Consider the following 57506-nt stretch of genomic DNA (forward strand, 5'->3'; position numbering starts at 1 on the left):
CATTCTGGAACTGGCGGAAAGCGGCACGCTGGAAATGGTGTGCATTTCGCCCGGTCCCAGCAATCCGCAGAACGCGGGCCTGTGTCTGGAATTTCTGAAGCGGCTGCCCGTGCATGTACCCGTGCTGGGCGTCTGTCTGGGGCATCAGATTCTGGGGCATTTTGCCGGAGCCAGCGTGGTTATAGGGCCGCGCATCATGCACGGCAAATCGTCCATGCTTGAGCACGACGGCACGGGCATGTTCGCAAACATTGCCTCGCCCATGCAGATAGGCCGTTACCACTCCCTTATCGTGAATGCGCACGAGGCACCGGAATTGCTGGAATCCACCTCGCAGGTGCAGACGGACGACGGGCAGGTGGAGGTTATGTCGCTGCGCTATACCGACCGACCGTGGGTGGGGGTGCAGTTCCACCCCGAATCGGTGCTGACGCCCGAGGGTGAAACCCTGCTGGCTAACTTTCCCGCAAATATCATGTAAGGAGGCTGCTGTGAAAACCGTAGAGATTCTCGAAACTCTGGCGGAAGGCAACGACCTGTCCGCAGAGATGGCAACAGTGGCCTTTACCCGTCTGATGGACGGGGAGATGAGCGCCGCTCAGGCCGGAGCCTTTCTCATGGGCCTTCGGCAGAAAGGCGAAACCGCGCTGGAAATGGCAACCGCCGTTTCCGTGTGTCTGGACCGCGCCCGTCTGGTGACGGGGCTTTCCGGCAAACGCATGGACCCCGTGGGCACGGGCGGCGACGGCAGAAACAGCTTCAACTGTTCCACTGCCACGGCGCTCACGCTGGCGGGTATGGGCTATCAGGTGACCAAGCACGGCAACAGGGCGGTTTCTTCCTCCTGCGGCAGTGCAGATGCCGTGGACGGCATGGGCATGCCCATGCTGCAGGAGCCGCAGGACCTGCGCGGCGAACTGGCCAGACGCAATTTCGTGTTCCTGTTCGCCCCGTACTTCCACCCCGCATTCAAGCACATCATGCCCGTGCGGCAGGAACTGGGCATGCGCACCCTGTTCAATCTGCTGGGGCCGCTGCTCAACCCCGCGCGTCCCACGCACCAGCTGCTGGGCGTTGCGCGTCCCGAATACATGCAGCTCATGGCGGATGCGCTGGCCCTTTCCGGCATTGAACGGGCCGCCGTTGTGCACGGTGCGGGAGGCTATGACGAACTCACCCCCATGGGCCCCGCACAGGTGGTGATGGTGGAAGGGCGCACAACCCGCTCTCTGTCCATTGATCCGGCAGCCTATGGCATTGCCCCGTGCAGGCCCGAGGAACTGGCCGTTTCCGGCAAGGAGCAGGGGCTGGCCGTGCTGAAGGAACTGCTCGCGGGCGAAGGCCCCGCAGCCATGCGCGAAATGCTGGTCTTCAACGTGGGGGTTGCCGTGCACCTGCTGGAAGACGGCAGAGATATGGCCCAGTGCATGACCATGGCACGCGACGCGGTCATGGCCGGAGCAGGCGGGAAGGTGATTCATGCTTGAGCGTTTTCGTACCGCCAAGGCCGGAGAAATCCGCGCTCTGGAAGCGCTTGCCGCACAAAAGGCCATGCCCGCTCCCTTTACGGGGGCTCGGCCCGCGTTCGGCGCGGCGCTGCAGCAGCCGGGGCTGAGTGCCATATGCGAATACAAGCGGGCTTCTCCCTCAAAGGGCGAAATCGAGATGGCGCTCTCTCCCGAAGAGGTGGCGCGGCAGTATCAGGAAGGCGGGGCGAGCGCCCTGTCCGTGCTGACGGAAGAGGTCTACTTCAAGGGCGACCTTGCGTTTCTCGACCGCATGACCTTTACGGGGCTGCCCCTGCTGCGCAAGGATTTCATCTTTCACCCCCTGCAGGTGACGCGCACGGCGGCAACACCGGCTTCCGCTCTGTTGCTCATAGTGCGTATGTTCAATGATACAGGTGTGTTGCGTGAACTTCTGGACATGACTCATGCCCTTGGCATGGAAGCCGTAGTGGAGGTGTTTGATGAAAAAGATCTGGAAATGGCCCGCGAGGTCGGTTCGCGAATCATACAGGTGAACAACAGAAATCTGGATACCTTGCAAACTGACCTTGCCATTTGCGGGCGACTGGTGCAGGACCGAAGCATAGCTGAAGTTTGGATAGCCGCCAGCGGTATATCCACCCCGGAGGACAGGCTGCATGTTGCCGCTCTGGGATATGACGCAATGCTGGTGGGCACCGCGCTCATGCAGGGAGGCGCTCCGAAAAGGGCGCTGCAAACCCTGCTGGCGTAAGGCTCTGCAGCAGGCAAGGAGAACAGGAAATCATGTTGGACAAGGAAATCTTCGTTAAGGTGTGCGGCATTACCAGCCAGCACGATGCCGATCTCTGTGTACGGTACGATGCGGACTTCGTCGGGTTTATCTTCCACGACAAGAGCCCCCGCAATATGACCGTGGAAAAAGTGCGCGCCATAGAAACGCCCACGCTCATGCGTACCGGCGTGTTTGTGGACCAGACCGTGGACGAGGTGAAGCGCACCATGCAGCACGCCCGTCTCAATCTGGCACAGCTGCACGGCGATCAGGACATCGAATTCTGCAAGGCACTGGGCAAGACGCGCGTCATGAAGGTTTTCTGGCCGGACCGTTACGCCACGCGTGAAGAGCTAGAGGCGGATATGGAGCGGTTTGCTCCCTACTCCCGTTTCTATCTCTTTGACGCAGGCACCGGTGGCGGCGGACACGGCAAGGGGCAGGACTGGTCCTTCCTCGCCGGACTTCGCGGCATAAAGACGTGGTTCATCGCAGGCGGCCTTGGGCCGGATACTATCAAGCAGGCCATAATGGGCTGCAATCCCTGCGGGCTGGACCTCAATTCCGGTGTGGAAAGCGCTCCGGGCGTCAAGAGCGAAGAAAAGCTCAAGGCCGTGTTCGACATGATCCATAATCCGCTGGTGGGTTAGACGGGAAACGTCGGAGGTTGGCTGTTTAGCCTGGCCTCCGGCGGGCAGGGCGCTGCCCTGCATCCGGCAGGAGGCACTGCCTCCTGCACCTCGATACGCGAGAGACTTCTGTTGTTGGGCAAGCTGCGCGGCTTCACCTCATTTCTGATATTTTTCAGGGTGGGGGGCGAGACCGCAGTTTGGCTTCAACGCGGATGGCGGGCTTGTAGGTAAAAGGGTTTTCAAAGGGGGCGTTCCCCCTTTGGTTCTGCGAAGCGTCTTCTTCATAAGCGCCGCAGGCACATAATCCTGACGCACCGCAGGCTCTTCAAACTTCAGCAAACGAGCAGAGATCATGAAAAAAGGATACTTCGGCGACTTTGGCGGCCAGTTTGTGGCGGAATTGCTTATTCCCCCGCTGCGCGAGCTGGAGCACGCCCTTGAGACCATAGTTCCCTCCCCTGAGTTTCAGGCCGAGTTTTCGGCATTGTTGCAAGACTATGTGGGCCGCAAGAGCCCGCTCACGCATTGCCCGACCCTTTCCAGAGAGCTGGGCTTCAATCTGTGGCTCAAGCGTGAAGATCTGAACCACACCGGTTCGCACAAGATCAACAACACCCTCGGTCAGGCCCTTCTGACCAAATACATGGGCAAGCCCGCGTTGCTGACCGAAACCGGCGCCGGTATGAACGGCGTGGCCACGGCCACTGCTGCCCGTGCGCTGGATCTGGACTGCATCGTGTTCATGGGCGCAACGGACGTTGCCCGCCAGTCGCACAACGTGCGGCGCATGCAGCTGCTGGGGGCGGAAATCGTGCCCGTGCAGAACGGCACCAAGACCCTGAAGGATGCCATCAACGAGGCGCTGCGTTTCTGGATTGCAGAGCAGCGCACGCACCACTACTGCTTCGGCACGGCTGCCGGCCCGCATCCCTTCCCCACGCTGGTACGCGAGTTCCAGTCCGTGGTGGGACGCGAAGCGCGTGAGCAGATTCTGGAAAAGACGGGCGAGCTGCCGTATGCGGTGGTTGCCTGTGTCGGCGGCGGTTCCAACGCCATCGGCGCGTTCCACGCCTTTGTGCCGGATGCGTCTGTGAAGCTGGTGGGGGTGGAGGCCGCAGGCACCGGTGAACCCGGTTGCTATAACTCCGCACCGCTCAACCTTGGTTCGCGCGGCGTGCTGCACGGCCAGATGACCATGCTGCTGCAGGACGGGGATGGGCAGATCATGCCCTCGCATTCCGTTGCCGCAGGTCTGGATTACCCCGGCGTGGGACCGGAACATGCGCACCTGCACGATTCCGGCCGAGCCCACTACGGCACTGTCAATGATGCACAGGCACTTAAAGCCTTCATGACCCTTACCCGTTCAGAGGGCATAATGCCCGCCCTTGAAAGCTCGCATGCCGTGGCGTGGGTGCTGGAAAATAGGGACCGGATTCCGAAGGGGGCCAATGTCATCGTCAACCTTTCCGGTCGCGGTGACAAGGATATGGACATCATTGATGAGCACCTCGGTGCGCAGCCAGTGCACGGCAGAAAAGGGTAGGGTGGCAGCATGACAACTTCACGATTGACCGAACGTATCCGCAAGGTAAACGCGGCAGGCCGCAAGGCCCTTATTCCTTTCATTCCCGGTGGGTTTCCCGATCTCGGCCAGTTCTGGACGCATCTTGAGGCGCTGGATGCCGGTGGTGCGGACATCATCGAGATCGGCGTGCCCTTCTCGGACCCCTGTGCAGACGGACCTGTTGTGGAAAAGGCTTCCATTCAGGCGCTGGAAGCGGGCGTGTCCCTCAAGTGGCTGCTGGATGGCCTCAAGGCCCGTGCGGGCCGTTTTCAGGCAGAGCTGGTGCTCATGGGCTACCTGAACCCCTTCCTGCAATACGGGTTTGATAAACTGGCGGAAGACGCCGCAGCTGCCGGTGTTTCCGGCTTCATTATCCCCGACCTGCCGCTGAACGAGGATGCGCCGTATCGTGCAGCCCTGAAGGGTAAAGGCATGGCGCTGGTGCCGCTCGTGGGCCTGAACACCGATCTTGAGCGTATGAAGGCATATGCCGCAGAGGCTGAAGGCTATGTGTATGTGGTCTCGGTGCTCGGTACCACCGGCGCACGCGAGAGCTTTCCGGCAGAACTGGCGGATGCGCTGGCACGTGCGCGCGAGGCTTTCAGCGTGCCCATTGCGCTCGGCTTCGGTATAAAGGAACCCGGTCAGCTCAAAGTGTTCGGCGATTCCATCGACGCTGTGATATTCGGCAGCGCACTGATCACGCATATCCGCGAAACAGGCAGCGTGGATGCGTTCATGGCCCGTTGGGCATAGCGCTCTCAGTCTGTTCCGGAAACGGAAGTTTGCAAATACAGGCCGGTCTCCGCAGGGGACCGGCCTATTATTATGGCTGGCTATTTATCCGTGCATTGTTTTGACCGGATACTTGCCGGTAACTTGTTTTCTGGTATGCTTTTCGTATGTACGAGATAATTGAGAATTTATTAGAATGTTGTGTTTCTGTAACCTCTTGCCTGCGGAGTTGCAGTGATGAAAAACGGCGAATTCGGCGTATTCAGCCGGTTATGCACCATGGTTGTTCTGGGCGTTTTGCTCCTGTTGCCTTGCCTCGCATTTGCAGACGGGCAGGGGCGTCCTGCCACGCAGGCGGAGAAGGACTACCACGCAAGGGTGCTGCAGGTATTTGCTAAAGCGCTGCCCCCGGCTCCGGAGGGCTGGCAGATCTCACGGCAGACCGAAATCCGGATTCCTGAGGTGGTGGGAGAAGGATGCGAAGCCAATCCCATGCCTGTGGAATACGAAATTCTGTGGGAAGATGCTGCGCGTCGTGACGAGGCTATGGAGGCCATGACGCAGGCCGGAGTTCAGGTTCTGCAAAAGGAAGCGGCCACAGATTCTGCCACAGACTCTGCCGGGAACCTTGCCGGAAACTCTGCCAAGAACATGGAGGCCGCCTATACCGCACTGGCAGATGAGCTGGGCAAGGCCGCAGATGCCGGTGACCATGCGCGGGTGCAGTCGCTTACCGCAGAACTGGAAGCGATGGCGCAGAAAATGCGCGCTGTATACGAAAAGTGTGATCAGGAATTACAGGCGGCAATGCAGGAACACGAGGTTCGCGATATCCGGGCTTCCGTGTTCATCACGACCAACCGTTTCAGCGAGCACATGAGCGGTTCCGCAACGGAGGGTGAGCCCGTTGCCGGGTGCAAGACCGTGCGGCACGAAGGGTACCGCGATCCGCATTACGGCTGGGCCGAGGGCTCAACCTACATATTCATGGGGCATGACTGGGGTGTGGATGCTGGGCAGGAGCCTGCCGCCATGACCGCACAGGTGAAGCCAGACGTGCCGCATACAGAAATTCAGACGATCATCGTGCGCATCCAGGCTTCGCCGGAAAGGACAGATGAGCTTATCTCCGGCATGGACTGGGAAGTCCTTTCCGCTCTGCTGGGTTCCCGCTGATTCTTGCCGGGTTCCACCGGTTCCCACCGGTTCCCACAGATACCCGCCGGCTCCTGTCGGCTTTTTAAAGAAGCATTATTAATAGCTGTCAGGTGCTGACACCGGGGTGGGCCTGTATTACTCTGGACTGAAATATACAAGGTACCGGAACGCCATGAAACGTCTGCTCGCCGCCATGTTTATCCTGATGCTCCTCCCGACAGCGGGGGACTTTGCCGTTGCTGATAAGAGCGAGGTGCCTTTCAGGGTGATCATGCCGATTGACAATTGGCCTCCCTATCGCGTCGTCTCCAACGGAACCATGAGCGGGCTGGACCTTGACCTTATGAAGGAACTGACGGAGCGCGTGTCGTTCAGGGTTGAGTTTCAGCCCATGCCGTGGAACCGCAGCCTTGTGCAGATGCAGCAGGGCAAGGTGGATGCCATGACCGGACTTGCCAGAAGGCCGGAACGTGAGCAATTCATATACTACATCGAACCGCCGTATTCCGTCTGTTCCACCGTATTCTACACGCCCGAAGGCAAGGGACGTTCCATTCGTACCTATGAAGACCTCAAGGGCAGACGACTCGGTTATGTTTTCGGCTCCGCCTATTTTCAGCAGTTTGATGAAGATCAGACCCTTGGCAAGATAGGTGTGGCCACAGAAGAACAGCTTATCAAAATGATATTGGCGGGCAGGCTGGATGTATTTGTGGGAACTGACTGTCAGGTGGACTACGAGCTTGTTTCGCAGGGGCTGACCGATAAGATAGAAAAGGCCGCGTTCAGACCCGGCAACACGGTGACTTTGTATTTCGGGGTATCCCGTTACTCCATGTTTTTCAGCTATGTGGAAGATCTTGAAAGGGTTATGCGCCAGATGAAGCAGGACGGCACCATACAGCGCATTAACGAAAATTATTTCAGACCCGCAGGAAAAGGGAAGCGGCAATAAGGCTGCCCCCCACCGTCTGCTTATACTTCTGCCTGCCCATACCCAGTCTGCCATCATCTTCCTGATGGATGGTCCGGTTGCTCCACTGTCGGGGCGGCCGGTTTTTTATTTTTCCACTCTTGAAGCTGTGTCCGAGGTGCGTGTCTATATGCGTTCAGCCGTGGTTTCGGTCAGCAATTTTTCAGAAAAAAATATGCGTTAACGATGGGTTGGTGTGTGTGAGCCACTTCCCTCCGCCCGTGTCTTAGGCTATCCTCATCCCATGACCGACTTGATACGCCGCAAATACGTCATTCAGGGGCAGGTGCAGGGGGTGGGGTTCCGGCCCTTCGTGTATCGCATTGCGCTGGATAATGCCATGACAGGCACGGTCAGCAATACGTCCGACGGGGTGTTCATCGAGGTGCAGGGGCCGTCAGCCGCCTTGGAGCAGTTCGGATGTGACCTGACGGACAAGTTACCCCCGTTGGCGCAGGTTGTTTCCCGCACCGAAGAAGACTTGCCCGTGCACGAAGGTGAGGAAGCCTTCATCATCGTTGCCAGCAGCGGCAGCAGCGGCAACACTGTGCTCATAAGCGCCGATGTGGCCACCTGCGACGACTGTCTTGCGGATATGTTCGATCCGGCCAACCCGCGCTATCTCTATCCCTTCACCAACTGCACCAACTGCGGCCCTCGGTATACCATCACCCGCTCCGTTCCCTACGACAGGGACAAAACATCCATGGCCTGTTTTCCGCTGTGTCCTTCGTGCAGGGCGGAATACGAGAACCCGCTGGACAGGCGCTTCCATGCGCAGCCCAACGCATGTCCCGTGTGCGGTCCGCATGTCTGGATGACGACTCCCGATAAGGGAAGCGCAGATGCCGATGGACCCGAACAGGCCGAGGTGTGCCGCGAAACCGAGGCCATCCGCCAGACGGCAAAGGCCCTGAGCAAGGGTCGCATTGCTGCCATCAAAGGGCTCGGCGGTTTTCATCTTGCCTGCGATGCCACAAATGAAGAGGCGGTAACCGCCCTGCGGACACGCAAGAACCGTTGGGGCAAACCCCTTGCCGTGATGGTGCCTGATGTGGCCGCTGCCCGCCTGCTTGCCCATGTCTCAGAGGCGGAAGCCGCACAGATGGCATCGCGTGAGCGGCCCATTGTGCTGTGCAGGGCGCTGGATGCCGGTGCTCTGGCTCCGGCGGTTATGCCGGATACGCACTATGTGGGTATCATGCTGCCGTATACGCCGCTGCATCATGTGCTGTTCCATTTTTTGCGGGAATTTTCCACAGGTCAGGTTCCGGCGCTGGTGATGACCAGCGGCAACATGAGCAGCGAGCCCATTGCCCTTGGCAACCGCGAAGCGCTCAGGCGGCTGCACGGCATTGCCGATCTTTTTCTGTTGCACAACCGCGACATTCTCATCCGCACGGATGACTCTGTTCTGCGGGTGCATCCCGAAACTCAGGAACGCCAGTTCTTCCGCCGCGCGCGCGGGTTTACGCCCCGCCCCGTATTTCTGGAGGGCGACGGTCCCTGCGTGCTCGGCACAGGGCCGGAACTCAAGAATACGCTCTGTTACACGCGCGGTGCGCAGGCCTTTGTTTCCCAGCATATCGGCGATATGCAGAATCTGGAAACATACGGGTTCTATCAGGAGATAGCAGCCCATCTTGCAGATATCCTGCAGGTGGAGCCGCAGGCCGTTATCCGCGATCTGCATCCCGATTATCTTTCCACGCGCTATGCCGAGGGGCTGTCGAAGAAGCGCGGCATTCCCGTGCTCACCCTGCAGCACCATTATGCCCACATACACAGCGTGCTGGCGGAAAACCGGTATGAAGGCCCTGCGCTCGGCCTTGCGCTGGACGGCACCGGATACGGTGAAGACGGCACCATATGGGGCGGCGAGCTGCTCTATGTGGATAACGTGGAACTGGAGCACGAACGCATCGGTCAACTGGCACCCATGCCCCTGCCCGGAGGCGAGGCGGCCATCCGCGAGCCGTGGCGTATTACACAGGGGTTGCTCTGGGAGCTGGGTGTTTTTGAACCGGATACGCGCATGTGGACATGGTGGGAGGAATTTTCCAAAGCGGCAGCATTCCTGCCGCAGATACTTGAGCGGCGCATAAACACGCCCGCCACCTCGTCCTGCGGGCGGCTTTTTGATGCTGTTGCTGCCATGCTCGGCGTATGCCACACGGTGCGGTACGAGGGGCAGGCAGCCATCATGCTGGAAAAGATTCAGGATTTTTCCATAACGGACGGCTATGAATGTCCGGTTCTGCCCGATGCGCAGCCCGCCGTGCTGGATACGCATACCCTGTTCATGCAGGCCTACATGGACTGGTGCATGGAAGTGCCGGAATCCGTCATTGCGCGGCGGTTTCATGTGGGGCTTATCAACGGCGTGGCCGAGCTGACAGCCGCTGTTTCCGGTATCATGGGTATCGATGTGGTGGGGCTGTCCGGCGGGGTGATGCAGAACCGCACCATGAGTATTGAGCTGCCCAAGGCTTTGCGAGAGCGCGGTTTGACTCCGCTGGTGCATACGCAGTTGCCGCCTAATGATGGGTGTATTTCGTTGGGGCAGGCCGCATGGGGCAGGAAGATGTTGTTGCGGGGCTAGGGTGAAGAATTTCGGATTTTTGGAAGCAGGCAGAGATGTCTGCTTTTTTGTTGGCTTGTGTCTGCTTGTTTATCCTTTCACCGACTGCATTGAGTCTTGGCTAGTTATCCCTTTTGCTGCTTTCAGCAAGGCCCCCTCTGGACTCCCCCTGCCTCGCCCCTGCTGTTTCGTTGGCTGGTGTTTCTGTGCTGCCGTGGAAGCGAAGCGCTTCCAATCGGCTTGAGGGTTGAAGGGAGGCCGTGCGCTGTTGGTTGGTATTGGCTAGGTGGGGCCTTCACCGACTACGTTTAGTCTTGGCCAGTTTTCCCTTTTGCTGCCTTCAGCAGGACCAGAAGGGGCCTCAGCCGGGGCGTGCCGCCCCTCAGCAAGGCCCCCTCTGGACTCCCCCTGCCTCGCCCTTGCTTTTTCGTTGGCTGGTGTTTTCGTCTTGCCGTGGAAGCGAAGCGCTTCCAATCGGCCTGCCATTTCGGGTGGGAAGGCACGGGTAGATGTAGCCAGTCCTGCCAGCATGCGAAGCGCATGCAATCGGCCCGTTCATTTCATAGCATAATCCTTGTATAGTTCTACAAAGCTGGAACGGTATGCGGTTCGCGTGTTCTGGGCACTCATCGTTTAGGGATTGTCCAAAAGAATCTTTGCTTGCGTTGGAATCACTCGTCGATTGGAAGCGCTTCGCTTCCACGACAGGAGGAACAACGGCTGACCGCTGATCGGACCGGAGGCCTTTGCTGTCGAGGGAAAGGGGGTACAGATGCTCCGGTGTTGCCATCCGAGACAGTTGCAAAGGGCGGAGGTGACGGGGGCGTGAGTCAGCGGAAGATGAAGAGAAGGGCAGGGCCTAGCATGATCCAAAAAGCGCGGGGGGAGTGGAGAGGGGGCAGCGCGCTGGCGGCCCCGCTCTCCCCGCCGGAGGCTTAGTCCGTCGGGGAAGCAGAGAACGGAGAGATAACGAAACAAACTACTGCGTCATTGCCATCTTGCCCGTCGCTTCGCCAATATTTCCGGACCTGCTTACAGACCATTGCTTGCGACAGAAGGGAGTGTCGATTGGAAGCGCTTCGCTTCCACGACAGGACACTCTATGGCTGACCGTTGATCGGACCGGAGGCCTTTGCTGTCGAGGGTAGGGGTACAGATGCCCCGGTGTTGCCATGCGAGACAGTTGCAAAGGGCGGAGGTGACGGGGGCGAGAGTCAGCGGAAGATGAAGAGAAAGGCAGGGCCTTGCATGGTCCAAAAAAGCGCGGGGGGAGTGGAGAGGGGGCCACGCGCTGGCGGCCCCGCTCTCCCCGCCGGAGGCTTAGCCCTTCGGGGAAGCAGAGAATAGAGAAACAACGGCATGAATCATCGAGGCACTGCCAGCCAGCCTCTTAGCTGATTATTTCTGGCACTTCCCACAAAACACGGTCGTCCGCCCTGCAACCTTGGCGGTGCTGAGCTTTCTGCCGCATACCGTGCACTTCTCACCAGCTTTGCCGTAAACCAGAAAATTATTCTGAAACGCCCCTGCGTCGCCGTGAGCATCCCGATAATCCCGTATGGATGAGCCGCACTCGCGTATTGCCAGTTGCAACACCGCCTGCATTACACCGTGCAGAGCCCTCAGCTTTGCTTCCGGTATGCTGTCGCAGGCGGCATCCGGTCGTATGCGTGCGCGGAAGAGGGATTCATCCGCATAGATGTTGCCAATGCCCGCAATGACGGTCTGGTCCAGCAGGGCAGCCTTGATGCGGGTGCGCCTGCCGCGCAGAAGCTGCACAAAGGCATCTTCGCCAATCTCCAAAGGTTCCGGTCCGAGCTTCTGCCAGAAATTCCACTCCGTGAAATCCTGCGCAGCAAGGGCGCGGCAGTAGCCGAACTTGCGTGCATCATCGAAAAAGACACGGCTGCCATCCGACAGGTCGAATATGATGCGGGTGTGCACAGCAGGGGGCGTGCCTTGCGGATACACGAACAGGCGCCCTGTCATCTTGAGATGAAAGGCCACATGCGTCGGCTGGCTACTCGGCTGCGGGGCAACCACGGGCTTGTCAGTTGCGGATGCGCTGGCAGGGGCAATATCCATCAGCAGCACTTTGCCGCGTCTGTGCACGCGACTGATCACACAGCCTGTAACGCGGTGCTCCAGCAACTCGCGGCGTCCTTCCACCGTTGAGTCGTTGAGAATATGCACGGCGGTAACTGTGCGCCCCTCAACCTGCGGGGCAAGACCTCTGGCAATGGTTTCAACTTCCGGTAGTTCGGGCATGGGAGTCCCTTCGGGGGATGAATCAGTTGGCTGCGGGAGCTTGAGGCGGGGACGATTCTTCCGTCTTGCCGACAGGCATGACAAGCTCGGTCTGCACGGTGCCGCGCAGCACGGTGAACACAAGGTCCTTTCCGGCTTTGGCGGCTTCCAGTCCTGCGGTGTGCAACACCCACATGGAATCAACCGCCGTGCCGTTGGCTGCGGTGATAATGTCGCCCTTCATGAAACCGGCCTTGGCGGCACGGGAGCCGGGCAGCACGTCCAGCACCTGCGCACCACCATCCACCTGCAGCAGGCTGAAGCCCATGCGGCTCTGGTGGGTGAGGCGGCAGTAATACTGCATGTCGGCTTCCAGCGGGTCCAGCGGTTCGGTGCCGCGCCACGGGGTGACGAGCAGCACGCGCGATTCCGGATGCAGCTTGCGTATGCGGTGCGCCATGCCCCAGCCGAATTCCACATGGCCGGAACCTATGAGCACCACAACGGGATTGCCGGTTTCATCCTTGGCCTTGATGGCCTGTTCGGCCATGGCCGTATCCCACAGGGACTGGATGAGGAAAAAGCGGTCCATGCGGCCCGTCATCTTATCCTTGGGGGCAGGAGAAGCTGCCTGTGCAGACTGGTCGCCGGAAGGCTGGGTGACAGACTGTTGCATGCCAGCCGGCAGAGTGCCGGAAGCCAGAATATCAGACGGCCGAGTGCCGGAAGCCTGAGTATCAGAAGGTTGAGAACCGGAACCCTGCACACCCGTGACATTCATATCGGAAGGCTGACTGTCAGCAGATTGCGGCGCCTGCTTCAGAGTCTGATCAGGCGTCTGGTCCGGTGACCGCTCGGGCGCGGGCACAGAAGGCGTCTTGCCAGCCATGGCAGCGGGCTTTTGTCCCTTCATCATGCCTGCGACCTTGGTCATGGTGCCGTTCACCATGGCGCGGTGGGCATCAAACATTTCCTGCAGGGCTTCGCGCTGGGCATCGGATGCCGGAATGATCTTGGCGGGCAGCAGGGCGCGTTCTTCAGGCGCAAGGCTGGAAATACCACCCCTGCTGACTTTTTTGACGATGGTCTGCGGCACGTTCAGCGCGCGGAGCGGCAGTTTGCGGGCATAGACCGTCTCGAATACGGGACGGTAGAGGTCGGAATCATACCCCCATGCCTTTTTCCAGTCGGTGGCGTTGGCAAATTGATCAAGCGGAACGCTGCCTGCGTTCACCTTGTCCAGAAGGGGCTGGTGGTCGATTGGGAACATCTCCAGCCCCACGGTGAACCGCTGGCCGGAATCGGAAAGCGCCTGCATGAGTCTGGCCTGCATGAGGTGGTCGCAGGGAACGGTATGCCCCTCGCCGATGAGAATGAAATCGGCATTGCGGGCGCGTTCGACAAACGAGGCGGTATTGGTGAGCAGGGGCGTTGCGGTGCCGTTGGCAACCAGCAGGGTGCCTTCTTCAAGGCCGGGGAGAAGAGCCGCAGATTTGGGAACAGGCGGCTGCGCCTGATGTGCGCAGCCGCCCAGAATGATCAGGAAAGCAAGGATACAGAGAGCCGAAAGGCTGCGTAATCCTGCTGTTAATCCCATATACGCTTGTCCTCGATGGGACGAATCTGCGGAGGCAGAGAGCCGGGGGTGAGCACCTTGAGCGAGGGACGCAGTTTGATCTTCTCGCGGAACTGGTGCAGCAGCTCGTCCTCACGCTTGAAGTTGCTGGCTTCAATGTAGAGGATCATTTCGTCAATGCCGCCGGGGTTGGTAACTTCGATCTGCCAGCGCTTGATTTCGTCAAAGCGGGCCATGACCTGCTCAACCTGATGCGGGTACACGAACATGCCCTTGATGCGTGCGGTGGTGTCCACGCGGCCCACAATGGAACCGATGCGGGGAGAGGTACGTCCGCAGGCGCAGGGGGAACGGTCAACGTAGCCAAGGTCGCCGGTGGCAAGGCGGATAAGCGGGTAGGTCTTGTTGAAGGCCGTTACCACGATTTCGCCCACTTCGCCGTCCTTGAGCGGAATGCCGGTGTCAGGATGGCAGATTTCCACATAGGCGCGGTTGGCAATGTGCAGGCCGGTCTTGTGGAAGCATTCGTAGCCGATGCAACCCACGTCGGCGGTGCCGTAGCCCTGACGCATGAGCAGGTCGAACTTCTTTTCCAGCTGCGAACGCATCTTTTCGGAAATCTTTTCGCCGGTCACGAAGGCCACTTCGAGGAACAGGTCCTTACGCAGGTTCAGGCCCTTTTCTTCGGCCTTCTGGGCAAGGTGCATGAGGTAGCTGGGCGTACCCACGTAGCCGGTAACGCGCAGCTTCTGCATGATTTCAAGCTGGGTGGCGGCGTTGCCGGGGCCTGCGGGAATGGTAGCACAGCCGAGGTTGCGCAGGGGCTCTTCAAACATCAGGCCCGCAGGGGCGAGATGGTAGTTGAAGGTGATCTGCGCCACGTCGCCGGAACGGAAACCGGCGGAGTAGAAGCCCTCGGTGTATCCCCAGTAGTCGTCGGCACGATCTTCGGGATCGAAAATGGGGCCGGGAGACAGGAAGATGCGCTTGAGTTCGCCAAGGTCCTTGGTCAGCAGGCCGCCAAGGCGCGGTCCCATGGACTGCAGGAAGATGAGTTCTTTCTTCTTGAGAATGGGAATATGCTTGAGGTCGGAAAGAGTCTTGAACTTTTCCACCTGAAACTGGGCGCGGTCAAAACGCTTCTTCACGTCTTCGGAATAGCGGTAGGCGTAAGAGAGAAGGTCTTTCAACTGAATGAGATAATATTGACGACGCTCGCTCTCGTCGAGCACTTCGCGACGGCTGTAAATACCTTCTGTGCGATCTTTACGGGTCATCGTTAAACTCCATGTATGGAATGTATGGGCGTAATGAGAACTTAAAGGCCTACCAGATGGCACATAAGGATGCAAGGATTATTTTAAAATACCATGTATTCAAGATGGTTACAAGATGTTTTTGGAAAAAGTGCACTTCCTGTCAGTCCCATCCTGTCAGCCTCTGCCTGTGTCATGAGGCATACCTGTCGCACCTGCCTGTTCCTGCCTGTTCCTGCCTGTTTCTGCCTGTCTCAGCCTGACCGTGCGTATGCCCCGCTCTCGAACTGCTGCCTGCCATAAACATCATCCGCAGCGCTCTGTTGATAGCGGCCTGCAGTGCAGATGGCCGGATGCCGGGCGGGAGTCGTGGCGTTCTTCGCGGTGAATGGTTGGCGAGCGGGTTGAAGTTCGCTACAGGCCGAAGGGTTTGACCACCCTGTCAAGCACGCCCTGCACCTTGGATATGGCAACACCGTAGTTGGTAATAGGCACCCCGCGCCGTGCGCATTCGCGGATGCGGCGCAGCATCTCTGCGCGGTTGGTCATGCAGCCACCGCAGTGAACGGCAAGGGCGAAGCCTTCAAGGTCCTGCGGAAAGTCGTGGCCCGCGTAGGTGATGAATTCCAGCTTCTTGCCCGTGTACTGGCTGATCCACCGGGGAATCTTCACGCGGCCTATATCGTCCGCCACGGCGTGGTGGGAACAGGCTTCGCACATGAGGATTCTGTCGCCGTCTTTCAGGTAGTCTATGGCGCGGGCGCCCTGCACCATGGTGTGCAGCTCGCCCTTGTAGCGCGCAAAAAGGATGGAAAAAGTGGTCATGGGCACGTGTTCGGGCACCTCGCCCGCCACCTTGAGCACCACCTGCGAATCCGTGACAACCAGCGCAGGGTCGCTACGCAGGGCGGCAAGAGCCTCTTCCAGTTCGCGTTCTTTCACCACAAGGCCGATGGCGTCGCTGTCCAGCACATCGCGCAGCACCTGCACCTGCGGCAGGATGAGACGACCCTTGGGCGCGGCAAGGTCAATGGGCACCACACAGAGCACGGTGTCGCCTTCACCGATAAGGTCGCCCACAAGCACAGGGTCTTCGGCAAATTCGGGCGGTGCGGTGTCTATGAGCGCCTTCTTGACGGCGTCCACTCCTTCGCCCGTGGCGGTGGAGCACAGCACGTGGGGCAGACCTTCGCTGGCGCAGAAGGCGATGTCGTCGGCACTGGGAGCGGCTGCATCCGTTTTGTTGAAGATGACAATGACGGGAATGCCCATCTCGCGCAGGGTGGCCAGAATATCGCGTTCCTCGTTGCCGAGGGCGTCAGGCGTGGAGCCGGAACCTGTGGCAGCGGGACTGGCCACCATCAGGGCCACATCCGTGCGGTAAAGCACCTTGCGGGTGGCCTTGATGCGCAGTTCGCCAAGCTCGCCGGTATCGTCCAGCCCCGCCGTATCATAAAAGGTGACGGGACCCAGCGGTAGCAGCTCGTAATGCTTGGCAACCGGATCAGTTGTGGTGCCGGGGTGATCGGAGACGATGGCAATGTCCTGCCCCGCAAGGGCGTTGATGAGCGACGATTTTCCGGCGTTGCGTCGGCCGACAAGGGTGATGACCATGCGTACGCCTCTGGGGGCTTTTTCAGACATGCCTGTTCTCCTGTCTGTTTGAAGGCAAAGAAATTGTTTGCTGCTGCAGTCTCCGGCGGACAGGAATCAGCTGGCCCCTCTCCTCTGTAAAACCGGAAGAGGGTATCCGGTTGATCTCTGCCGCGACGTATTATGCGTCAGCGGCGCTGAGGTGCCGGTCAACTGTTCGGGTTGTCTGCTGTTCCGGCGCATCCTGTTTTTCTTACCGGCGATTCACCCCGCGATGACGACGGTTCGTAGCCCGCATCGCGCAGCCGTTGCTGCAGCCTGCCCACAATCAGCCGCACCGGTTCTGGCGCGGCATTCTTGCCGGGATAAATATTGTATCCTGCCCGAACGGGTTCCGGCGTGACTGAGGGCATGACCACGTTGGCTCCCGCATTCAGGCCCTGTTCGCGCCCGTGGGCGCTGAGGGCATCAAGCGCGCTGGTGGCGGGAATGTTGGCCGCGGGATTCATGAGCCTGAGCAGGGCCGTGGCCCGCAAGGATTCTTCCATCAGGCCGGGGGCGGCTTCCTTGAGAGGCGTCTGGGGATGCGGGATGAACGGGCCGACGGCAATCATGTCCAGCGGGAGCCCGCTCAGCAGGCGAAGGTCTTCTGCCAGAATATCCGTTGTCATGCCCGGCAGTCCGGTGATGATGCCAGAGCCGGTCTCGTAGCCGATGCGGCAGAGCATCTCCACCCTGTTCAGACGTTCCCGCACGCTTTGTCCCGGTCGCAGGCGGGCGTGCAGTTCGGGATTGAATGTTTCCATTTTGAGCAGATAGCGGTCTGCCCCGCAATCGTGCCAGTAGCGGTAGGCATCCTCGTCATGGTCACCCAATGACAGCGTGATTGAGATGGCGCCCATCTGCTTGATCTGCCCTATCAGGTAGCCGATGGGGCGTATGGCGATGGTCTCTTCTTCGCCGGACTGCAGCACCACGGTGCCCATGCCCAGCTCCACCGCTGTGCGGGCGGCTTGCAGAATGGCATCCGCATCCAGCCTGAAGCGCTGCAGTGCGGTATTGGCATTGCGCAGGCCGCAATAGTGGCAGTTCTTGCGGCAGTGGTTGGTAAATTCCACCACGCCGCGCTGGAACACCTCGCGGCCGAACACGCTGTCGCGCAGGGTGCGGGCTTCGGCAAACAGGGCATCGGCCTGTGGTGCAAGCAGGGCATCACGAATTTCGCTGGGCTGCATGATCATGGTTCCGTAGTGGTTTGTTGCGTGAAGGGGACTGCTGATTCGGCGGCGGAACAGGTGGAGGTGACGCATTCTTCCACAATGCGCAGGGCGGCACGGTGCTCAGGCACAAGCATTTGTGCCGTATGTTGCTCGGACACAAGCACTTGTGCCGTATGTTGCTCGGACACAAGCATTTGTGCCGTATATTGTTCGGACACAAGGTCTTGTGCGGCGTGTTGCTCGGCCACAGGGCCGTGAGCGGCGTGCGGCATGGCGGGGTGTGCGGCAATGCGCAGCAGTTCTTCAACCGGGGCTGTCACGGTGCACCAGAACCCGTCCGGTGTGAGCGTGGCGCTGTGTGCAAAGTGGCCGAAATAGATGGTGTCGTCAATAATCAGCACCGGCAGGCTCGGGCGCAGGTGTATGGTGCGGATGTGTACGCGCTCCGGGTGGTCATTCTTCAGTTGGCGTAGAAAATTATCGGAGTCCGCAAGTTCCTGCTGCAGTGCCTGCCTATTTGCGTGGGGCCTGAGCAGACGCATGAAGTCAGGCATCCACGATATTTCCATGCAAGGCAGTGTGGCAATTGTGAGGCATGGCCCCTGCGGGCGAGAAAGTGTGGCATGCAGGGCCTCGCACAGCGGGGCAGCTGCGGCAAATCTGCCGTAGGGCGGCGCATGAAACCATATGCGCTGCCGTGCGGCGGCAATGCGCTCCGGCAGGTTGAGGCTTGTTACTCCGGCTGAGATCATGCCTTGCCTCCCTTGGTGTCATTATCCTTCCTGAAGGCGGCATAGGTTTCTTCCGTGTAGCCGAGCTGGTGCATCCGTTCGGGGGAGAGCAGCGTGGCTATGACCTCAGGAGGCATGTTCAGATCTTCCGCAGCGGCTTGGGCAAGGCTGATGCCCTTATTCCGTGCTGCCTGCGCTATGGCTTCGGCACGGGCATAGCCCACGGCAGGAACCAGCACGGCAGCCAGCGCACCACCGGATTCCACATGCCCCAGACAGCGTCCGGCATCCGGCTCTGCCTGCGTGATGCAGCGGGTGTGCAGCAGAATGACCGCTTGTTTGAGCAGGTGCAGCGATTCCAGCATGCTGTGGGCCATGAGCGGCATGAACTGGTTCAGTTCAAGATTGCCGAGGGCAGCCACCTGTCCTGCCAGCGCATCGTTGGACATGATGCGCAGCGCGGCCTGCGAAACGGCCTCGGGTATGACCGGATTGACCTTGCCCGGCATGACCGTGGAGCCGGTCTGCATGGCGGGAATGCGCAGTTCGCCCAGACCGGCGGCAGGCCCGCTGGAGAGCAGGCGGATATCGCTGCAGATCTTCAAAAGGTTCACGGCGCAGGCTTTGAGCAGGCCGGAAACCTCTACAAAGTCATCAAGGTTCTGGGTGGCATCCACCAGATTTTCGGCGCGGGAGAGTTTAAGGCCCGTAATGCGCCGCAGTTCATCGGTCACGCGCAACACATAGTCGCGCGGTGCGCCAAGGCCGGTGCCTACCGCCGTGCCGCCGAGATTCACCTGCCGGATGCGCTCGCGGCATTTGAAGATGCGCCAGCGGTCGCGGGCCACGGCTTCTGCCCACGCCCCAAAGGTCATGCCTGCGGTCAGCGGCACGGCGTCCTGCATTTCCGTGCGGCCAAGGCGCAGCACGTTGCGGTGGGCCTGTTCCTTGCGCTGCAGGGTTTCCTGCAGGTCGGCAACAGGCTGCTCCAGCGCTTTCAGCTCGTGCAGCACGGCAACCTTGAGTGCCGTGGGATAGGTATCGTTGGTGGACTGATGCAGGTTGACGTGGTGCAGCGGATGCACTGCGCCCGAGCCCGAGACTGAGCCCGAGTCCGAACCTGAACCTGAGCCTGCACCTATGCTTGTGTCTGAACCTGACTCAGATCCTGATCCTGCCGCCTGCCCCATCAGCATGGCAGCGCGGTTGGCGATGACCTCGTTGAAATTCATGTTGGTGGAGGTGCCTGCCCCGCCTTGAAAGGCGTCCACCACGATCTGGTCATGGTGGCTGCCGTCCGCAAGTTCCTTGCAGGCTGTTTCCAGCGCCTGTGCCATGGGCAGAGACAGGTATCCCAGCGAGGCATTGGTGCGCACGCAGGCAAGCTTCACCTGCGCATAGGCGCGGATGAACACGGCGGGCAGCCGGTAGCCGGACAGGGGAAAGTTGGCAACGGCGCGTGCGGTGTGGATGCCGTACAGGGCATCTGCCGGTATTTCAAGGCTGCCGAACTGGTCCTGCTCGGTCCGGGTATGGCTGGGCATGGGCTATCTCCTGAGGCGTAAGAAGGAAACGGGACGGACCGGGCAGGGGAACCCGGTCCTTCCTGTTTTCTGTGGGTCAACCGGTGTTTGTCAACCCATCCTGGCAGGGATATTCTTGATAAGGCTTACAGGTAGAGATCCCGTTCGCCCTGTTCGATTCGATCAAGCCGCGAAACCACGAGATCGCGCCGCTTGGCGGGGAAGTTGTCCACCTCGCGCTGAACGAGCGGCAGGCCCACTGCGCGGGTGTCGTTTCCGGCGTAGTCGTGCAGATATTCCTTGAAGGTGAGCAGCGAGTTGGGATGGCAGAATTCCTGAATGAATCCTTTCTTGGCCAGTTCCATGAAATGCTCGCCGGTTCTGCCGAGCCGGTAGCAGGCTGTGCACCATGAAGGGATGTAGCCGTGATGCACGATTTCCTGAATCACCTCTTCTAGGCTGCGGTTGTCGCCCACACAGAACTGCTGCACGTCCGGTCGGTCGTAGTTTGGGTCGGCATAGGCACCGGGATAGGTGCGCGAACCTGCGCTCAGCTGCGAAACGCCAAGGTCCAGCAGTTCGCGGCGCATGGTCTTGCCTTCGCGGGTGCTGAGAATGAGGCCGGTGTAGGGCACGGCCAGACGCAGCACGGCCACCAGCCGCTTGAACTGCTCGTTCGTTATGGGGTGGGGCGGGTTGTAGGCTATATCCGCGTTGAGGGCAGGTTCCAGACGGGGGAACGAAATGGTGTGCGGTCCCACGCCGAAGTGCTTTTCCAGTTCTGCCGCGTGCGTGAGCATGGCAAGGATGTCGAAGCGGTGGTCGTAGAGTCCGAGCAATGCGCCCATGCCCACGTCATCAATGCCCGCTTCCATGGCCCTGTGCAGGGCATAAAGACGCCACAGGAAATGTTTTTTGTGTCCGCTGGGGTGCAGGGCGGCGTAGGTTTCGGTGTGGTAGGTTTCCTGAAAACACTGGTAGGTGCCTATGCCCACCTCGTGCAGGGTGCGGAAGCCTGCTACATCAAGCGGCGCACAGTTGATGTTCACGCGCCGGATTTCGCCGCTTTTTTCTGAAACAGTGTCGTAGACGGTGCGGACGGTTTCCGCAATCCAGTCGGCCCCGAATCTGGGGTGCTCGCCGTAGACCAGCAGCAGGCGCTTGTGGCCGAGGTTTTCCAGCACGGTCACTTCCTGCCGGATTTCTTCCGGTGTGAGCGTGCGGCGGACAAGCTCGGTGTTATCGGCCTTGAAGCCGCAATAGACACAGCGGTTGCCGCATTCGTTGGTAATGTAGAGCGGCGCGAAGAGCACCATGCGGTTGCCGTAAATGGTCTGCTTGACCGTGCGCGCCGTTTCGAACACGGCCTCGTTCAGTTCCGGATCGTCCACCTGCAGCAGGCAGCCCGTTTCTTCAAGGGTAAGGCCCTTTGCTTCCTTCGCCTTGTCCAGAATACCGCGCACACGTGCTGCCTCTGGGTTTTCCGTTGCCCGTACGGTTTTCCAGATGGCTTCTTCGTCTATGAAATTCGTCAGTCCCTTTGTATCCAACTGCATATCCGCCTCCGTGATTACACGAGTGAAGATTTGACCCTGACGCTGGGAAGGCTGCCCAACTGCCCCGTGAGCGAACCCACTTCGTTGGTTGTGGCCTCTATGATGAGGGCGATGACGCTCACGCCCCTGTCGCGGCAGGGAACCCCCATTCGGGCGAGAACAAGCTCCCCGTGGCGGCTGATAATGTCGTTCACCATGCCCGCATCCTGTTGTCTGTTGCCAACGATCACGCTGACAACGCCCATGCGCTTGTCCATCAAGAGTATTTCCTTGTGCTTTGCATCATGTCGCAGGGTCCTTACGGGCAGGCCGGTGAGGCGTCGTCAGGTGCTTTGGCTCCATCCGGCGGATACAAGGGCGGCCCTGAGGTTCAGATTGCTCCTTCCCGCAGGCTGCCCGTAGGAATACGGCGTGGTTACAGTGCCAGTTTCACGCCCTTGGCCTTGAGGGCCTTCAGGCTTTCGCTCCGGTCGCTGTAGTGCGTGTGGAGCAGGTGGTGCGATTCGTGACCGCAGGGACCTTCATGCAGGAAGCCGTCCTTGGCGTAGAGCTTCTTGATCATGGGGTTATCCTGCGATTTGCGGATGGTGTATATCTTGCGGTCCGCTTCATACACGGACTGCTGACGGAGGCCGATGAATTCCAGCGTGGCGGCAACTGCCTCGCGGGTCATGTTGAAGCCCAGCACGGCGTACCCGCAGGTGAAGCCTGCAAGCTTGATGAATCCGCGTCTGGACATGGTTGCGATGTTCTTCATGGTTGCCTCCTAGCCTACGCGGCGCTGGGTGTAGCGACGGTTGATCTTGGCGACGGTGCTGCGGAACAGGGAAGACTGCAGCATGCCGGGTTCCAGAGGCTGGCCGCCGCCGTTTACGCAGCCGCCGGGGCAGGTCATCACTTCGATGAAGTGGTAGGGGGACTTGCCCGCCCGCACTTCGTCACACAGCTTGGCAGCATTCTGCAGGCCGCTGACCACGGCAACCTTCACGGTGCCGAAGTTGGGCACGGGAATGTCTGCGGTCTTCAGGCCTTCATGCGCACGCACGACCTTGATGTCGGGATTGGCGAGGGTATCGCCGGAGAGCACCTCATAGGCCAGACGCAGGGCAGCTTCCATAACGCCGCCGCTGGTGCCGAAGATGGTGGCCGCACCGGTGGACATGCCAAGCGCCGGATCGGGCTCTTCTTCAGGCAGGCTCATGAAATCGATACCGGCCTGCTTGATCATCCATGCCAGTTCGCGGGTATTGATGGTGGCGTCAATGTCGCGGTAGCCGCTGGCGTCCATTTCAGGCCGCAGACCTTCGAACTTCTTGGCCACGCAGGGCATGATGGAAACGGTATACATCTTCTTGCCCGCAATGCCGCTCTGTTCGGCACCATAAGTCTTGGCCAGCGAGCCAAGCATGCCGATGGGGGACTTGCAGGTGGAAAGATGATCGTTGAGATCGGGATAGTAGGTTTCCGCGAACTTCACCCAACCGGGACAGCAGGAGGTGAACTGCGGCAGGGGCTTGTCGCCCTTTTTCACGCGCTCGAGCAGCTCGGTGCCTTCTTCCATGATGGTGACGTCGGCGGCCCATTCGTTATCCCAGATGAGATCGAAGCCGAGGCGACGCAGCGCAGCGTGCATTTTGCCGCCCACGTAGGTGCCTGTGGGCAGGCCGAAGCATTCGCCAAGGCCGTAGCGCACCGCAGGGGCGGGCATGGAAACGACCACGGTATCGGGATCGCGCAGCTTTTCGAAGATTTCGCCAACATACGAAACTTCTTCGTGGATTGCGCCGAAGGGACAGTTGGCAAGACACTGACCACAGTTGACACAGGCGGCAGGGTCCACAACACCGCGCTGGCCATCAGGATGCATTTCCTGAATGGCTCCGGTGGGACAGTGGGCTTCGCATTCGCCGCAGCTCATGCATTTATCCACGTCCACCTGCACGAAAAACATAGAGGCGGGGTCAATACCGTGCGGAGCGGCAACTTTGTACGTTACCCCTTCCATCTCCACACGTTGTCCCGTTGCCGGCGGCTCCAGCCCTGACAGGTAGGCCGGAGCGGCAGCGGGATGCTTTGGTTTGCATCCAGACATGACAACTCCTTTAACTGGTTACACGTTTGCGTCGTTCGACGACAGCACCTGTTGTGTGTTACGAAATTACAAAAGATAGCACAAGTGAAATAAGAAAAAATATTCACTGCTGCATTCGTGTCATGAAGTGAACGCTTATTGAGCTGCGAGAGGTGCCTGTGCTACATGGTGCGGGGGCGCCGCCAATGATTGCGGCGCTGTGGCAACATGCTGTGTGAAAAGGAAAAAATGAGGATGGGATGAAGAGAGAAGACAAAAAATGAGGCGGCGCATGAGGGAGGCACGCGCCGCAGGTGTGTGAAAGAGCGGTTACAGCTTGAGCAGGTCTGCAAGCACGGTCAGGCCGCCGTGCAGACTTTCCCTGTCCTGTGCGCCGCACAGGGATATGCGCACGCCCTGTTCCGGCTGCGCGTAGCCCACGGCAAAGTGTTCCATGTGGGCAACGGAGACGCCCCGTTCCGAGGCGGCTTCGGCAAACTCCACTGACCTCCAGCGTTTGGGCAGGCGCAGCCAGATGAAGTAACCCGTGGGGCGGGAAAAGAACTGCCACTCTCCCAGAATATCCTGCGCCATGCGGTTGCGGGCAGCGGCTTCCGTGCGTTTGGCGCTGAGCACTCTGGCGGCTGTTCCGTCTTCTATCCACAGGGTGGCAATCTCGGTCATGAGGGAGGCGGACATCCAGATGGAGGCTTCTATGGCGGCCTCCACACGGCGGACGGATTCCGGCGGCACGCAGACAAAGGCGGTGCGCAACCCGCCGGTAAGCGCCTTGGAGGTGGACGCGATGAAATGCCCCAGTTCCGGTGCGTGGGCAGATATGGGAGGCAGCACGGAATCCAGCGTCAGGGCGTACATGTCGTCCTCTATGATGCGTATTCCGTGGCGGCGGCAGACTGTGGCTATTTCATGGCGGCGGTATTCCGGCATGTGGGCGAGCGTGGGATTCTGGCAGCCGGGCATGATGTAGAGGCCGCGCACGGCTTCCTGCGCGCTTGCTGCGGCAAGGGCGTCGGGCAGCATGCCCTGTTCGTCCATGGGGATAGGTACCAGCTGCAGGCGCAGGCGTTTTGCAAGGGGCTTGATGAGCGGGTAGGTCAGGCTCTCCACGGCAATGCGGTCGCCCGGAGAAAAGAGCGCGCCAAGGGTGACGGTCATGCCATGCTGGGCGCCGGAACACACGAGCACGTTATCGGGCGTTGCCTCATACCCGTGCAGCGCGGCCCAGCGCACCCCTGTTTCCCTGTGCCGGAGCAATCCACGCGGCTGGTGGTAATAGAGCAGGTGCTGAATGTCGCGCCGCGCGGCAAGGGTAGCAAGCGCCGCGCCAAGGTCGGGGTCCAGCGAATGAAAGGGCGTGTTCAGTCCCAGATCAACCCTCGGGTTGCCGTCTGCACTCAGCGAATCGCGGCCGATCTGGGCAAAGGTCATGCGCTGCGAAAGTACAAAGGTACCCCTGCCTGTTTCGCCCCGCACCAGTCCGCGCCGTGCCGCTTCCGCATAGCCGCGGGTAACGGTGCCCACGGTCACGCCGAGCAGTTCCGCCACTTCGCGCTGGGTGGGGAGCGGTGCATCCGGCAGCAGAATGCCGGTGCGTATGGCGCTTTCCACCGCATCGGCAATGGCCAGATAGCGGGGCTTGGCAGAAGCGTGGGCCTCTGCATCCGTTGCGTTGCGTACGGTGGTGAGCAGGTGATGCAATATTGTCATGGTGACAATTGATATTTTGACGAAGCGATTGTGTCAATACTATGCATGGCAGACTGAAAGCTGCCCCTCACGAACGGTCGGAGCGCGGCGGCTGTTTCGGCAACGCAAACAGAGTGGAGGCTTGCATGGAACCGACGCACGGTCTTTCGCTGACCGGGAACCTTCTGCCCCTCGTGTTGTTCTGTCTTTCCATGACGGCAACACCCGGGCCGAACAATATCATGCTTACTGCCTCCGGAGCGAATTTCGGATTCCGCAGAACATTGCCGCACATGTGCGGCATCGCATGCGGTATGCAGACCATGATTCTGACTGTGGGACTGGGGCTGGGAAAGGTGTTCATGGAGTTTCCCGTCATACACACGTCACTGGAATGGGTAGGCGGGGCATACCTGCTGTACCTGGCGTGGAAGATTGCCAACATAAGCCCTGTTGCAGCAGGGGCGGGCGGGGCAGCAAAGCCCTTCACCTTCATGCAGGCGCTGCTGTTCCAGTGGGTGAACCCCAAATGCTGGATGATGGTGGTGGGCGCCGTTGCCACCTTTGCCGGTGGCGAAACCGCCATGCGCGATGTCTTTATCATCGCGGCGGCTTTTCTGGCTGTGACACCGCCCAGCATAGGCATGTGGGCTGTGGTGGGCGTAAAGATCAGCCGTTTTCTCGAAACGGCGTTCCGCCGCCGCATGTTCAACTACACCATGGCCAGTCTGCTGGTCGGCTCACTGGTCTTTGTGCATATGGGCAAGGTTCTGTGACGGCTTTGCAGACCTGAAATAAAGCGCCCCGGACGGATGTCCGGGGCGCTTCTGCTTTGGTCTATTCCTCGTCATGGTCCGGCGTGGCTTCCGGATTGCCGCCGGTTTTCCTGCCTGCCTGCGCAGGCTGGAGGTTGTGTGCGGACTGCAGTTCCTGCAGGGCGGGGGCGGAGCGGATATGCAGGTCCATCTGCGGGAAGGCGATTTCTATGTTCGCCTCGCGGAATGCCTTGTCGATGGCAAAGCGCAGGTCCGAGATGGTGGAAAGGGCATAGTCTATGTCGTTGATCCACACGCGCAGGATGAAGTCGAGCGTGCTTGCGCCGAAATCGTTGAAAATGACCGCAGGCTGGGGCCGGCGCAGCACGTGGGAGTGACCTTCCGCCACGGTAAGCAGGGTCTTGCGGACCAGTTCGATATCCGAGCCGTAGGCCACGCCTACCACAAGGTCGCGGCGGATGGTGGCGTTGTTCTTGGTCCAGTTGGTCACCTGCGTGGTGACAAGGTCCGAGTTGGGAATGATGAGCGAGGCGTTGTCGAATGTTTCCACAACCGTTGCGCGGATGTTGATGGTGCGCACCGTGCACCACAGGTCGCCCACCTGAATGATGTCGCCCTGCTGGATGGAACGGCCGAACAGCAGAATGAGTCCGCTGAAGAAGTTGTTGAAGATGGTCTGCATGCCGAAGCCGATACCCACGGAAAGACCACCCGCAACAACCGTGAGGCTGGTGAGGCTTACGCCGAGGATATGCAGGCCGACCAGCCCGTAGATGATCCACAGGCCGTAGTTCGCCATGGTCTTGAGCGAGAGCACAGAGCCGCGCTGCCCCTTGGGCCAGCGTTCGGCCATGCGATCCAGTGCGCCCCGTGCCAGATGCGAGCAGGCGCGTGTGACGTAAAAGAGAATGGCCAGCAACAGCACGCTGGCAAATTTGAGCGAGAATCCTTCCCAGCTTATGGTCAGCTCGCCCACTGTCTTGAGAATGCCCGCGCCGAGGAACTGATAGAACCAGTACAGGCCGAGAGCTGATGAAGACGTCCAGACAAGGGGAGAGGCAACGCCGAGTATGGCACCTTTGAGCATGACATAGCCGCCTTCGTCCGGCAGGAAAGATAGGCTGCGGTTCAAGGTGGCCATGAGCCCCGCACTTGCGCCGTAGGCAACGTAGCCGCCGAACCAGAACATGCAGAGGAAGGCGGAAAAACGGGCAAAGCCCGCAAGGCTGATGAGCGTGAGAATGGTGGCTATCCAGAACCACACGGTAAGCGCCACGGCCCCCCGTGTGGGGTCTTTGCGGTGCTTGAAGGTCATGTAGCCGAGGAACAGCAGCAGCACGACCGTCCACATGGGGACTGCAAGCTTAGCGGGCGTTTCGTTGATGAGCATGAGCCCGCCGATGAGGAACAGCCATGAGACGGCAGTTTTGGGAATGTTGTTGAAGTTGGGTACAACAGCGCGCCGTATGGCGTTGGACCCCATGAGCACGCCGTAGCCGAACAGGAACCAGCTGAACACGCTGAATGAAGGGGCGGCACCGCCGAAAATACGCATGTCGGAAACAACAAGTGCAAACCCTATAGTGCCGAGTAACCCTGAACGGTGCAGCCGTGCGGCAATGGTGCCGGGAACGGAATTATCCCGCAGGGCCGCGCGCATGAGGGGAACACCCCCTGTGGCCACCACGGTGAAGATGAACATGCTGAGCAGAGCGGCGGAGAAAATTTTGGTTTGCAGCAGGGCAAGTTCCTGCCCCAGTGCCACTATGCGGACGGAAAACCACAGCGGGATGGAGCCGGGCTGCTTCCAGAGTTCAATGGAAACAAGCGGTTCACTGTTGCGGAAAAAATAATCCTTCCAGTGGTTGGCGAGTCCTTCTTCCTTCTGGTTGCGCTTGGAGCGGATCTTGTCGAAGAGGGTGGTAACCTGTTTGAGCTGTGTTTCTGCCTTGTTCTGCTGCGCATCAAGTCTTGCGCGCAACTGCATGATCTGGCTCAGGTAGGTGGTGACGAATTCCTGCATTTCGGGCGACAGATCTTTGCGGGCCGAAAAGTCGTTGCGGGTATTGATGGTGCCCAGTCGGTCGAGCCGGATGTTGGCCTGATCGTTTATGTCCTGCAGGGAGCTGCGCACGGTCGCCAGACGACGCTCAAGCGCGTGCAGCTGCCTGCTCAGAGCGCGTTCCTCTATGGGCGAAGCGAGCGAAAGGCCCTGCGCGAGCAGGGTTTCGCCATACAGTTTGCGCACGTCGTTGTACTCGTCTTTGGCATCGTCTAGGCGCTGGTCAACGGACTGTGCAATATCCTCTTCCGCGCTGGTGAGCATGGTCAGTTCGCGTTGTTTGACCTCAAGTATGCCCTGCAGCGACGTGGCAGGCTGGGCGTGGGCCGCAGTTGCGGTAACGAGCGCGGTAACAACGGCGAACAGCAGGCAGCAGAGAACAGCCGCGGCTGTCAGAGAGCGTGCGGACCGCGTGGTTTTCATAGTCTGTGTGGCCCGTTCTGTCGGGCGGAACGAAACAATGGGGCGTGTATGCAGAATGAGCATGAAGATACTCTGTGGTTTCCATTCGTTGAAAAAATCTTGTGCGGGAAGGACGGATTTCGTCCGCATGTCACTACGAATAATACCATAGCCTGAAAGCTGATGGGTGAGAAGGGGGCGGTCAGGCGGTTTCGCAATCCGCAAAAACGGGGCGCTGATGAGTGATTGACGAAGAACGTCGGTTCCCTTGCCTGTCTGCGAACGCAAATGAGCTGGTATGATGAGGCTGTGCAGCTCACAGAGAGGAGGCGGATGCGCGTTTGCGCCGTTGCCCGTTGTATTGTCGTATTGTCGCATTGCTGCGACGGCCTGTCGGGGGAACGGGCCTGTCGCTGCCTATACGCGGCCGATTCTGCGCGGAATATGGCAGGGTGTGTGCCGCCGTCTAGGCGGCAGGGAGCACGACCGTGACGGTGGTGCCCATTTCTTCTGATGTGGTGAAAGAGATTTCGCCGCCAAGGGTATCTGTTATGAGCTTGGCGGAAAATGTGCCGAGCCCTGTTCCGCCCTTTTTACCGAATGTGACGTACTTGCTGAAGAAGTTTGCGCGAATCTCTTCAGGCACCACGCCGAAGTTGTGGATGTCCACAGCGACACGTTCGCCCATGGGCAGAATGCTCACACTGACGTGGTGGCCCTGAGGCGAGGCTTCTGCCGCATTGGTCAGCAGATTGGAGAAGAGGTAATAGAGCATGGTTTCTTCTGCGCGGACGAGTATCTTATCGCCCGGTTCAAAGGCTTCTCCGTCAACGGTGATGGAATGGGAAATCTGCAGGGCGCTTGAGAGCGGGGCAATATCCATGAACACGTTCCGCAGAATCTGCATGATATCTATTGTTGCGGGAACAAAGGTATAGGTTCCCGTTTCCATTTTGAAAAGGTCGAGCGATGCGTTGATGGTTTTGAGCATCTTGAAGCCGGACTCCTTGATGTGCTTGAGCATTTCAAGCTGGTCATCATTGAGCGGGCCTATGTCTACGATCACGTCAGGCAGGTTGATGATGCCGTTGAGGGGAGACTTGAGATCGTGGCGGGTTATGCGCTCCACATCTTCCTTGAGTTGTTGCAGTTTCTTCTGTTCTGAGATGTCCATGAAGCTCTTCAGAAAGAAGAGGTGGCCGCCCAGCTGGATTTCGGTAACGTTCTCGATGATGGGAATATTCACCCCGTCAGTTCTTCGCAGGGTATGCTCATAATTCATGCGTAATGCCAGCCGGTTATGGAAGGGACAGTTTTCGGGTTCCTCAAAGCATATGCTGCCCGCGCAACTTGTGCCGATGAGATCTTCTGGCTTTGCCTTGAGCATGGCAAGGGCTGCGGGATTTGCATCATGAATTTTCTGGGTTTTCGCGTTGGTGATGATAACGCCCGTCTGGATTGAGTTGAAAATCTGCTGCAGCTGTCTGTTGGTATCTTCCAGCGCACGGGTGCGGGCGAGTACCTTCTGCTCCAGCCGCTTATTGTCTTCTGCAAAGAGCTTGTTCACCTCATGGCTTTCCATGGCATGCGCCGCAGAGAGCATGACAACGGAAAACAGTCTTCGTGTAGTATCCAGAATGCCGTCTTTGTCCTGCTGCAACACGCCGACCAGCATGCCCCGTATCCGCGATGCCGAACCGATGACATGCAGCAGTATCTGGTGCTTGCCGTCGCGTGTGAGGAAGAAGAGAGGCTCGTTGCTTTTCATGGCATACGCGAAAGAATTGTCATCGATGAGGCTGTTCACCTCCCGCTCTATCAGTTCGTTCATGCCGGGGGTGTCGCAGTACTGCATGGCGAAGTCATACGTTCCTTCCTGCGCCAGATAGATGGCCACTCCTTTCATGTCGATCATCTTGCGGGCACGCAGGCAGGTTTCTTCCAGAATGGGGCGGGTGTCACTGTGCTGCGACAGAGAAGGCGCAAAACTGCCGAGCGAAGCAGCAAGCTCAAGGGCATCCATGGCAGCGGCTCTTTCGCGGCGCAGCAACTCAAGCTGCTTTTCTTGAAATTGTATTATCTGGTTCTGTGTCATGGCGGTCAGCTGAGAAAAATACTGGTGATGTCGTGAATCTGTCGTTCGGCAGCAAGTATTGTTGCTTCAATGGCGCTTTCGGGCAGGTTTATTGTTTTCCATATCGTCGGGGGAATGGTGCGGACGAGTATGGAGCCGTTGGCACCGAACCCCATGGCTATGGCGAGCGTATCCGCCACAGAGCACAGGGCGGCTTCAACAGAGGGAATATCATTCAGGCCATGGTGTTCGGCAACGCCGTCAAGCAGCTCTTCGGGCAGATTCCATCGTTTGAACAGGGCCCTTGCAACATCCGTATGATCGAATCCGAAGATGGTCCGTTCCGCCAGATAGAGGGAAATGCCGGTGGTCCGAGACAGGTTTACTGCCCACGCCACATGCTGGGGGGCCAGTTTGAGCATGACCAGACGGCCTATGTCGTGCAGCAGGCCTATGACGAAACAGCGTTCCTGCTGCATGCCCTGCATATGCGAGGCAAGGATGCGGTTCAGCACACCGCAGGCAACGGAGTGCTGCCAGAAGCCACGTACGGAGATGATGCCGTCCGGCACGCCGATGAACAGGTCGATGACGGCCACGCCAAGCGCCAGCTGGCTTATTTCGCGTGCGCCCACAAGAGCCACGCTTCTGCTGAGCGAGTCTATGCGCTGCCCGAAGCCGTAGAACGGACTGTTGACCAGGCTGAGCAGCTTGGCGCTGATGCTGGGGTCTTTGGAAATGACCTCGGCCAGCTTGTTGGCCGTGGAGCTCGGGTCTTCAAGTGCATTGCTTATGCGGAAGTATATGTCGGGAAAAGAGGCGAGCCCCTTGTCGGTATTCACGAACTCCTCAAGGCTGGATTTCGAGATGTTGTCCGGTTGGGGAATGGGGTTCCAGTTGAAGGTGTCGGTAGAAAGAGTCTGACCGGCCTGCAACCGGCTGACATACAACTTCATGCAGGCGGTGTGGAGTTCCGGCATGGGCGGTGAGGCAAGATTCGCCGCGCTGAAAAGGCTGTCCACAAACTGGCGTGCAGCGGCAAGATCGTGTTCCGGTATGCTGAGCAGCGATTCCTGTTGTGCCTCGCCTGCGGAAACATGTTCTATGTCGGCATCAAGTGCTCCCCAAATCTTGAGCACGCGTATGTGCTGCTCGTCCAGCACGGTCCCTCTGGGAAGAAGCAACCTGCCGTTGGAGCTGAACGCGTCGGAGGCGAGTATCATTCCCGTCCGCAGGTCTGATGCGTTGACCTTTCCCATTGCAGCCTCTGATATATCGAGGTTTTTGTATAGAAACCTTAAATTGTTCGATATTATGAAAATACAGCATCCTGTAAGAGCGGGGTATGATATTTCGCGATTCCGGATGAAGAAAAAAAGCCGCAGTCCCTTCCGGGGCTGCGGCTTTGCCAGTTTCTGCGGTCAGCGTTCCGATTCGAGCTGCCGTGCCTTTGTGTAGGCAAAGCGCAGGATTTCGTATTCGAAGGGCGTATCCATCGTGTAGTACCGGAAGGGAATTCCCGCCCGTGTGTTCACCCCGCGCACCACTGTGTTGGTGTACCTGGCCGTGTCGCGGTCGCCGATCTCGGCCAGTTCATACAAATATTCCATCTGGTAGTAGGCAAACACCATGTCACCGGCAAGGCCCACAGAATCGCGGATGTTGGAGGGACCGTATACCGGCAGCACCACATAGGGGCCCTGAGGGACGCCCCATACGCCGAGGGTCTGGCCGAAATCTTCGTTCTGCGGATAGAACTCGAGCTTCGTGGCGGGATCGAACAAACCGCCTATGCCCAGCGTGGAGTTGATGACGAACCGCGCCACGATGATGCCGCATTTGGAAGGATCGCCCTGCAGCATGGCGTTTGCCAGTCTGGGGATTTCGTTGATGTTGCTTATGCCGTTGGCAATGCCGGAGCGGAGCTGCGGGGGCACCACGGCTTCGTAGCCCGTGACCACGGGAATGAGCACGGCGCGGTCGAGCTTGGCGTTGAACGTGTAGATCGTTCTGTTCAATCGCTCGGCAGGATCGTTGACGGCAAGCAGTGAGACATTTTTCATCTTTCTCTGCTCGGCTTCATCTTCTGCCTGCGGTGCGGTCACGACATGTGATACCGGGGTTCGGAAAGGTGTTTTTTCCAGAGTCCTTTCAGGGGCGGTCCGTGTGGCGCCGCACCCTGCCAGTGCGCAGAGGCAGACAAGAAGCCCTATGAGGCGGATCAGGGAGCGAATCAGGGAGCGGGTCATGATGGCGCGGGAGGGGTGTGCTGTCTTCATGGCTTACTCCTGCCGTTCCATGGCACGCAGCATGGCCTGCGCGAAATCGACGTATTGCATGTTGCCGCAGTGGCCCCCCGTTGCAAAAAGCGTTGCCCGTTTGCCGAAGGTCTGTTTCAGGAAGGCGACCTCGTCCGTCTGCAGGATGGGATCATCCTCGTTACCCACAAGCCGTATGTTGTCCGACGTGCGCAGAAAGTCTGCAATTTTGCGTAATGAACAGTCTGCAAGGGCCTTTTCTTCCGTCATGCCGGAGTCAGTATATTGCAGATACGGCAGCAGAAATTCGCGGAAGTAGTCCTGAAACGTGATCTGGCTGGCCGTATCGAAATAGCGCATCAGGGGCGAGGCTGTATCGAGGTGCGTGTTGGCGGGCACCACATATCCGGCATTGAGGCACACGTCCGAGGTGAAGATCATGGACGACGAGGTAAGACGGAAGCTGGCCCCGATAAGCTGCTTCAGTTCCGTATCGGTCATATCCACCGTGGTGAAGAAGCGGTAGAGGACTTCGCTGTCCAGCTGCGCGAAATTGTTTGATTTGTAGAATTCAGAGAACTGCCGGATGAACTTGTCTATGGCCTTTTGGGGGGTCTGGTTTCCATTTTGGGCTTCCAGCCACGAATCAAAGGTTGTGGCGGAGCTGAAAAGGTCTACCGGCGGGTTGATGAGCAGTACCTTGTCGAAGTTGAAGCGCTTCTCGTGCCTGTCGCGTTCCGCCAGAAAGGCCGAGTGCATGGCGCCGAGGCTATAGCCCGTTACGCTGTAACGGCTGACCTTGCGGCGCGATTCCACATCTTCCTTTACCCACTGCATCAGGGTGTAGAGATCTTCCGTGTCATAGGGAACATAGCCTGCTACGCCGTGCTTTGACAGGCTGGCAATGTAATTGAAGTGCGTGGGCGAAGACAGGGCCACGGTGTGATAGCCCGCATCGTAGAAGAGGCGCTGCAGGAACTCCACCTTGGAGGAGCTGAACCTCCCGCCTGTTCCGGCAATGATGAAAATGAGCGGAGCTTCGTCCTTCTGGAGCATCTCGGCATATTCGACAGATTTGCAGTACCAGAAGATTTCGGGAACCTGCCTGTTTTCGATGCTGATGGACCGTACAGAAGGGGTCACCGGCGTCACGCGCTGCTTGAGCTGGAAGCGGAACTCGGGAGGCGTGCCGAAAACGGTGGCCTCATACCGGTTTGCAAAGGGATATGCCCCCGTGCTTTGTCCTGCTGTTCCGGAAGAGGCGGCAAACGCGTGCGAGCCTGCAAGCAGGAATAATGTGAGCAGGTAATGGAAAAAGGTTGCAGGAACCTTTGCTGTCATGGGTTTCTCCACTGTTGATGAGTTCGGAACAAGGTAATCTATCAGAGGAGTTGCAGGGCCACAACACCCCGCAGGTGTGGCGCCGTCTGTAAACCGGAGGATGCATGTGTATAGTGCCGTTGTCATGGCAGATAATAGGAGGTGTCGATAAATCGGCATGTTGCACCATGCCATTTTCGTGGAACGCTGGTTGCAGTCTGGACACCGCGTTACTGAGGTGTGCCGTTGCTTACTAATAAGGAGAGTTCCATGAAGTTCTGGCTACAGACCATTTCCGCCCGGTTCCTGCTGCTCAGCGTTTTCAGTATGTTGGCAATGGGGGCTATCGCCGGCGTATCGCTCACGGCATTGTCCGATCTGGGTAAGACCTTCGAGACAATGAAAAATATACACATCGACGGCAAGATGGCCACGCTCGCCATCAACCGCGACATCAACTATGTCAGCCGTCTCACCCGCAATATCATGCTCGGCAGCAACTATGACAAGGATATGAAGAGCCTGGACGGCCGTATTTCCGATATACGGGACAGCTTCAGAATCCTGCGCGATTCCGCCGAGGGAGATGAGCAAATCGCGCTGGTTGCCAAGGCGGAAGAAGCCGCTCTCAGCTTTGTGGAAGACGGCAGGCGCTTTTCTCGAGAGCTTGCAACGGTGCCGAGCGATGAACGACACACCTACTACGGCGCGTATGGTGAATCTGCAACGCCGCTGGCCATGCAGTCGCGCAAATATTTCGGAGAGCTGATCCGCATAAAGGAAGAAGGCTTCGACAAGTCCATGGCCGACTTTGCCGAGTCGGTCAGAAAGGCTCGTATCGTCGCGCTGGGCTCGCTTGGGGGAGTGGTGGCGCTGCTGGGCATCTGCAGTTTCCTTGTGCTGCGTTCCATCACCAATCCCCTGCGCACAGCGCGGCGTTTTGCCGAAGATGTGGCCAATGGTGATTACAGAGAGATTGATGTGGCTTCCTTCAGGGGTGAACTTGCCGTGCTCATGGAATCCCTTAACCTGATGGTGCAGCAGTTGCGCAAGCGCATAGCCTATGCGCAGGGGGTGCTTGAGGGGTTAAGCGTGCCCTGTCTGGTGACCAACGGTGAAGGCATTGTGGAATGGACTAACGACCACCTGCTTGAACTGGCAGAAAAGTCCGGCAAGCCTTCCGACTATGCCGGAGAATCCACGAGCCGTCTGCTTGCAGCAGAAGGGCAGAGCGGCTGCGTGTGTGTGGAAGCCATCAAGCAGCGCGCGCCTCTGCACAAGGAAATGGTGCTGACCACGGGTAAGGGCCACAAGGTTGTTGCGGATGTGAAGGCCACCCCCTTCTATGACATGGACGGCCACCTGCTCGGTGCCATTTCAAGCTTTTTCGATCTGACTGACAGTCGCAGGCGTGAACGGCTGATCAACGAACAGAATGCCAAGCTGGCCCAGAGTGCCGGTGAGGTTGCACGAATCAGCAGCGAGCTGGAAGTGGCTGCCCATGATCTTGAGACTGTGATTGCATCCTGTCGTTCAGGTGCGGAAAACCAGAAGGACCGTACCTCAAACGTGGCGGCCGCCATTGACCAGATGAACGCCACCGTAGCCGACATTGCCCGCAGCGCCTCCGATTCCGCCCGGATTGCGGCGGAAACACGCGAAACCGCCATGGGCGGGGCCGATGTGGTCTCCAGTGTCATTTCCACGGTGCGGGAAGTGAGCGACCGTGGGGATACCCTTGTCTCCGACATGGAAGTGCTGCAGAAGCAGGCGGATGGTATTGGCGAAATCATTTCCGTCATCAACGACATTGCGGATCAGACCAACCTGCTTGCGCTGAACGCTGCCATTGAAGCGGCGCGGGCCGGAGATGCCGGACGCGGTTTTGCCGTGGTGGCAGACGAAGTGCGCAAACTGGCAGAAAAGACCGTGCACGCCACCAAGCAGGTGGCAGAGTATGTGGGCGCCATTCAGGTGAGCACCAACAAGAATTGCAGGGCAACCACGGAAACGACCGCCAAGATCCGCCATGCTGTTGATCTGGCCACACAGGCAGGAGATGCCCTGAAGTCCATTCTGCAGCTGGCAGGCAGAACGGCAGATCAGGTGCGCTCCATTGCCACGGCCGCCGAGGAGCAGAGCGTGACCAACGAGCAGATTGCCCGCTCTTCGGAAGAGATTCATGTAACAGCCACCCACTCATCGCAGGAGCTGCAGAAGTCCGGCAGGTCCGTTGTCCGCCTCAACGAGCTGGCTGCCCAGCTCAGTGGCACGGTTTCGAGCATGGAGAGCATGCGCTAAGCCCACGCGCAAGCTCCTGCGCCAGCTTCGGGATTGCGCGACACATCCCGAATGCTGCGCCGAATGCTGTGCCGGATGGTGCGTCAGATGGTGCACCAGATGCTGTGCCAGATGAATACGCCAGATGAATACGCCGGATGAGTACGCCGGAAGAATAAGTAAGCGCCCCCGCCTTTGATGGCCGGGGCGCTTTTTGTTGTACTGATGGCAGGTGCCGGGAGGATTTTGCAGGCTACGGCGTTTTTCGGTCAGCTGTGGCTTTTCCCCAGAAGACGAACCGTTGCAGCAGATAACTGATGGGGGGGATGATGACAGCAACAAGCAGCGGAGCCGCAAGGGGCGGCAGCTGCATGCGGCCGCAGAAAATGCCTATGCCATAGCTGATGGCGGCCCCGACGCTCGATACGCAAAGGAACAGCAGGTATTGCCTGAATGAACGGGAACGCACCTTGAAAACGAAATACGAGGCCACGAAGAAGGAAAACAGGTTGGCTGTAAGAAACGCAAACACGTTTGCCACTTCAATGCTCATGGTGCCGATGAGGAGCGAAAACACGATGAAGTGCACCGCGGTATTTGCCACCCCGGCGGCAATGAAGCGGACATAGTGATGCATTTTCTCAGCCCGGGTTCCGGGGAGGGCAGGTGAGGAGGTGTTTTGCATTTCAGCGTTCTGCTTTTTCATGAACCTGCGAGATAATGTAGAGCGGGCGGCGTTTGGATTCGATATAAATCCTGCCCACATATTCACCGAGAACCCCCAGTGCCATGAGCTGCATGCCGCCGAGGAAGGCTATCACCGTTATCATGGATGCGTAGCCCTGCACCGGGTCGCCGACCAGCAGATGCTTGGCAACTACATACAGGGCGAAGAAAAAGGCCATGGTGGAAACGGCTGCGCCGCAGATGGATGCCACGCGAAGCGGAACTATGGAAAAAGATGTCAGCCCGTCTATGGCCAGTTTCACCAGCCCCAGAGGCTTCCACTTGCTGTCGCCCGTGTGCCGTTCCGGCCTGTCGAAGTATACGCTCGCAGTGGAGAATCCCGGCCAGGAGAGCAGGCCCTTCATGAAGCGGTTACGTTCGGGCATGCTGCGTATGACATCGACAACCGCTCTGTCCATCATGCGGAAGTCGCCGGCATTTTCGGGAATTTTCGATTCGCTTATCATGTTGAAAAACTTGTAGAACAGGCCAGCAGAAAGGCGCTTTGCCTTTGTGTCGTGCTCCCGGGTTCTGCGTATGGCGAACACCACGTCGTGTCCCTTGCGCCATTCTTCCAGCATACGCGGAATGGTGTCGGGCGGTTCCTGCAGGTCGGCATCGATAGGAACAACCACATCGCCTTTGCACATATCCAGACCGGCGGAAAGGGCAACCTCCTTGCCGAAGTTGCGGGATAACCGGAAGGCTCTGATATACGGCTCCTGCCGTTGTGTGAGCGCCTCGAAGGTGCCGTCTGCACTTCCGTCGTCAATGCAGACAACTTCTATGGAGACGCCGAGATGTATGCGGAGCGCCTCAATGGCACCAAAGAGTACGTCCAGCCCGTCTTTCTCGTTGTACATGGGAATGACGAGGCTCAGCAGTGAGGGATTCTGCCGGTTCTCCGGGGGGGTGCAGATCAAACCTGTGGTTGTGCTGACATTCATGGCGCTTACCGTTGGCTGGCGGGGGCTGCGATTTGAACATCCTGCAGCTCCCAATAGTTTTTGTAGGTGGAAAGAATCCATTTCCTGTCAGGATCATGCAGATGCCGGAAGAAAACGGGACGCGGGGCTACGGGCGAGGCCGTAACGGTGATGCTGCCGTTGCTGCCTGCTTCAAGGGCTTTTTGGTATTGATCCGAAACAATGGCGCGGTGCGTGGCAAAATTCCCGTTGAAGGTGTTGATGATGATGTTGAGGGAATTGGGCATGAGAAGCACTGCGGCAGCGAGACACCAGCACAGCACTCGGTGATGCCTGCGGGCCAGAGCCGTAACCCGCCCGGAAAGGCGGGGGGCAATGTACACGGCGTAAAAGGCCAGACAGGACAACAGCACGTCCGTGTAAATGGCGTTGTTGATTCGCGCGTAGGGGTGTTTTCCTGATGACCATATGGAAACGAAGTAGTCCCAGAAGAAGCAGAGCCAGATAACGGCAAATGCCAGAATGGCATTGTTCCGGTTCGACCATGCGGGAATGAGGTTCCCCTGAAAGAGGGATTTCAGAAAGGGAGCTGCGGCGGCAATGAAGATGAGGAAGGGAGAGAGCACAAGCCATTTGAATGCTTCAAATCCACCGCCAAGTGCGCGCAGGCTGGTTATGCCGAACCAGACAAGCAGGGAGGGATGTCGGCTGTCTGCTGCAGCACGCGCAAAATTGCCGGGAGCAAAGGTGGCTATGCAACTGAGCACAAGGGCCAGCAAAGCATAGGCGAGATAGGTCTTTCTGTTCGCATTGCGGTGCAATACGGCGATAACTGCTGCGGCAAGCATTATCGTCACAGTGCTGAACATGGTTACTTCATTGCAGCCTGTGGCAACGGCAATGCACAGTATTGTGGCTGCGTGGAAAAGCCAGGATCGTGACGTGCCGTCGGAAAGAAGGGACATTGATCCGAGAAGAATGATGAATGCGTTGAACGCGATCTGGTACGTGAAGCCGCCGGACATCCAGTAGATGCCTTGGGCAGGCGAGACGTAACCGGAAAAATAGGTGGCGCAAAAGGCAGCCGTCAGGAACAGGGAGATGCTCCTGCTCTGTCTGAAGAAGCTTGTGATAAAGTAGTAAGCTCCGCCTGCAAAGCCCAGAATGAGAAAGACCGGGAGGAACTGGTATATGGCAATATGCGGGTTCAGTGTCCCAAGAACGGGAATGAACAGGTTGGATGCGAAGCGGCCCGACCAGATATTGTAAAACGAGGAATAGTACTCAAGAAACGGTATGCTTCTGATTTTCAGCGGATAAGAATAGTCGTCCGCTACGGGATATACAAGAAACGACAGAGAGCACAGTACGAGGATGTATATGAAGAACCCAATGTACAGAGCGCGATGATGCGTTGTTTCTGTTGTAATTGCTGGAGTGGTTGTCATGATTTGATATTTGGGAAGAGGTTGAAGACGGAATCTGCCCTTTATATGGTAAGGTTTTAGTCAAGTCCAGAATGTTGTCCATTCCTGCGTTGAACGAAACCATGCTGACCATTGGCTTCATGCAGAGGGCTGCGGAGGCCATGCACCCTAGATCATATCTGGCCCCGGAAGATCATGTCGGACCCAGAAAGAGTATGTCGGACCCAGAAAGAGTATGTCGGACAAGAAGAATTGTGTCGGACCACGGAGGAATCAAGACGGGCTTGGGGCGCGGATTCTGGGGTTGGGGTGCTGCGTAGGCACAGGCTCAAATGATCATAAGAAAGAGGAGGCACCGTGCGGTGTCCCCTCTTTTCCCGTAACTCTCTTCTGGAACGATGGTCATTCTCCCCGATACCTTCAACCTGTTGCCGCGTAACCGGTATGGAAAGCTGCAGCGAAGGCGGGTGAGTGGCTTTCTTAGCGCAGCGCTTTCAGCGCGTTCACCACATCAACAGGATCAGCGCGCAGGGTGTAATCTTCGTGAACAAAGGCCCACGCGACAGTGCCGTTGGTGTCGATAACAAAGGTGGCAGCCAGCGGCAGGTCATAGCGGCCCTGACCGTTGTGCTTGTCCAGATCGATGCCGAATCCGCTGTATACGGTGCGCAGTTCGTCCGACACGGAGAAGACAATGCCAATTTCGCGGGCGTACTCGGAATTGATGTCGGAGAGCACGTCAAAGGCCAGTGCGTTCTTTTCGGCGGTGGAAAGTGAGTTATCCGGCTGCTCCGGGGTTATGGCTATCAGGGTTGCGCCTTGCGCCGTGATTTCCGGCAGTGCAGCCTGATATGCGCGCAGTTCTATGTTGCAATATGGGCACCAGCCGCCACGGTAAAAGGTGATCACAACGGGGCCGTTTGCGAGAAACGATGAAAGGCTTTTCGTCTTGCCGTTCTGGTTGGGCAGGGTGAACTCTTTCAAGGTGTCGCCGACCTTGGGCGCATTTTCCACCATGTGCGATTCGATGAGCAGGGAAAGCTCGGCGGACATGATTTTGCGGGCTGTCTCCGGAATTCTGGCAGTGCTCTGGGCCTTCTGCTCTGCGAGTTGCTGCGTAAGGGTCATGCTGTGCTCCTTGTGTTTGAGCGGATTGCGAGTTGTTCTATGATCAACTTGAATGTTCGTTAAAGTTATGGATGGCAAAAGCTCTTGTCAACAGCTTTTTGAATGTTTATTCAAGTTCAAGGGCAGAACGCATCGGACCCTGAGTCCGGATTCAAATATCGGGGGTAGTTATGGCCAGGGCGCAATATGACAGGGATGATATTCTCGACAGGGCACTCGAACTGTTCTGGATGAACGGTTTTAACGGTTCATCCATGCAGCAGGTGGTGGAAAAAACGGGGCTCAAGCCCGGTTCCATCTATTTCTCCTTCGGGAACAAGGAGGCGCTGTTCAAGGAAGCGCTTGAGCGCTACGCCCAACGGAATCTCGGGAAGATCCGCACAACGCTGGATGCCGCCCCGAGCGTGGGCGAAGGCATTTGCCGGATTCTGGATGGTATGGCCCTTGAGCCTGAGCGGAATAGATTTCTCAGCTGTTTTCTGGTCAAGACTCAACTGGAACTGGCACATGACGGAAACGAACTCTACGCGGTGGCAGCCGCTGCCCTGCGTGATGTGGAAGCGCTGTTTCAAAGCACTCTGGAGCGCGAATATGATGGTGAGACGAGTCGCGCACGTGCGGCCAGTATAATGCTGCATATTTTCGGGATGCGTGTGTACGGTTATGGCGAGGATCCGGTATCCCGCACGCGTGCGGCACTGCGCGAAGGCCTGCCTTGGCTCCCGTGGTCTGACTAGTCTGGCACCTGTGACAGACTCATGGCACCACAACGAAAAAAGCCTCGATCTTGCGATCGAGGCTTTTGTTCTCGTGGCGTCCCCAAGGGGATTTGAACCCCTGTCGCCTGCGTGAAAATAGGGTCCCTTATGCAAATAAAGTTAAATTTTGGTTGCTTTTGTCTCGGGAATGCGTGTCTGGCACGGATTCTGGCATTTAGCAGACATGTTTTAATGGCACCCTACAGCAGGGGAATTTGCGTTGGAGATGAAAACATCGTGAAATTGGATATAGTGCGAGATACCTTGATTTGCTTTGTGTGCGCTTCCTTGGTGGTAGTCTTTTCGACCGTGGCTGAGAATTTGAGGTCAATAATCTCGTCCAGATTCTTATCCTGCATTTTGTCGAGGAACTTTGTATCCAGAACTTCGGCCCAGAATTCGCTGGCTCCGCTTTTGAACTGCCATTTGGATCTTTCCGGCGAAAGATAGATGATTGAGACCACCTTGTCGTCGCTTTCCACTGTCACCTCGTCTTCGGGCTGAGCAATAAAATACGGACGCTCTTTTTTGGTGATGGTGACCGTAGCGAGTCCTGGTTGTTGGATTTCCATAGCTTCCAAACCGGCAAATTCTAAGAGAAACGTCATTTCGTCCAGAGATCTGCGAAGCTCATTATTCTCAACAAGGCGTTGCAATTTTTCTGTGGCCTCTTTGTCGAGCTCAAGCTTCTTAATGTGCTCTCGAAGCTGTTCCTTTTTGCCTTTTGCTTTTTTAATAAGATCGATGAGGAGCTCGAAGAGTAGCATGGGCACTTTGGCGAATGATTTTGCGTCGATTCCAAAAAAGGACATTATGGCAAGCCAGAATGCAATGTCATTTTTACCCTGAGGTGAAAGCGCATATTCAAGCATTCCTTTAAATGAGCTGGGCTGCTCAGCTTGAACTTCAAGATTTGTAGCGTGTCCGAGAAGGAACCTATTCGTGCGCTTGAATGAGCGGTCGAATCCGAGAAGGGAACGGGCGTAGAGTTCGGCGTTGATGGAATGCTTTTCAGTGGCCTCGCCCGAATATTTAAGATGTAGCGAACCGGCAGCAGGTTCTTGAGGCGTGTCTCCAAACAGGGATAATTGCACCGGACTCCCTCCCTTTTGAATGTCATTGGTTGGATATTAGTTTGCCTATAGCGCATGCCTTTCAGAAAGTTAAGCCATTTTGACAAGGTTGAGAGAGAAAATGTCAGTAATGGCAGGAGTTGTGTAAGGTTTTACGAAAAAAAAGGAAGGCGACTACCGTCCCTTCAACTCATACATATTAAGTCGGGAGGCTAGCTTTTCCTGCCGCATTTCTTCCTGACAACGCTTTTGGAAAGCGTGCCATCAAGAACGCGTCTACTCGTTAGTTCCAGTAAGTCTTTCGGGGATGGAGGCTATATCCGGTGATAGGAGCAGAGCACCCGTGTCGTGGGAGATCTGGAAACGGCTTTAGAGAGAACGGGAAGTGTTTTAGGGAAAAATTACACATCGATTAGGCGCCTGACGGCTGAACAACGAAAAAAGCCTCGATCTTGCGATCGAGGCTTTTGTTCTCGTGGCGTCCCCAAGGGGATTTGAACCCCTGTCGCCTGCGTGAAAGGCAGGTGTCCTGGGCCAGGCTAGACGATGGGGACGCTTGGTTGTTTCCGCCTCAGAGGTATTCCCTGCAGCGGAGACGCACTTTTATGGAACAGTGCGTGGAAAGTCAAGCGGATTTTTTACAGCCCTATTTTATTCTTCGGAAGCAGCGGCAGCAGGAGTCTCAGCACCCATGCGGCGGCTGCGCTTTTTCAGGCGCTTCATCTGCTTGCGGGCAGCGGCGCGGGTTGCGTTGTCCGAGGTGTCGGCAAGCAGGGAACGCAGAAATTTGATTTCCGCCTTGGCTTTACCGGTGGCAGAGGTTGCGGTGCATTCGCTAGCGGCAAAGGCGGGCAGGCGAACGGGCTTTGCCTTGGCGGCAGGAGCTTCGGCCTTTTTTGCAGCCTTTTTGGGCGCGGCGGCTTTGGGTGCTTCTGCCTTGGCAGGGGCAGCGCCACCCATGGCTTCCTGAATGGCCTCGATGAGCGGGCCTTTGTTCAGGCTGGAGATGCCTTTGATCTGAGGGAATTGGGTGCTCGCCAGTTCCCGCAGTTCCTTGACGGTCATCTTGTCGAGGGGTTTGTCTGCGGGGTTGAGGGTTGCCGGGGTCTGGGTCTCACTCATCTGTCATCTCCTTCGTGTCTGTGTCGCTGCTATTCCGCCTCATCGAACATGCGGACGTATTTTTCGTAACAGCGTGTTACCGGCGATGCCGGATCGAGTTTGCCGAGCAGATTTCCCAGCCGTGCCGGTCTTGGCGGCAGAGCGGGAATGTAGCGCTCGATGGACGGCATGTTCAGCTCGTCCAGCGCAGGTTTGCCCATGAGCAGGTCAACCTGCACCCTGTCGAAGAAAGGTTCGTCCAAAAACGCATTCACCCGTTCGATGATCTCATAGGTGTAATAGGTCAGCTCCTGCTGCGCCATATTATCCTCCGCACCTATGATCAGGGTGGTCTTGCGATGCCCGAGCGGAATGGCGAGAAGTCTGAGCTCTTCCCCCATTACCATATCCCAGTTGCGCCACAGTTGCGCAAGCTTGAAGCCGGTTCCCGCGCCTTTGCGCTGGAGCAGGCGGTCTAGCGCCTCGCCGATGCGTTGTTCCATATTGATCCGCCCGTCAGGGCAAAAAACTGTCCGGCCTGCAACTGTGTCTGCTGCAGATGCACAAGGTTGCAGGCTTGGGCCGCGTACGGGAGTGTCCACTCTCCTGAACTGCGGAGTATCGTTCAACATATGCCGACAGCATTGATACTGTCAACGAACCGGTCCGGAAGGGATTTTCTTCACAATTCAGGATTGCGCGGCGGACCGGCCAAGAGCGTTCTGCAGGTCTTCGCCCATGCGCTGTATATAGTGGTAGAAGGCCAGCACCTGCACCAGTTCGCGGGCGGAAAAACGCTTGGTGGCGCCTGATTCCCGCAACTCTTCAAGCTTGCGGTCGGCCTTGTCCAGCAGGGCGCGCAGCGAATTTACATCCGGCTCGCGGTCTTCGCCTAGCGCGGTCATGGCCACGCGTGATGCCGTGACCACGGCGCGTATCTCCGGCGCCATGAGCAGGTTGTAACCACCCTCGCGCATATCCAGCACGGTACGCAGCATGCCCGTAAGGTGGCGTGCGCATTGCTCCAGCACCACGATCTGCTTGTCCATCAGAGTGGCGTTGTCATCAAAGAGTGGTGATTCATGGCGCAGCATCTTGCGGAACAGACCACGGTTGGCGGCGATATCCTTGAGCAGCGGTTCCAGCGTCGCTTCCGTGGTGGTGGCGGTGGTGCCGAGAAAATCTTCAACCAGCGCGGCATATATGTCGGATGCGCGGGTAAACTGCGTCTGCAGCCGCACCTCAAGCGCTTCGCCCACGCGGGCGGGCAGAATCCAGATGGAAACCACATAGGAGCACAGCACGCCGATGGTTATTTCCACCACGCGCATCAGGCTGAACACGACGCGGTTTTCGGCACCGAGGCTGGCAATGAGCACGATGGATACGGTTATGGCCGCCATGCGGTAACGCGGATTGTGCCGTGTCATGTAGGCGCAAAAAGCCACTGAGCAGAACAGGGCGATGGCTGTTCCCAGCGGAGTTTCGGGAAGCAGGACAATGCCGAGTATCCCGATGAGCGCACCCACGGCGGTTCCGGTAAAGCGGTACCAGCACATGTGGATGGATTCAGCCACGTTCACCTGCATGACGATGACGGAAGAAACCACCGCCCACATGCCGAACTTGGGGTCGAGCAGGGAGGCGATGACAAGGGCGAGCAGGGCGGCAATGCCTGTTTTTATGCCGTGGCGGACGTGAGCCGCAGTGGAGTCCAAATCTGACAGGGGCATGGGCGTTTGGTGGGGGTTAATGTTATACCGGCGGGCCGGCAAAAGGGAAACCGCAAACCCGACCCGCAAGGCTCTAATCGCAGTCCGCTTTGCTGGCAAGGATACTTTTCCGAGAGCATATTTTCTGAGGCCACTTTGCTAAAGACACTTTGTTAAGCATACGTTGCAACGGGAAAATGATAGTGCGCGCTCAGGGGATATGCTATGCATACAGCAAATACCGGCAAACGAACAGCCCCGGCACTTGAAGGCGTTTTACGCAGGACCCGAGCCAAGCATGCGCAGCACGAAAACGCAGGCGCACAGGAGGTGTATCATGACGCTGCAGCAGACGGATGAAGGCATCTTTCAGATTGAACGACGCGGGCGCACCGCATTGTTGCGGCTGTGCGGCAACTTCTTCCAGAATATCAAGGATCTGGGCAGGCGGGATACGGTTCTGAACGCCTTTGACATGCTGAACATGGATAAGGACGTTTCCGTCATCATTCTCAGCCTTGCGTATTGCGGGGTGAGCGGGGATGAATATGTCCGCTTTTTCCGTGAACAGCTCGACGGCATGGAAAAGCAGTCTGCCCACCGGTTCTGCAATGCCGTGAATCAGGTGATGCTTGAAATGGTCCGTTCCGGAAAGCTGATCGTGCACACCTGCTGCGGTGATATGCTCACTTTTTTCCTCGGCGTGTCGCTGGCTGCGGATTACTCCATTGCAGCCGAGGGCAGCGTGTTTCGCAATTCCTATCAGGAGATAGGCCTGCTGCCCAAGGGCGGACTGCCCTATTTCATCTCGCGCAGGCTGGGCAACCGCGCTGTGTATGATCTGCTGCTCGCGGAGCAGTCCATTACCGCGGAAAAGGCGCTGGAACTGGGGCTGCTGAACTCCGTGGTTCCCAGAGAGCAGATGGAGGAGGCCGCCTTTGCCTATGCCGCACGGTTCGAGAACGTTCCGCTACGCACCGTCACAGGCACCAAGCGTCTGACCAACTGGTGTATCCGCGACCTTGAAGAATATCTCAGCTACGAAAACAAGCAGATGATGAAGACGCTGGACCAGTTCGGCTAGCTGGCGTTGTTATCCGGCGAAGCGGCGGGCAGGTAGGCCTTGGCGTTTTTGTATGCCAGCATCCTGCAGTGATGGTTCAATATTTTGATACGGATTGCGGGCGGGGTGGTTCTGCCTTGCCCGCAAGTCTGTTCACGGCGCGGCACGGCAACGCGTTTTTCTTGACGTATCATCAGCTTTGAGCGAACTAAGGCGCGTTTGACGAATAGCGGACGAGTGGCAACCCGCTATAGAAATTCTCCCTCTCCAGCTCCGGTGCTTGCGCATCGGATAATAGGTGGCACATGCTTACCATCACCAAAGAGTTTTCTTTTCACGCAGCCCATCAGCTGTGCATTCCCGGCTATTCCGACGAGGAGAACCGCCGCGTTTTCGGCGTTTGCTCCACGCTTCACGGCCATACCTACCGGTTGCAGGTCACGCTTTCGGGCATGCCCGATGAAACCGGCATGGTGCTGCATTTCGATGCTCTCAAGGCGGTTGTGGCCCGCGAGGTGCTGAGCCGCTACGATCACGCCAGCCTTAACGATCTCGACGAATATCGCGACAAGCCCGCCACGGCGGAGAACATGGCAATGCACATCTTTGCCGTGCTTGACCGTGCGCTTGCCTCGGACCGCTACAGGCTTGAGCAGATAACCGTGTACGAAACGCCCACCGCATGGGCGACCTTCTCGCGCGATGTGTCCCGCTAAGCCGCAGGGCTCCGTCAGCACTACCCCATTCGCCCCGTCACCACGGCCTGATTCCACCTCTGCTCCGATGCTGTCGGTGGCAGAGATATTCGCCTCCCTGCAGGGTGAGGGGCCGTATATGGGGCAGCCTGCCGTCTTTGTGCGGCTTGCGGGGTGTGTTCCGCCGTTCTGTGCGTGGTGCGACACGCCGCAGGCCCTGCATGCCGGAGGGGAGGCCAAGGCCATGTCGCCGCAGGCCGTTCTGGAGGCTGTGCAGGAATATGCTGCCACTCTGGCTGCCACTCTGGCTGATACTCTGGCCGATACTCTGGTTGTCGTGACCGGCGGTGAACCGTTCCGGCAGTGGCACACCGGCCTTGAGGTGCTTGCGGAAATACTGGCGGACGCCGGATTGTCCATACAATATGAAACAAGCGGCAAGGCGGGCATTCCTGCCGGATGCCGCGGCGTTGTGGTCTGTTCGCCCAAACCAGCGGATGCGCCGTACGGCGGGTGCTCGGGTGCATACGACCTCGCCCCTGAAAGCGTCGCCCGTGCGGATGCCTTCAAGTTCGTGGTGGATTGCGGAGGCAATGGAGTCCTCGCAGATTCTTGCGACATGGCGCTTGCGCCCGTGCTGGATTTCATCCGCACCCACGCCATTTCACCCCGGAAGGTCTGGCTCATGCCGCGTGGCGCCCGTAAGGATGAACAACTCACGCGTATGCAGGCCGTGTGGGAAGCATGCGTGCGCCACGGTTTCAACTTTGCGCCGCGCCTGCACATTCTGACTTTTGACGACAGAAAGGGAATATAACATGAAAGATGCAGTCATAGTGCTTTCCGGCGGCATGGATTCCGCCGTGCTGCTGGCACACGAACTTTCGCAGGGCGTTCGCGTGGCGGCGCTCAGCTTTGATTACGGCTCCAAACACAACAGCCGCGAGCTGCCCATGGCGGCGGCCATATGCCGTCATTACGGCGTGGATCATGCCATTGTGCCGCTGCCGTTCATGAACGAGCTGTTTTCTTCTTCCCTGCTGCAGTCCGGCGCAGATATCCCGGACGGTGCATACGATGCGGAAAGCATGAAAAGCACGGTGGTGCCGTTCCGCAACGGCATACTCATCGCCATTGCCGTGGGCTATGCCGAATCGGTGGGTGCCTCACGCGTGCTGATCGGCTCGCATTCCGGCGACCATCACATCTATCCGGACTGCCGCCCCGAGTTCAACGCCGCCATGAACGAAGCCGCCCTGTGCGGCACCGACGGCAAGGTGCAGGTGGCCTTTCCCTTTGCGGACAGGGACAAGCGCGCAATAGGTGACCTTGGCCGTACGCTGGGGGTGGATTATGCCGGAACGTGGACCTGCTACAAGGGCGGCGAGGTGCATTGCGGCACCTGCGGCGCCTGCGACGAGCGTAAATTCGCTCTGCGCCACGACGAGGGCATGGACCCGACAACCTATCTGAAATAGGAGGCGGTTATGTCAGTGGTGGATTCAGACAAGCTGGTTCTTGGCAGGCAGGTGGACTACAGTCTGCAATACGATCCCGGACAGCTGTGCCCCATTCCGAGAGAGCTGGGCCGCTCGGCTGCAGGCATTAACGCCGGACTGCTGCGGCACGGTGAAGATATCTGGAACATCTATGAGCTGTCGTGGCTCGCCCCTTCCGGTCTGCCCATGGTGGGCATGGCGGTTGTGCGGGTGCCGTGGCAGGCTCCTTTTCTCATCGAGTCCAAGTCGCTCAAGCTGTATTGCAACTCCTTCAATATGACTCGGTTTGCCGATGCGGCTGCCGTGCGGGATGCCATGGAGCGTGATCTTTCGCAGGCATCCGGTGCTGCCGTGACTGTGGATCTGCTTGAACCGCACCGTTTTGACGAGGTGGTTCTCGCCGAACCCAACGGCATCTGTGTTGAGGAAGCTGTGGACGTTGCTTCGGCGCAGGCGGCGGAGTTTGCCTACGAGATTGATCCTTCCCTGCTGAAGACGGGAGAAGAGCACGCCCGCGAGATTCTGTTCTCCCGCCTGTTCCGTTCCCGCTGCCCCGTGACCGGCCAGCCGGACTGGGCCACCGTGCGCGTGGTCTACTCCGGTCCGCGTATCGATGCGGAAGGGCTGCTGCGCTATCTGGTTTCCTACCGTTCACATCAGGGCTTTCATGAAGCCTGTGTGGAGCGCATTTACGGCGATATTCTTACACATTGCAGGCCGGAAGAGCTTGAGGTCAGTGCGCGGTTCACACGCCGCGGCGGCATAGACATCAACCCTGTACGGTCCACGCACGACGGCGTGTGGGACAATCTGCGCGATCCCAGACAGTAACCTGAAAGCCCCCGCAAGGGGGCTTGTTAATTGCGGGTTCCAGTTTTTAAGAAGAAGCAGACTTCATTAAGCCGCGGCTGAAGGCAATAAACGGATTTACATCGCTTATACGAGGTGCAGGAACGTTAGGTTCCTGCCCGCCGGAGGCGAAAAAAGTTAAAATGTCTTTGCCGGCAGTCTGAATCCCCCGCAAGGGGGCTGTCTTATGCCTCATCCCCGGTATATTCCAGTCCGAGAATATGCTGTGTCCACTGTGTGGCCTGAAGCCGCACACCTGCTGCGGTCTGCAGGTCTATACCGTGGGTATCGAGCGTGGTCTGGGCCTCGTCGAAATTCCCTTCTTCCAGCGCGTTGAGGCAGTCCAGCCAGCTGCGCACCGCGTTGGGTTTGCCGAGAAACGCATCCCGTATGGATGATTCGAGCGAGATGTGCTCCATCAGTTCTTCCATGGGCACGCCGAGCAGAGCATCCAGCCGCGAAAGCAGGCCGATGAGGAACATGGAATCTTTGGGCAGCCCCAGCGGATTGTTTGCCACCTCGGCTATCTCTTCAAGGAAGCGCCCCCTGAGCACGGAGAGGAAGGTTATTTCCTGCGCTGCGGGGCTGGGGTCCAAATCTGCTACCAGAACGACCATAAGCCATTGACGGATGGGGTTCTGCCCGAGAAGGGTGATGGCCTGATGCACTGATTCGACCTTGGTCCGCAGCGCGAACACGGCCGAGTTGATATACCGGAGCAGACGGAAGGTGAGAGAGGCGTCATGTGAGATGACGTTGGAGAGCTCCTTGGGATCGTAGTCCTTGTTCAGGGTTGCCAGCAGCTGGGTTTTGACCATCTGGGCGGAAGAAACTTTTGTTCCGGGCACGATTTCGGGCTTGCTGAAGTGATATCCCTGAAAGAGCGAAAAGCCGAGGCGCGCGCACAGGTCGAACATGGCGGTGTCCTCCACTTTTTCGGCGAGCAGGGTCACGCCGAAGGGCTTGAGCTGGTTTACTATGCGCATGACTTCGATACGGGACATGTTCAGCACTTCAACCTTGATGATATCGGTAAGGTGCATGAGTGCTTCATACCCCGGCTGGCCCACATAGTCGTCAAGAGCAAGGGTGTATCCTGCATCCTTCAGGCGGCGGCAGGCATCCATGATATCCTGTGTGGGCTCAACATGCTCCAGTATTTCGGGCACGCACTGGTGGCTGGGCAGGGCAAAGGCTGCACCGGAGAGAATGAGGTTGCGGGGAAAGTTGATGAGCATCCTCTTGTCCTGAGCTATCTGCGACTGGGCGAGCATGTAGCCGTCTGCAATGACGCGTGCGGTGGCGACGTCCTGATCGGCAACCTGCGCGGTGGCGGCGGTGCTGCTGTGGCGGAACAGGAGTTCGTATCCCCAGATGGATCTGTCGGAAGTGAATATGGGCTGGCGGGCCACGAAAATGGGCTCAGATCTGCGTTCCGTCTTCTGCCCTGTTTCCTGATCCGCCGTATCCTCTGAGTGCCGTCCGGCATCGTGCTCTTTCTTTTGCGTCTGTGACATGCTGGTAACCTGCCTGAAGGGGTGCAATGGTCATTCAATATAGATATTTCAACTGCTGCATGCGTGCAGGGCTTTTTGCCCGGAGCGGGTAATACCGTTGTTTCCGAAGGCGTATACTTCCGCCTGCAAGTCTGCTATTGGCACAGCCTGTGCTGAAGAAAATCGCCATAGAAGACATGCGTCCCGGAATGTATGTGGTGGACTCCGGCTTATCATGGCTGGAGTATCCTTATTTATACATGAAAGAGGGAATGATTTCTTCTCAGGTTGCGGTGGAAGCCATTGTGGCCGAGGGCTACTCCGAAGCCGTCATCGACACTGAACTCAGTATAGGCATTTCCAGAGGTGGAGAGTCCGGTGAAGAGGCTCTTTCACGCGATCTGGATGCATTGCCCGACTTTTTTCCCCCGCCTCCCATCGTTTCCGTTGCCGAAGAACTGGACAAGGCCAAGTTCGTGTATTCCGATTCCGTCCGCTATGCACGCAGCCTCATGGAGGGAGTGCGTATGGGCGGAGCGGTGGACCTTGCCGCATCGACAACGCTGGTCGAAGATATCATCGGCAGTGTTACCCGCAACTGTGATGCCCTGACCGGACTTTCCAAGCTGCGTTCCTTTGATGAATACACCTTTTCGCATTGCGTCAATGTTTCGGTGCTCTGTGTGGTGTTCGGCCGCTTTCTCGGCAAGAGCGAGGAAGAGCTCAGGCTGCTCGGCCTTGCCGGTCTGTTTCATGACGTCGGAAAGCAGCTGGTGCCCACGGCTGTTCTGAACAAGCCGGACAAGCTGACACCGGAAGAGTTTGCGGTGATGAAGCAGCATCCTCTTCTGGGCTGCAAGCACCTGTACGGACAGGAAGCGGGCCGGAGTATGGAGCAGGCTGTCTTGCTCGGCATGCTCGAGCACCATGAAAAATACAACGGCACCGGGTATCCGCGCGGCCTTTCGGGAAGCAGGATAAGCGAGATAGGGCGTATAATCGCTGTTGTGGATGTCTATGATGCCCTGTCGAGCAGGCGTGTTTACAAGGCTCCCATGCATCCCCACAAGGCGCTGGGGCTTATGTATTCCATGCGGGGCAAAGAGTTCTATCCCGGCTATGTCGAGCGGTTCATCAAGTGTCTCGGCATCTATCCTGTGGGCAGCACCGTGCGTCTGAATACGGGGCATGTGGCGGTTGTGGCCGCCTCCAATCCGCGGGAGCCGATCCAGCCGCTTGTCATGCTGGTGGCGGACAAGGCCGGTCCCATTGTACCGCGCAGGCTTGATCTTTCCGGTCAGTACACGGTGCGGATAGAATCCACCCTCGATCCTGTCGAGGTGGGCATCGATCCGGTGGCTGTGCTGGAAAATGCGGCCTGATCCGGTTGTATCATCCCGCATTCAGGCAGCACTCTCCTGCACAATCAGTCATTTCGTTGCAATTCCAACCGCTTCATCTGTGTGCAAGCTGACTCTGTGTCCTTTAGCAGACGGCTCGTTCAACAGATGGCCCTTCAGTAGACGATTCCTTCAGCAGACGACTCCTTTAGCAGACGGCTCCTTCGGGCGGCAGCACTGTTGATGGCAGAAAACGCTTAAGATCCGTGACCAGACTCGGGTATGCCGTATACAAAATGGCATGCATGCCCACGCCCTCTGCGCGGTCCGTGTTGGCCGGATTGTCGTCTATGAACAGCGTGTTGTCCGGTGCCACCTGCATGGTGTTGCATGCGTGCAGAAAGAAGTCCGGCGAGCGTTTGGTCATGCCTTCCCTGTAGGAATTGAATATTCTGTCAAAGTGGCGGTATATGCCGTGCGCCGCATCCAGTTCTTCCAGCCAGTTGGTGTGGTCGCTGAGCAGCGCTGTGCGTGTGGCATCCGACCGCACGCGGGAAACTGCCTGCAGCATCCACGGGCGGACAACGAACCGCGACAGTATTTCCCGTCTCAGGGCATCGTCGCCTGCGGTTATGTCCATCTGCTCGCGCACGTCCTGCCAGAATGCGTGCTCATCGGTACGGCCATCGGCGTAGCCGTTGTTGTAGCAAATCTCCGTTACCTGCCGCAGAAAGGCTGCCGGTTCTCTGCCGTGCTGCCTGCCGATCTCCTTGAGACCCTGCACAAAGCCTTCTTCGGCGAGCACGCCGCTAAAATCGAAAAAAACAACCTGTATATCGTGTTTGGCTATCGCCATATGCATGATCCTTATATAATATGGTGCGTGTCTTTTGTTCCGCAGGCGTGTTGCGCGCCGGGCGGAACAGGGCATTATGACTGCATTGTACCGCGAAAGGGGGAAATGGCAATATGCATGAGCAATCAGATAGAATCAGGCTGGGAATATCTTCCTGCCTTCTTGGAAATAAAGTGCGTTATGACGGTGGACACAAGCGCGATGCCTGGATTGTGGATACGCTGGGCCGCTATGTGGATTTTGTACCCGTGTGCCCTGAGGTGGAGATAGGCCTGCCCATTCCCCGCAACTCGCTGCGTCTTGTGGGCGACCCGCAAAGCCCGCGGCTTGTCATGCAGAAGACAGGCGAAGACCTGACCGCGCGCATGCGCGGGTGGGCGCAGGGGCGCAATGCGCAGCTGGCGGATGAGGGGCTTTGCGGCTTTATCTTCAAGCGGGCTTCTCCTTCCAGCGGCATGGAGCGGGTGAAGGTGTACCGCGATGTGCCGGAAGATCAGGCGGCCAAGGCAGGCCCCCCCGCTCTGACGGGAGTGGGTATTTTTGCGGATGAGTTCATGCGCCATTTTCCGTTGCTGCCGGTGGAGGAAGAAGGCAGGCTCAACGATCCTGGCCTGCGCGAGAACTTCATAGAGCGCATCTTCGCCATGCAGCGCTGGCGCGCTCTGCTTGCGGGCGGGATTACCCCCGGCAGGCTGGTGGATTTTCATTCGCGCCACAAACTGCTGATCATGTCGCACAGTGTGGAACACTACCGGGAGATGGGCAGGCTGGTTGCCAAGTGCGCGGGCATGGACCCGCAGACGCTCGCGCAGGACTATCAGGTGCTGTTTCTCACCGCGCTGTCACGCCTTGCCACGGTGAAGAAGCACACGAATGTGCTGCAGCATGTCATGGGCTATTTCAAGAATACCCTGTCGCCTGACGAGAAGCAGGAGCTGGTTGAGGTGATAACGGCATACCACGACTCGCTCGTACCTCTTGTGGTGCCGGTTACGCTGCTCAACCACTATGTGCGCAAGTATCAGGAGCCGTATCTTCTCGGGCAGTGGTATCTGCGTCCCCATCCGCTGGAGCTGAAGCTCCGCAACCATGCCTAGGAGTACCGGCCGGCAATTTGGTCCGGTTGCCTGAAAAAGTGTGGGAACAAGCCGATAAAATTGTACTTCCACTTGCCATCGCAAGGGGGGATATGTATTACTGTAATATAGTAGACAAATATTCCGTTGATTGAGTCTGAATCTCTGGAGGCCGTTTATGAACAAGAGTGAACTTGTGAAAATGCTTGCCGAACAGCATAATCTTTCCAACGATGAGGCTGTAATTGTTGTTAACTCTTTCTTTGACAGCGTACGAGATGCGCTGCTTGAAGGAGATCGTGTGGAGATTCGTGGTTTCGGCTCGTTCAAGGTAAAGGACTATAGTGGCTACAAAGGACGCAATCCCAAAACGGGAGAGAGCGTTGAAGTCGCTTCCAAAAAGCTGCCCGTTTTCAGAGCCGGAAAGGAACTGAAGGAACTGGTGAACGATTAGTTCCCGGCAGGGCTGGTTGTCTTGCCTGCAGCTTGCGACGGGAGTATGTTGTCCCGTCTGGTAGGAGAACCCCATGCCCCGCTCCAGCAACCGTATCAGTAGTGCCTCGGTTCCCGAATCGCTTCGCGAAATCGGGTATCCTTGCGTGCACCTGAAAATCGGTGAGGGAATTGTCACCGGCCGTAACGTTCTGGTTTCCACGGTGCTGGGGTCTTGCGTCGCTGTCAGCTTTTACTGTGCTGCCAGAGGCGTGGCCGGGTTGTTTCACGCCATGTTGCCGACAAGCGTAGGCGCCAGAGGGGCTGACACGACTCCGTGCAAGTTTGTTGATTCTGCAATTCATTGTATTTTCGACCAATTTCGCAAGAAGGGCATCGCCGAAAAGGATATTGAACTGAAACTGTTTGGCGGTGCCTTCAGCATGGGCACTGGTGCGCCCGAGCATGTGCGCAATGTTGTGAACGTTGGCGGGCGCAATGTAGAAGTTGCCCGGCAGGTGCTGGCCACGCTGAATCTCAAGATATCCCGCGAAAGTGTGGGGGGCGCACATGGAAGAAAGCTCGTGTTCGACACCACCACAGGGGATGTATGGGTCAAGATGCTTGGGCGTACTGAAGAGCAGGCCCTGTTCAGGGAAGAAAGCGTGCTGCTGCCCGTGGCGGAAGGTCGCGCCTGCCCGTTGAATGACGACAGGTAGTTATCACGGTTGTGCGCCCGACAGTTCTGTGATTTACTCCCCTCATGAAGATAGTATTCTGCATTGACGATAACCCCCGCTATCTCATGCTTGCCCGCGTGGCTGTGCGCAGCCTGCGCAGGCTCTACGGTGACGATGTGCCGGTGCTCTGCGTGTACGGTGGCAACTTGCCGGAAGTTGTTGAAGCCGTAGAGGCAGAACGCATTCCGCTTGCCCTGTATTCGCCGGTGCTCAACCATTCCACGGTTCCCCCTGCCTTTCATCGTGCCATAGGTGCTTTTCTCAAGCTCGAACTCGCCCTTGTGCCGGAGCTGGCTGATGAGGAGCATGTTCTCTATTGCGACAGCGACATCTATTTTCATGCCCGCTTTGATGAGCTGCTCGCCATGAAGCCGCCATACATGGCCATGGCCCGCGAGGCATCTTCTCCCTTCTGGCATGATGTGCAGCAGATGCATTACGTGTGGCGTGACAGGAACTACACCGTTCCGCTGCCGTTTCCCATATGGACGTACTCTTCGGGGGTGGTGAACTTCAACCTCACCCGGCTGCGCAGGCATGACCATATCCACAATTTTCTGGCTTACTGCCTGCAGAACGTCCACCATATAGGCAATCTCGATCAGTCCCTGCTGAACTATTTTTTCGGCAAACGCATCACCAAGCTGCCCCCCCCGTACAACTGCCCTCCATACCGTGCTGATGCGCGCGACACAGGCTGCCTTATTCACTTTCATGGCCCCAAACCCTGGGATATAAAGGCGGAATTGTGGCGGGAACTGCGCATTAATCACTTCCACTGGTTCCGCGAACGCTGGTTCGAACTGCTTACCCCCGATGAGGCTGAATTGGCCCGCAGTTGGGCATAGCAGACTGGTCAGGCTCCTTTCTCACCGTATTTGTTGTAGATTTATTGTATTACATTTTTGTTTAGATACTCTTTGTCTTTTACGTAATGATCTGTTAAGCAGGCATGTTAATATCGTTCGGGAATGATCGTCCCTTGCTGGACAGATGGGGGGCTCAGATGGTTCATACTTTTTCCGCATATGATCCCGATTGGGAACTCGCAGAACGCATGTTGCAAATGGAACGTTATGCATGGCTTTCCTTGACGCATGACATGGGGACGGTGTTGTCCATTGACGGCCGCTTCGATGATGTGAACACGCAGTGGGAAGCCGTGACCGGATATGACGAATGCGAGTTGCTGGGCAGCTATCTTGTGGAGTTCATGCACTTCGACGACCGAGAGCGCGCCCTTGCCGACTGGCAGAGCCTTATCACAGCCGATGTGAGCACCACCTCTGTCGCGTTCCGCTTTTTGTGCAAGGACGGTGAATACAAGCGCCTTTCGTGGAACCTTATGTATTCTCCCGAGCACGAGTGTTTTTTCTGTACCGTGAAGGACGTGAACGAATCCCTTTCCGACATGGCCATTCAATACGCCTACAAAGATGTGCTTACCGGTCTTGGCAACAGGCTGTTCCTTATGGACGCCGTACCGGCCTGGATTGAAGAAGCCCACAGAGGCGGGGCACAGCTTGCGGTCTGTTTTCTCGATCTGGACGGCTTTAAGCTGGTGAACGACACATACGGTCACAAGGTCGGCGATCTGCTGCTGAAAAAAGTTGCGGAAAAATTGACCCGCAGTGTTCCCAGAGATTGTGTGGTTCGCCTCGGCGGAGATGAGTTTGTGATCGTTCTGCGTGATGTTGCTTCGCGTGAAGCCGTGACTCATCTGCTTCAGGAGCTCATGCAAAGCATCAACACGGCTGTGTGCATAGAAGGGCAGGACTGTTCGGTGGGCGTGAGCGTTGGCGTGGGCATGTTCCCTGAAGACGGCGCATCACTGGAAGAGCTGGTTCAGGTTGCCGATGAGGCCATGTATGACGTGAAACGGGAGGGAAAGAACGACTTTGCCTTCCGCCGGAAGTTATCGAAAGAAAACGCGGCCTGACAACATCAAAGATGGAAGAGAGTGTTCAGAGCCATACGGGTGACCGTATGGCTTTTTTATGTTGAGGGAGCAGCCGGCGGCAGGGGAGAGGCTGATATGGTTGTTTCTTC

The 57506-nt window shown here is 57.8% G+C and carries 50 protein-coding genes and 1 tRNA gene (1 of these 51 only partly in view); 23 read left to right on the plus strand and 28 right to left on the minus strand.

Annotation, left to right across the window (positions count from 1 at the left end; all coding sequences use genetic code 11):
• From HUV30_RS03225 to hypF, 9 genes are all read left to right on the plus strand, one after another.
• A protein-coding gene (locus HUV30_RS03225; protein WP_174404001.1) for an anthranilate synthase component II crosses the window boundary here: on the plus strand, positions 1 to 481 show its 3' portion. Its footprint begins 104 nt before the window's first position; only the last 481 of its 585 coding nucleotides appear in the window; its start codon lies off the left edge, out of view; its stop codon occupies positions 479 to 481.
• 10 nt (positions 482 to 491) lie between these two features.
• A complete protein-coding gene (gene trpD / locus HUV30_RS03230; protein WP_243452056.1) occupies positions 492 to 1487 on the plus strand; it encodes an anthranilate phosphoribosyltransferase in 996 nt (331 codons plus the stop codon).
• Complete coding sequence (locus HUV30_RS03235) at positions 1480 to 2241, plus strand: indole-3-glycerol-phosphate synthase (protein ID WP_174404002.1); 762 nt, start codon at positions 1480 to 1482, stop codon at positions 2239 to 2241. The genes trpD and HUV30_RS03235 overlap by 8 nt, the downstream gene beginning before the upstream one ends.
• Before the next feature lie 32 nt (positions 2242 to 2273).
• Entirely contained in the window at positions 2274 to 2912 is a 639-nt protein-coding gene (locus tag HUV30_RS03240; RefSeq protein WP_174404003.1) for a phosphoribosylanthranilate isomerase, read from the plus strand.
• 334 nt (positions 2913 to 3246) lie between these two features.
• Positions 3247 to 4440, plus strand: a complete 1194-nt coding sequence (gene trpB / locus HUV30_RS03245; RefSeq protein ID WP_174404004.1) for a tryptophan synthase subunit beta — start codon at positions 3247 to 3249, stop codon at positions 4438 to 4440.
• 9 nt (positions 4441 to 4449) lie between these two features.
• Positions 4450 to 5217, plus strand: coding sequence for a tryptophan synthase subunit alpha (gene trpA, locus HUV30_RS03250; RefSeq protein WP_174404005.1), 768 nt, complete (start codon positions 4450 to 4452; stop codon positions 5215 to 5217).
• Positions 5218 to 5433: 216 nt separating this feature from the next.
• Positions 5434 to 6372 (plus strand): hypothetical protein, encoded by a 939-nt coding sequence (locus HUV30_RS03255; protein ID WP_174404006.1) that lies wholly within the window; start codon positions 5434 to 5436, stop codon positions 6370 to 6372.
• 154 nt (positions 6373 to 6526) lie between these two features.
• Positions 6527 to 7309, plus strand: a complete 783-nt coding sequence (locus HUV30_RS03260; RefSeq protein WP_174404007.1) for a substrate-binding periplasmic protein — start codon at positions 6527 to 6529, stop codon at positions 7307 to 7309.
• Positions 7310 to 7571: 262 nt separating this feature from the next.
• Complete coding sequence (hypF, locus tag HUV30_RS03265) at positions 7572 to 9929, plus strand: carbamoyltransferase HypF (protein WP_174404008.1); 2358 nt, start codon at positions 7572 to 7574, stop codon at positions 9927 to 9929.
• 1377 nt (positions 9930 to 11306) lie between these two features.
• Here the strand turns inward: hypF and mutM are convergent.
• The 12 genes from mutM to HUV30_RS03325 form a co-directional block, all read right to left on the minus strand.
• Positions 11307 to 12176: a bifunctional DNA-formamidopyrimidine glycosylase/DNA-(apurinic or apyrimidinic site) lyase gene (mutM, locus tag HUV30_RS03270; protein ID WP_174404009.1), complete on the minus strand. Its 870-nt coding sequence runs from the start codon at positions 12174 to 12176 to the stop codon at positions 11307 to 11309.
• A 22-nt stretch (positions 12177 to 12198) separates the two neighbouring features.
• The gene (locus tag HUV30_RS03275) at positions 12199 to 13752 is read right to left on the minus strand and encodes a ChaN family lipoprotein (RefSeq protein ID WP_174404010.1); all 1554 of its coding nucleotides are present in this window, start codon (positions 13750 to 13752) and stop codon (positions 12199 to 12201) included.
• Entirely contained in the window at positions 13743 to 15008 is a 1266-nt protein-coding gene (locus HUV30_RS03280; RefSeq protein WP_174404011.1) for a phenylacetate--CoA ligase family protein, read from the minus strand. The genes HUV30_RS03275 and HUV30_RS03280 overlap by 10 nt, the downstream gene beginning before the upstream one ends.
• A gap of 393 nt (positions 15009 to 15401) precedes the next feature.
• The gene (hydF, locus tag HUV30_RS03285) at positions 15402 to 16631 is read right to left on the minus strand and encodes a [FeFe] hydrogenase H-cluster maturation GTPase HydF (protein WP_174404012.1); all 1230 of its coding nucleotides are present in this window, start codon (positions 16629 to 16631) and stop codon (positions 15402 to 15404) included.
• Between the two features lie 158 nt (positions 16632 to 16789).
• Positions 16790 to 17815, minus strand: a complete 1026-nt coding sequence (hydE, locus tag HUV30_RS03290) for a [FeFe] hydrogenase H-cluster radical SAM maturase HydE (RefSeq protein ID WP_174404013.1) — start codon at positions 17813 to 17815, stop codon at positions 16790 to 16792.
• A 2-nt stretch (positions 17816 to 17817) separates the two neighbouring features.
• Complete coding sequence (locus HUV30_RS03295) at positions 17818 to 18552, minus strand: hypothetical protein (protein ID WP_174404014.1); 735 nt, start codon at positions 18550 to 18552, stop codon at positions 17818 to 17820.
• A complete protein-coding gene (locus HUV30_RS03300; RefSeq protein WP_174404015.1) occupies positions 18549 to 20075 on the minus strand; it encodes an aspartate ammonia-lyase in 1527 nt (508 codons plus the stop codon). Before HUV30_RS03300 ends, HUV30_RS03295 begins: the two co-directional genes overlap by 4 nt.
• Before the next feature lie 125 nt (positions 20076 to 20200).
• Positions 20201 to 21610 carry a [FeFe] hydrogenase H-cluster radical SAM maturase HydG gene (gene hydG / locus HUV30_RS03305; protein WP_174404016.1) on the minus strand — a complete coding sequence of 470 codons (1410 nt, stop codon included), beginning with the start codon at positions 21608 to 21610 and terminating at the stop codon, positions 20201 to 20203.
• 14 nt (positions 21611 to 21624) lie between these two features.
• Positions 21625 to 21867 carry a TM1266 family iron-only hydrogenase system putative regulator gene (locus tag HUV30_RS03310; RefSeq protein WP_174404140.1) on the minus strand — a complete coding sequence of 81 codons (243 nt, stop codon included), beginning with the start codon at positions 21865 to 21867 and terminating at the stop codon, positions 21625 to 21627.
• Between the two features lie 158 nt (positions 21868 to 22025).
• Entirely contained in the window at positions 22026 to 22367 is a 342-nt protein-coding gene (locus HUV30_RS03315; RefSeq protein WP_174404017.1) for an iron hydrogenase small subunit, read from the minus strand.
• Positions 22368 to 22376: 9 nt separating this feature from the next.
• Positions 22377 to 23702 (minus strand): [FeFe] hydrogenase, group A, encoded by a 1326-nt coding sequence (locus HUV30_RS03320; RefSeq protein WP_174404018.1) that lies wholly within the window; start codon positions 23700 to 23702, stop codon positions 22377 to 22379.
• 309 nt (positions 23703 to 24011) lie between these two features.
• Positions 24012 to 25409, minus strand: coding sequence for an aminotransferase-like domain-containing protein (locus HUV30_RS03325; protein ID WP_174404019.1), 1398 nt, complete (start codon positions 25407 to 25409; stop codon positions 24012 to 24014).
• Positions 25410 to 25534: 125 nt separating this feature from the next.
• On the opposite strand from HUV30_RS03325, the gene HUV30_RS03330 reads away from it, so the two are divergent.
• On the plus strand, positions 25535 to 26164 hold the full coding sequence (locus tag HUV30_RS03330) for a LysE family translocator (protein WP_205245186.1): 630 nt from the start codon (positions 25535 to 25537) through the stop codon (positions 26162 to 26164).
• A 61-nt stretch (positions 26165 to 26225) separates the two neighbouring features.
• Here HUV30_RS03330 and HUV30_RS03335 read toward each other — a convergent pair whose 3' ends face one another.
• The 5 genes from HUV30_RS03335 to HUV30_RS03355 all read right to left on the minus strand — a co-directional run bounded on the left by HUV30_RS03335 (position 26226) and on the right by HUV30_RS03355 (position 34301).
• On the minus strand, positions 26226 to 28712 hold the full coding sequence (locus tag HUV30_RS03335) for a mechanosensitive ion channel domain-containing protein (RefSeq protein ID WP_174404020.1): 2487 nt from the start codon (positions 28710 to 28712) through the stop codon (positions 26226 to 26228).
• A gap of 382 nt (positions 28713 to 29094) precedes the next feature.
• Positions 29095 to 30723 (minus strand): ATP-binding protein, encoded by a 1629-nt coding sequence (locus tag HUV30_RS03340; RefSeq protein WP_174404021.1) that lies wholly within the window; start codon positions 30721 to 30723, stop codon positions 29095 to 29097.
• A gap of 5 nt (positions 30724 to 30728) precedes the next feature.
• The gene (locus HUV30_RS03345) at positions 30729 to 31961 is read right to left on the minus strand and encodes an HDOD domain-containing protein (protein WP_174404022.1); all 1233 of its coding nucleotides are present in this window, start codon (positions 31959 to 31961) and stop codon (positions 30729 to 30731) included.
• Positions 31962 to 32123: 162 nt separating this feature from the next.
• Entirely contained in the window at positions 32124 to 32981 is an 858-nt protein-coding gene (locus HUV30_RS03350; RefSeq protein WP_174404023.1) for an MlaA family lipoprotein, read from the minus strand.
• A gap of 3 nt (positions 32982 to 32984) precedes the next feature.
• Positions 32985 to 34301 carry an alpha/beta hydrolase fold domain-containing protein gene (locus HUV30_RS03355; RefSeq protein WP_174404024.1) on the minus strand — a complete coding sequence of 439 codons (1317 nt, stop codon included), beginning with the start codon at positions 34299 to 34301 and terminating at the stop codon, positions 32985 to 32987.
• A 249-nt stretch (positions 34302 to 34550) separates the two neighbouring features.
• On the opposite strand from HUV30_RS03355, the gene HUV30_RS03360 reads away from it, so the two are divergent.
• Entirely contained in the window at positions 34551 to 36581 is a 2031-nt protein-coding gene (locus HUV30_RS03360; protein ID WP_174404025.1) for a methyl-accepting chemotaxis protein, read from the plus strand.
• A 232-nt stretch (positions 36582 to 36813) separates the two neighbouring features.
• Here the strand turns inward: HUV30_RS03360 and HUV30_RS03365 are convergent, their stop codons facing one another.
• From HUV30_RS03365 to HUV30_RS03380, 4 genes are all read right to left on the minus strand, one after another.
• Positions 36814 to 37197 (minus strand): GtrA family protein, encoded by a 384-nt coding sequence (locus tag HUV30_RS03365; RefSeq protein WP_174404026.1) that lies wholly within the window; start codon positions 37195 to 37197, stop codon positions 36814 to 36816.
• A gap of 49 nt (positions 37198 to 37246) precedes the next feature.
• Positions 37247 to 38233 carry a glycosyltransferase family 2 protein gene (locus HUV30_RS03370; RefSeq protein WP_174404027.1) on the minus strand — a complete coding sequence of 329 codons (987 nt, stop codon included), beginning with the start codon at positions 38231 to 38233 and terminating at the stop codon, positions 37247 to 37249.
• 5 nt (positions 38234 to 38238) lie between these two features.
• Positions 38239 to 39660 (minus strand): DUF6056 family protein, encoded by a 1422-nt coding sequence (locus HUV30_RS03375; protein ID WP_174404028.1) that lies wholly within the window; start codon positions 39658 to 39660, stop codon positions 38239 to 38241.
• A gap of 459 nt (positions 39661 to 40119) precedes the next feature.
• On the minus strand, positions 40120 to 40767 hold the full coding sequence (locus HUV30_RS03380) for a peroxiredoxin-like family protein (RefSeq protein ID WP_174404029.1): 648 nt from the start codon (positions 40765 to 40767) through the stop codon (positions 40120 to 40122).
• A gap of 170 nt (positions 40768 to 40937) precedes the next feature.
• On the opposite strand from HUV30_RS03380, the gene HUV30_RS03385 reads away from it, so the two are divergent.
• A complete protein-coding gene (locus tag HUV30_RS03385; RefSeq protein ID WP_174404030.1) occupies positions 40938 to 41504 on the plus strand; it encodes a TetR/AcrR family transcriptional regulator in 567 nt (188 codons plus the stop codon).
• 221 nt (positions 41505 to 41725) lie between these two features.
• On the opposite strand, the gene HUV30_RS03390 is transcribed toward HUV30_RS03385, so the two are convergent.
• The 5 genes from HUV30_RS03390 to HUV30_RS03410 form a co-directional block, all read right to left on the minus strand.
• Complete coding sequence (locus HUV30_RS03390) at positions 41726 to 42619, minus strand: LAPAL motif-containing putative phage structural protein (RefSeq protein ID WP_174404031.1); 894 nt, start codon at positions 42617 to 42619, stop codon at positions 41726 to 41728.
• A gap of 455 nt (positions 42620 to 43074) precedes the next feature.
• Positions 43075 to 43152 (minus strand) — tRNA-Glu (locus HUV30_RS03395).
• A gap of 97 nt (positions 43153 to 43249) precedes the next feature.
• On the minus strand, positions 43250 to 43720 hold the full coding sequence (locus tag HUV30_RS03400; RefSeq protein WP_174404032.1) for a hypothetical protein: 471 nt from the start codon (positions 43718 to 43720) through the stop codon (positions 43250 to 43252).
• 29 nt (positions 43721 to 43749) lie between these two features.
• Positions 43750 to 44202 (minus strand): DciA family protein, encoded by a 453-nt coding sequence (locus HUV30_RS03405; protein ID WP_174404033.1) that lies wholly within the window; start codon positions 44200 to 44202, stop codon positions 43750 to 43752.
• Positions 44203 to 44388: 186 nt separating this feature from the next.
• Positions 44389 to 45432, minus strand: coding sequence for an FUSC family protein (locus tag HUV30_RS03410; RefSeq protein ID WP_174404034.1), 1044 nt, complete (start codon positions 45430 to 45432; stop codon positions 44389 to 44391).
• Positions 45433 to 45748: 316 nt separating this feature from the next.
• On the opposite strand from HUV30_RS03410, the gene HUV30_RS03415 reads away from it, so the two are divergent.
• The 5 genes from HUV30_RS03415 (at position 45749) to queF (ending at position 49499) form a co-directional block, all read left to right on the plus strand.
• Positions 45749 to 46495 carry an enoyl-CoA hydratase/isomerase family protein gene (locus HUV30_RS03415; protein WP_174404035.1) on the plus strand — a complete coding sequence of 249 codons (747 nt, stop codon included), beginning with the start codon at positions 45749 to 45751 and terminating at the stop codon, positions 46493 to 46495.
• A 284-nt stretch (positions 46496 to 46779) separates the two neighbouring features.
• A complete protein-coding gene (locus HUV30_RS03420) occupies positions 46780 to 47190 on the plus strand; it encodes a 6-pyruvoyl trahydropterin synthase family protein (protein ID WP_174404036.1) in 411 nt (136 codons plus the stop codon).
• Between the two features lie 118 nt (positions 47191 to 47308).
• Positions 47309 to 47986, plus strand: coding sequence for a 7-carboxy-7-deazaguanine synthase QueE (locus tag HUV30_RS03425; RefSeq protein WP_205245187.1), 678 nt, complete (start codon positions 47309 to 47311; stop codon positions 47984 to 47986).
• Position 47987: 1 nt separating this feature from the next.
• Positions 47988 to 48647 carry a 7-cyano-7-deazaguanine synthase QueC gene (gene queC / locus HUV30_RS03430; RefSeq protein WP_174404038.1) on the plus strand — a complete coding sequence of 220 codons (660 nt, stop codon included), beginning with the start codon at positions 47988 to 47990 and terminating at the stop codon, positions 48645 to 48647.
• Positions 48648 to 48656: 9 nt separating this feature from the next.
• Positions 48657 to 49499, plus strand: coding sequence for an NADPH-dependent 7-cyano-7-deazaguanine reductase QueF (gene queF / locus HUV30_RS03435; RefSeq protein WP_174404039.1), 843 nt, complete (start codon positions 48657 to 48659; stop codon positions 49497 to 49499).
• 203 nt (positions 49500 to 49702) lie between these two features.
• Here the strand turns inward: queF and HUV30_RS03440 are convergent, their stop codons facing one another.
• Positions 49703 to 51034 carry an EAL and HDOD domain-containing protein gene (locus HUV30_RS03440; RefSeq protein WP_174404040.1) on the minus strand — a complete coding sequence of 444 codons (1332 nt, stop codon included), beginning with the start codon at positions 51032 to 51034 and terminating at the stop codon, positions 49703 to 49705.
• A gap of 149 nt (positions 51035 to 51183) precedes the next feature.
• Between HUV30_RS03440 and HUV30_RS03445 the strand changes: the two genes are divergently transcribed.
• On the plus strand, positions 51184 to 52395 hold the full coding sequence (locus HUV30_RS03445; protein WP_174404041.1) for an HD-GYP domain-containing protein: 1212 nt from the start codon (positions 51184 to 51186) through the stop codon (positions 52393 to 52395).
• Positions 52396 to 52561: 166 nt separating this feature from the next.
• Here HUV30_RS03445 and HUV30_RS03450 read toward each other — a convergent pair whose 3' ends face one another.
• Positions 52562 to 53209: an HAD family hydrolase gene (locus HUV30_RS03450; protein ID WP_174404042.1), complete on the minus strand. Its 648-nt coding sequence runs from the start codon at positions 53207 to 53209 to the stop codon at positions 52562 to 52564.
• 113 nt (positions 53210 to 53322) lie between these two features.
• On the opposite strand from HUV30_RS03450, the gene HUV30_RS03455 reads away from it, so the two are divergent.
• The 5 genes from HUV30_RS03455 (at position 53323) to HUV30_RS03475 (ending at position 57396) form a co-directional block, all read left to right on the plus strand.
• Complete coding sequence (locus HUV30_RS03455) at positions 53323 to 54306, plus strand: YbgA family protein (protein ID WP_174404043.1); 984 nt, start codon at positions 53323 to 53325, stop codon at positions 54304 to 54306.
• Positions 54307 to 54463: 157 nt separating this feature from the next.
• Entirely contained in the window at positions 54464 to 54739 is a 276-nt protein-coding gene (locus HUV30_RS03460) for an HU family DNA-binding protein (protein WP_174404044.1), read from the plus strand.
• Between the two features lie 73 nt (positions 54740 to 54812).
• On the plus strand, positions 54813 to 55436 hold the full coding sequence (locus HUV30_RS03465) for a chemotaxis protein CheD (protein WP_174404045.1): 624 nt from the start codon (positions 54813 to 54815) through the stop codon (positions 55434 to 55436).
• Positions 55437 to 55480: 44 nt separating this feature from the next.
• The gene (locus HUV30_RS03470) at positions 55481 to 56305 is read left to right on the plus strand and encodes a glycosyltransferase (RefSeq protein ID WP_174404046.1); all 825 of its coding nucleotides are present in this window, start codon (positions 55481 to 55483) and stop codon (positions 56303 to 56305) included.
• A 209-nt stretch (positions 56306 to 56514) separates the two neighbouring features.
• Positions 56515 to 57396, plus strand: coding sequence for a sensor domain-containing diguanylate cyclase (locus tag HUV30_RS03475; RefSeq protein WP_174404047.1), 882 nt, complete (start codon positions 56515 to 56517; stop codon positions 57394 to 57396).
• The last annotated feature ends 110 nt before the right edge of the window (positions 57397 to 57506 follow it).

The organism is Desulfovibrio subterraneus (assembly GCF_013340285.1).
In the GTDB taxonomy this organism is placed as follows: domain Bacteria; phylum Desulfobacterota; class Desulfovibrionia; order Desulfovibrionales; family Desulfovibrionaceae; genus Halodesulfovibrio; species Halodesulfovibrio subterraneus.

What these genes read in the sequence shown, in the direction of transcription:
- HUV30_RS03320 (WP_174404018.1), bottom strand. Translation starts at nt 23,702, where the DNA reads ATGTCTGGATGCAAACCAAAGCATCCCGCTGCCGCTCCGGCCTACCTG.
- HUV30_RS03385 (WP_174404030.1), top strand. Translation starts at nt 40,938, where the DNA reads ATGGCCAGGGCGCAATATGACAGGGATGATATTCTCGACAGGGCACTC.
- hydE (WP_174404013.1), bottom strand. Translation starts at nt 17,815, where the DNA reads ATGCAGCCCAGCGAAATTCGTGATGCCCTGCTTGCACCACAGGCCGAT.
- hydF (WP_174404012.1), bottom strand. Translation starts at nt 16,631, where the DNA reads ATGTCTGAAAAAGCCCCCAGAGGCGTACGCATGGTCATCACCCTTGTC.
- HUV30_RS03310 (WP_174404140.1), bottom strand. Translation starts at nt 21,867, where the DNA reads ATGGACAAGCGCATGGGCGTTGTCAGCGTGATCGTTGGCAACAGACAA.
- HUV30_RS03415 (WP_174404035.1), top strand. Translation starts at nt 45,749, where the DNA reads ATGACGCTGCAGCAGACGGATGAAGGCATCTTTCAGATTGAACGACGC.
- HUV30_RS03325 (WP_174404019.1), bottom strand. Translation starts at nt 25,409, where the DNA reads ATGACAATATTGCATCACCTGCTCACCACCGTACGCAACGCAACGGAT.
- mutM (WP_174404009.1), bottom strand. Translation starts at nt 12,176, where the DNA reads ATGCCCGAACTACCGGAAGTTGAAACCATTGCCAGAGGTCTTGCCCCG.
- HUV30_RS03345 (WP_174404022.1), bottom strand. Translation starts at nt 31,961, where the DNA reads ATGGGAAAGGTCAACGCATCAGACCTGCGGACGGGAATGATACTCGCC.
- HUV30_RS03355 (WP_174404024.1), bottom strand. Translation starts at nt 34,301, where the DNA reads ATGACAGCAAAGGTTCCTGCAACCTTTTTCCATTACCTGCTCACATTA.
- HUV30_RS03335 (WP_174404020.1), bottom strand. Translation starts at nt 28,712, where the DNA reads ATGCTCATTCTGCATACACGCCCCATTGTTTCGTTCCGCCCGACAGAA.
- HUV30_RS03425 (WP_205245187.1), top strand. Translation starts at nt 47,309, where the DNA reads ATGGGGCAGCCTGCCGTCTTTGTGCGGCTTGCGGGGTGTGTTCCGCCG.
- HUV30_RS03255 (WP_174404006.1), top strand. Translation starts at nt 5,434, where the DNA reads ATGAAAAACGGCGAATTCGGCGTATTCAGCCGGTTATGCACCATGGTT.
- HUV30_RS03365 (WP_174404026.1), bottom strand. Translation starts at nt 37,197, where the DNA reads ATGCATCACTATGTCCGCTTCATTGCCGCCGGGGTGGCAAATACCGCG.
- HUV30_RS03455 (WP_174404043.1), top strand. Translation starts at nt 53,323, where the DNA reads ATGCATGAGCAATCAGATAGAATCAGGCTGGGAATATCTTCCTGCCTT.
- HUV30_RS03315 (WP_174404017.1), bottom strand. Translation starts at nt 22,367, where the DNA reads ATGAAGAACATCGCAACCATGTCCAGACGCGGATTCATCAAGCTTGCA.
- HUV30_RS03400 (WP_174404032.1), bottom strand. Translation starts at nt 43,720, where the DNA reads ATGAGTGAGACCCAGACCCCGGCAACCCTCAACCCCGCAGACAAACCC.
- HUV30_RS03380 (WP_174404029.1), bottom strand. Translation starts at nt 40,767, where the DNA reads ATGACCCTTACGCAGCAACTCGCAGAGCAGAAGGCCCAGAGCACTGCC.
- HUV30_RS03350 (WP_174404023.1), bottom strand. Translation starts at nt 32,981, where the DNA reads ATGAAGACAGCACACCCCTCCCGCGCCATCATGACCCGCTCCCTGATT.
- HUV30_RS03300 (WP_174404015.1), bottom strand. Translation starts at nt 20,075, where the DNA reads ATGCCCAGCCATACCCGGACCGAGCAGGACCAGTTCGGCAGCCTTGAA.
- HUV30_RS03280 (WP_174404011.1), bottom strand. Translation starts at nt 15,008, where the DNA reads ATGACCCGTAAAGATCGCACAGAAGGTATTTACAGCCGTCGCGAAGTG.
- trpB (WP_174404004.1), top strand. Translation starts at nt 3,247, where the DNA reads ATGAAAAAAGGATACTTCGGCGACTTTGGCGGCCAGTTTGTGGCGGAA.
- HUV30_RS03260 (WP_174404007.1), top strand. Translation starts at nt 6,527, where the DNA reads ATGAAACGTCTGCTCGCCGCCATGTTTATCCTGATGCTCCTCCCGACA.
- HUV30_RS03450 (WP_174404042.1), bottom strand. Translation starts at nt 53,209, where the DNA reads ATGGCGATAGCCAAACACGATATACAGGTTGTTTTTTTCGATTTTAGC.
- HUV30_RS03470 (WP_174404046.1), top strand. Translation starts at nt 55,481, where the DNA reads ATGAAGATAGTATTCTGCATTGACGATAACCCCCGCTATCTCATGCTT.
- HUV30_RS03405 (WP_174404033.1), bottom strand. Translation starts at nt 44,202, where the DNA reads ATGGAACAACGCATCGGCGAGGCGCTAGACCGCCTGCTCCAGCGCAAA.
- HUV30_RS03295 (WP_174404014.1), bottom strand. Translation starts at nt 18,552, where the DNA reads ATGATCTCAGCCGGAGTAACAAGCCTCAACCTGCCGGAGCGCATTGCC.
- HUV30_RS03440 (WP_174404040.1), bottom strand. Translation starts at nt 51,034, where the DNA reads ATGTCACAGACGCAAAAGAAAGAGCACGATGCCGGACGGCACTCAGAG.
- HUV30_RS03410 (WP_174404034.1), bottom strand. Translation starts at nt 45,432, where the DNA reads ATGCCCCTGTCAGATTTGGACTCCACTGCGGCTCACGTCCGCCACGGC.
- hypF (WP_174404008.1), top strand. Translation starts at nt 7,572, where the DNA reads ATGACCGACTTGATACGCCGCAAATACGTCATTCAGGGGCAGGTGCAG.
- queF (WP_174404039.1), top strand. Translation starts at nt 48,657, where the DNA reads ATGTCAGTGGTGGATTCAGACAAGCTGGTTCTTGGCAGGCAGGTGGAC.
- trpA (WP_174404005.1), top strand. Translation starts at nt 4,450, where the DNA reads ATGACAACTTCACGATTGACCGAACGTATCCGCAAGGTAAACGCGGCA.
- HUV30_RS03360 (WP_174404025.1), top strand. Translation starts at nt 34,551, where the DNA reads ATGAAGTTCTGGCTACAGACCATTTCCGCCCGGTTCCTGCTGCTCAGC.
- hydG (WP_174404016.1), bottom strand. Translation starts at nt 21,610, where the DNA reads ATGCAGTTGGATACAAAGGGACTGACGAATTTCATAGACGAAGAAGCC.
- HUV30_RS03330 (WP_205245186.1), top strand. Translation starts at nt 25,535, where the DNA reads ATGGAACCGACGCACGGTCTTTCGCTGACCGGGAACCTTCTGCCCCTC.
- HUV30_RS03375 (WP_174404028.1), bottom strand. Translation starts at nt 39,660, where the DNA reads ATGACAACCACTCCAGCAATTACAACAGAAACAACGCATCATCGCGCT.
- HUV30_RS03340 (WP_174404021.1), bottom strand. Translation starts at nt 30,723, where the DNA reads ATGACACAGAACCAGATAATACAATTTCAAGAAAAGCAGCTTGAGTTG.
- HUV30_RS03235 (WP_174404002.1), top strand. Translation starts at nt 1,480, where the DNA reads ATGCTTGAGCGTTTTCGTACCGCCAAGGCCGGAGAAATCCGCGCTCTG.
- queC (WP_174404038.1), top strand. Translation starts at nt 47,988, where the DNA reads ATGAAAGATGCAGTCATAGTGCTTTCCGGCGGCATGGATTCCGCCGTG.
- HUV30_RS03275 (WP_174404010.1), bottom strand. Translation starts at nt 13,752, where the DNA reads ATGGGATTAACAGCAGGATTACGCAGCCTTTCGGCTCTCTGTATCCTT.
- HUV30_RS03465 (WP_174404045.1), top strand. Translation starts at nt 54,813, where the DNA reads ATGCCCCGCTCCAGCAACCGTATCAGTAGTGCCTCGGTTCCCGAATCG.
- HUV30_RS03420 (WP_174404036.1), top strand. Translation starts at nt 46,780, where the DNA reads ATGCTTACCATCACCAAAGAGTTTTCTTTTCACGCAGCCCATCAGCTG.
- HUV30_RS03240 (WP_174404003.1), top strand. Translation starts at nt 2,274, where the DNA reads ATGTTGGACAAGGAAATCTTCGTTAAGGTGTGCGGCATTACCAGCCAG.
- HUV30_RS03475 (WP_174404047.1), top strand. Translation starts at nt 56,515, where the DNA reads ATGTTGCAAATGGAACGTTATGCATGGCTTTCCTTGACGCATGACATG.
- HUV30_RS03460 (WP_174404044.1), top strand. Translation starts at nt 54,464, where the DNA reads ATGAACAAGAGTGAACTTGTGAAAATGCTTGCCGAACAGCATAATCTT.
- HUV30_RS03370 (WP_174404027.1), bottom strand. Translation starts at nt 38,233, where the DNA reads ATGAATGTCAGCACAACCACAGGTTTGATCTGCACCCCCCCGGAGAAC.